The 49,817-nt window shown below is 66.1% G+C and carries 41 protein-coding genes; 21 read left to right on the top strand and 20 right to left on the bottom strand.

Annotated features, from left to right (window positions below; translation table 11 throughout):
* Positions 1 to 248: 248 nt before the first annotated feature.
* Positions 249 to 3,248 (top strand): excinuclease ABC subunit UvrA, encoded by a 3,000-nt coding sequence (uvrA, locus tag ABD301_RS34885; protein WP_344314475.1) that lies wholly within the window; start codon positions 249 to 251, stop codon positions 3,246 to 3,248.
* A 70-nt stretch (positions 3,249 to 3,318) separates the two neighbouring features.
* On the opposite strand, the gene ABD301_RS34890 is transcribed toward uvrA, so the two are convergent.
* The 6 genes from ABD301_RS34890 to ABD301_RS34915 form a co-directional block, all read right to left on the bottom strand.
* Positions 3,319 to 5,157, bottom strand: coding sequence for a DUF2264 domain-containing protein (locus ABD301_RS34890; protein ID WP_344314437.1), 1,839 nt, complete (start codon positions 5,155 to 5,157; stop codon positions 3,319 to 3,321).
* Positions 5,154 to 6,110, bottom strand: coding sequence for a hydroxyacid dehydrogenase (locus ABD301_RS34895; protein WP_344314439.1), 957 nt, complete (start codon positions 6,108 to 6,110; stop codon positions 5,154 to 5,156). The genes ABD301_RS34890 and ABD301_RS34895 overlap by 4 nt, the downstream gene beginning before the upstream one ends.
* 26 nt (positions 6,111 to 6,136) lie before the next feature.
* Entirely contained in the window at positions 6,137 to 6,991 is an 855-nt protein-coding gene (locus ABD301_RS34900; protein WP_344314440.1) for a carbohydrate ABC transporter permease, read from the bottom strand.
* A complete protein-coding gene (locus ABD301_RS34905) occupies positions 6,988 to 7,962 on the bottom strand; it encodes a carbohydrate ABC transporter permease (RefSeq protein WP_344314441.1) in 975 nt (324 codons plus the stop codon). Before ABD301_RS34905 ends, ABD301_RS34900 begins: the two co-directional genes overlap by 4 nt.
* Before the next feature lie 16 nt (positions 7,963 to 7,978).
* On the bottom strand, positions 7,979 to 9,292 hold the full coding sequence (locus ABD301_RS34910; RefSeq protein ID WP_344314442.1) for an ABC transporter substrate-binding protein: 1,314 nt from the start codon (positions 9,290 to 9,292) through the stop codon (positions 7,979 to 7,981).
* A gap of 74 nt (positions 9,293 to 9,366) precedes the next feature.
* The gene (locus tag ABD301_RS34915) at positions 9,367 to 10,443 is read right to left on the bottom strand and encodes a substrate-binding domain-containing protein (RefSeq protein ID WP_344314443.1); all 1,077 of its coding nucleotides are present in this window, start codon (positions 10,441 to 10,443) and stop codon (positions 9,367 to 9,369) included.
* A gap of 147 nt (positions 10,444 to 10,590) precedes the next feature.
* Between ABD301_RS34915 and ABD301_RS34920 the strand changes: the two genes are divergently transcribed.
* Positions 10,591 to 11,172: a CGNR zinc finger domain-containing protein gene (locus ABD301_RS34920; protein WP_163567255.1), complete on the top strand. Its 582-nt coding sequence runs from the start codon at positions 10,591 to 10,593 to the stop codon at positions 11,170 to 11,172.
* 4 nt (positions 11,173 to 11,176) lie between these two features.
* Here the strand turns inward: ABD301_RS34920 and ABD301_RS34925 are convergent, their stop codons facing one another.
* From ABD301_RS34925 to ABD301_RS34940, 4 genes are all read right to left on the bottom strand, one after another.
* Positions 11,177 to 12,007 (bottom strand): alpha/beta fold hydrolase, encoded by an 831-nt coding sequence (locus tag ABD301_RS34925; RefSeq protein ID WP_163567158.1) that lies wholly within the window; start codon positions 12,005 to 12,007, stop codon positions 11,177 to 11,179.
* Between the two features lie 9 nt (positions 12,008 to 12,016).
* Positions 12,017 to 12,850, bottom strand: a complete 834-nt coding sequence (locus ABD301_RS34930) for a helix-turn-helix transcriptional regulator (protein WP_163567157.1) — start codon at positions 12,848 to 12,850, stop codon at positions 12,017 to 12,019.
* 44 nt (positions 12,851 to 12,894) lie between these two features.
* Complete coding sequence (locus ABD301_RS34935; protein ID WP_344314444.1) at positions 12,895 to 13,467, bottom strand: hypothetical protein; 573 nt, start codon at positions 13,465 to 13,467, stop codon at positions 12,895 to 12,897.
* Between the two features lie 230 nt (positions 13,468 to 13,697).
* Complete coding sequence (locus ABD301_RS34940; protein ID WP_344314445.1) at positions 13,698 to 14,297, bottom strand: hypothetical protein; 600 nt, start codon at positions 14,295 to 14,297, stop codon at positions 13,698 to 13,700.
* Positions 14,298 to 14,395: 98 nt separating this feature from the next.
* Between ABD301_RS34940 and ABD301_RS34945 the strand changes: the two genes are divergently transcribed.
* The 3 genes from ABD301_RS34945 to ABD301_RS34955 all read left to right on the top strand — a co-directional run bounded on the left by ABD301_RS34945 (position 14,396) and on the right by ABD301_RS34955 (position 19,509).
* Positions 14,396 to 15,076 carry an HAD family hydrolase gene (locus ABD301_RS34945; protein ID WP_344314446.1) on the top strand — a complete coding sequence of 227 codons (681 nt, stop codon included), beginning with the start codon at positions 14,396 to 14,398 and terminating at the stop codon, positions 15,074 to 15,076.
* A gap of 128 nt (positions 15,077 to 15,204) precedes the next feature.
* Entirely contained in the window at positions 15,205 to 18,630 is a 3,426-nt protein-coding gene (locus tag ABD301_RS34950; protein ID WP_344314447.1) for a phosphodiester glycosidase family protein, read from the top strand.
* A gap of 60 nt (positions 18,631 to 18,690) precedes the next feature.
* Positions 18,691 to 19,509: a TIGR03619 family F420-dependent LLM class oxidoreductase gene (locus ABD301_RS34955; RefSeq protein WP_344314448.1), complete on the top strand. Its 819-nt coding sequence runs from the start codon at positions 18,691 to 18,693 to the stop codon at positions 19,507 to 19,509.
* Here ABD301_RS34955 and ABD301_RS34960 read toward each other — a convergent pair.
* Together ABD301_RS34960 and ABD301_RS34965 are read right to left on the bottom strand one after the other, a co-directional pair.
* Positions 19,495 to 20,259 carry a nucleotidyltransferase domain-containing protein gene (locus ABD301_RS34960; protein WP_344314449.1) on the bottom strand — a complete coding sequence of 255 codons (765 nt, stop codon included), beginning with the start codon at positions 20,257 to 20,259 and terminating at the stop codon, positions 19,495 to 19,497. The two genes, ABD301_RS34955 and ABD301_RS34960, sit on opposite strands and share 15 nt — an antisense overlap.
* The gene (locus ABD301_RS34965; protein ID WP_344314450.1) at positions 20,256 to 21,170 is read right to left on the bottom strand and encodes a nucleotidyltransferase domain-containing protein; all 915 of its coding nucleotides are present in this window, start codon (positions 21,168 to 21,170) and stop codon (positions 20,256 to 20,258) included. Before ABD301_RS34965 ends, ABD301_RS34960 begins: the two co-directional genes overlap by 4 nt.
* A gap of 96 nt (positions 21,171 to 21,266) precedes the next feature.
* Between ABD301_RS34965 and uvrC the strand changes: the two genes are divergently transcribed.
* The 12 genes from uvrC (at position 21,267) to ABD301_RS35025 (ending at position 34,787) form a co-directional block, all read left to right on the top strand.
* On the top strand, positions 21,267 to 23,375 hold the full coding sequence (gene uvrC / locus ABD301_RS34970; protein WP_344314451.1) for an excinuclease ABC subunit UvrC: 2,109 nt from the start codon (positions 21,267 to 21,269) through the stop codon (positions 23,373 to 23,375).
* A 77-nt stretch (positions 23,376 to 23,452) separates the two neighbouring features.
* Complete coding sequence (rapZ, locus tag ABD301_RS34975; RefSeq protein WP_163567253.1) at positions 23,453 to 24,304, top strand: RNase adapter RapZ; 852 nt, start codon at positions 23,453 to 23,455, stop codon at positions 24,302 to 24,304.
* Complete coding sequence (locus ABD301_RS34980) at positions 24,301 to 25,341, top strand: gluconeogenesis factor YvcK family protein (protein ID WP_279579350.1); 1,041 nt, start codon at positions 24,301 to 24,303, stop codon at positions 25,339 to 25,341. The genes rapZ and ABD301_RS34980 overlap by 4 nt, the downstream gene beginning before the upstream one ends.
* Positions 25,332 to 26,312, top strand: coding sequence for a DNA-binding protein WhiA (gene whiA / locus ABD301_RS34985; protein ID WP_163567152.1), 981 nt, complete (start codon positions 25,332 to 25,334; stop codon positions 26,310 to 26,312). Before ABD301_RS34980 ends, whiA begins: the two co-directional genes overlap by 10 nt.
* Positions 26,313 to 26,631: 319 nt before the next feature.
* Complete coding sequence (gap, locus tag ABD301_RS34990) at positions 26,632 to 27,636, top strand: type I glyceraldehyde-3-phosphate dehydrogenase (protein WP_344314453.1); 1,005 nt, start codon at positions 26,632 to 26,634, stop codon at positions 27,634 to 27,636.
* 11 nt (positions 27,637 to 27,647) lie between these two features.
* Positions 27,648 to 28,862, top strand: a complete 1,215-nt coding sequence (locus ABD301_RS34995) for a phosphoglycerate kinase (protein ID WP_344314455.1) — start codon at positions 27,648 to 27,650, stop codon at positions 28,860 to 28,862.
* 6 nt (positions 28,863 to 28,868) lie between these two features.
* Positions 28,869 to 29,708, top strand: coding sequence for a triose-phosphate isomerase (gene tpiA, locus ABD301_RS35000; protein ID WP_344314456.1), 840 nt, complete (start codon positions 28,869 to 28,871; stop codon positions 29,706 to 29,708).
* A 259-nt stretch (positions 29,709 to 29,967) separates the two neighbouring features.
* A complete protein-coding gene (locus ABD301_RS35005) occupies positions 29,968 to 30,969 on the top strand; it encodes an ABC transporter permease (protein WP_163567151.1) in 1,002 nt (333 codons plus the stop codon).
* An 88-nt stretch (positions 30,970 to 31,057) separates the two neighbouring features.
* Positions 31,058 to 32,749, top strand: coding sequence for an ABC transporter substrate-binding protein (locus ABD301_RS35010; protein ID WP_344314457.1), 1,692 nt, complete (start codon positions 31,058 to 31,060; stop codon positions 32,747 to 32,749).
* 156 nt (positions 32,750 to 32,905) lie between these two features.
* Entirely contained in the window at positions 32,906 to 33,943 is a 1,038-nt protein-coding gene (locus ABD301_RS35015; RefSeq protein WP_163567148.1) for an ABC transporter permease subunit, read from the top strand.
* A gap of 128 nt (positions 33,944 to 34,071) precedes the next feature.
* Entirely contained in the window at positions 34,072 to 34,308 is a 237-nt protein-coding gene (gene secG, locus ABD301_RS35020) for a preprotein translocase subunit SecG (RefSeq protein WP_344314458.1), read from the top strand.
* A gap of 137 nt (positions 34,309 to 34,445) precedes the next feature.
* Entirely contained in the window at positions 34,446 to 34,787 is a 342-nt protein-coding gene (locus tag ABD301_RS35025; RefSeq protein WP_163567146.1) for an RNA polymerase-binding protein RbpA, read from the top strand.
* A 52-nt stretch (positions 34,788 to 34,839) separates the two neighbouring features.
* On the opposite strand, the gene pgl is transcribed toward ABD301_RS35025, so the two are convergent.
* The 6 genes from pgl to tkt all read right to left on the bottom strand — a co-directional run bounded on the left by pgl (position 34,840) and on the right by tkt (position 43,134).
* Complete coding sequence (pgl, locus tag ABD301_RS35030; protein ID WP_344314459.1) at positions 34,840 to 35,586, bottom strand: 6-phosphogluconolactonase; 747 nt, start codon at positions 35,584 to 35,586, stop codon at positions 34,840 to 34,842.
* A gap of 73 nt (positions 35,587 to 35,659) precedes the next feature.
* On the bottom strand, positions 35,660 to 36,637 hold the full coding sequence (gene opcA, locus ABD301_RS35035; protein WP_163567145.1) for a glucose-6-phosphate dehydrogenase assembly protein OpcA: 978 nt from the start codon (positions 36,635 to 36,637) through the stop codon (positions 35,660 to 35,662).
* A complete protein-coding gene (zwf, locus tag ABD301_RS35040; RefSeq protein WP_344314460.1) occupies positions 36,634 to 38,205 on the bottom strand; it encodes a glucose-6-phosphate dehydrogenase in 1,572 nt (523 codons plus the stop codon). The genes opcA and zwf overlap by 4 nt, the downstream gene beginning before the upstream one ends.
* Positions 38,202 to 39,887: a glucose-6-phosphate isomerase gene (locus ABD301_RS35045; protein WP_344314461.1), complete on the bottom strand. Its 1,686-nt coding sequence runs from the start codon at positions 39,885 to 39,887 to the stop codon at positions 38,202 to 38,204. Before ABD301_RS35045 ends, zwf begins: the two co-directional genes overlap by 4 nt.
* On the bottom strand, positions 39,884 to 41,011 hold the full coding sequence (tal, locus tag ABD301_RS35050) for a transaldolase (RefSeq protein WP_344314463.1): 1,128 nt from the start codon (positions 41,009 to 41,011) through the stop codon (positions 39,884 to 39,886). The genes ABD301_RS35045 and tal overlap by 4 nt, the downstream gene beginning before the upstream one ends.
* 26 nt (positions 41,012 to 41,037) lie before the next feature.
* Entirely contained in the window at positions 41,038 to 43,134 is a 2,097-nt protein-coding gene (gene tkt / locus ABD301_RS35055) for a transketolase (RefSeq protein ID WP_344314464.1), read from the bottom strand.
* 457 nt (positions 43,135 to 43,591) lie between these two features.
* On the opposite strand from tkt, the gene ABD301_RS35060 reads away from it, so the two are divergent.
* The 3 genes from ABD301_RS35060 to ABD301_RS35070 all read left to right on the top strand — a co-directional run bounded on the left by ABD301_RS35060 (position 43,592) and on the right by ABD301_RS35070 (position 47,583).
* Positions 43,592 to 44,536 (top strand): heme o synthase, encoded by a 945-nt coding sequence (locus tag ABD301_RS35060; protein ID WP_279579346.1) that lies wholly within the window; start codon positions 43,592 to 43,594, stop codon positions 44,534 to 44,536.
* A 118-nt stretch (positions 44,537 to 44,654) separates the two neighbouring features.
* Entirely contained in the window at positions 44,655 to 45,545 is an 891-nt protein-coding gene (locus ABD301_RS35065; protein WP_344314465.1) for an ATP-grasp domain-containing protein, read from the top strand.
* 130 nt (positions 45,546 to 45,675) lie between these two features.
* Entirely contained in the window at positions 45,676 to 47,583 is a 1,908-nt protein-coding gene (locus tag ABD301_RS35070) for an ABC transporter ATP-binding protein (protein ID WP_344314466.1), read from the top strand.
* Between the two features lie 75 nt (positions 47,584 to 47,658).
* On the opposite strand, the gene ABD301_RS35075 is transcribed toward ABD301_RS35070, so the two are convergent.
* Both ABD301_RS35075 and ABD301_RS35080 read right to left on the bottom strand, forming a co-directional pair.
* Positions 47,659 to 48,585, bottom strand: a complete 927-nt coding sequence (locus tag ABD301_RS35075) for a carbon-nitrogen hydrolase family protein (protein ID WP_344314467.1) — start codon at positions 48,583 to 48,585, stop codon at positions 47,659 to 47,661.
* 20 nt (positions 48,586 to 48,605) lie between these two features.
* Positions 48,606 to 49,028 (bottom strand): VOC family protein, encoded by a 423-nt coding sequence (locus ABD301_RS35080; protein ID WP_163567141.1) that lies wholly within the window; start codon positions 49,026 to 49,028, stop codon positions 48,606 to 48,608.
* 47 nt (positions 49,029 to 49,075) lie between these two features.
* Here ABD301_RS35080 and ABD301_RS35085 point away from each other — a divergent pair, with 47 nt between their 5' ends.
* Positions 49,076 to 49,783 (top strand): GntR family transcriptional regulator, encoded by a 708-nt coding sequence (locus ABD301_RS35085; RefSeq protein ID WP_163567140.1) that lies wholly within the window; start codon positions 49,076 to 49,078, stop codon positions 49,781 to 49,783.
* Positions 49,784 to 49,817: the final 34 nt, after the last annotated feature.

Genomic DNA, 49,817 nt, shown 5'->3' on the forward strand with positions numbered 1-49,817 from the left:
GCTTGCGCCAGACGCAAGCAGCGGGGCGTTGCGGACGTTCTGGGAAAACGTCGTACGCATAGTCGCTGGTCGTTGCTGCAGTCGGCCCCGGGTGTGGACATGTGTACGAGGCCGGGATCAAACTGTCATACCTCCCGGTTACATTGGTGCGGGGGACTTCTCGTCCTTGCATCGACATCAGCTTGTACGAACACCAGCCGTATCGACGAGAGAGCGGACACATCGCGGTGGCCGACCAGCTTCAACACCTGAGTGTTCATGGCGCGCGTGAACACAACCTCAAGAACGTCAGCGTGGACCTACCCAGGGACGCGCTGATCGTTTTCACCGGCCTGTCCGGGTCCGGCAAGTCCAGCCTGGCCTTCGACACGATCTTCGCGGAGGGCCAGCGCCGGTACGTGGAGTCCCTGTCGTCGTACGCGCGACAGTTCCTCGGCCAGATGGACAAGCCGGACGTGGACTTCATCGAGGGCCTGTCGCCGGCGGTGTCGATCGACCAGAAGTCCACGAACCGCAACCCGCGCTCGACAGTTGGCACCATCACCGAGGTGTACGACTACCTGCGGCTGCTGTTCGCGCGGGCCGGCGAGGCGCACTGCCCGACCTGTGGTGAGCTGATCAGCAAGCAGACCCCGCAGCAGATCGTCGACCAGATCATGGCGCTTCAGGACGGCACCCGGTTCCAGGTGTTGGCCCCGGTCGTACGAGCTCGCAAGGGTGAGTATTTGGACCTGTTCTCCAGCCTGCAGACGCAGGGTTTCTCGCGGGCCCGGGTCGACGGCGTGGTGCATTCACTGGCCGAGCCGCCGACGCTGAAGAAGCAGGTCAAGCACACGATTGAGGTGGTCATCGACCGGCTCTCGGTGAAGGCCAGCTCCAAGCGCCGGCTGACCGACTCGGTGGAGACCGCGTTGCGGCTGGCCAACGGCATCGTGGTCGCCGAGTTCGTGGACCTGGAGGAAAACGACCCAACTCGCGAGCGGACGTATTCGGAGAAGCTGGCCTGCCCGAACAACCACCCGCTCGGCGTCGAGGAGCTGGAGCCGCGGTCGTTCTCCTTCAACGCTCCGTATGGCGCGTGCCCGGAGTGCAGCGGCATTGGTACGCGCAAGGAGGTCGACGCGGAGCTGCTGGTGCCCGACCCCGAGCAGACCCTCGCCGGTGGCGCCATCCAGCCGTGGGCGACCGGTCACAACATGGAGTATTTCAACCGCCTGCTGGGTGGACTGGGTGACGCACTCGACTTCGATCTGAACACGCCGTGGGAAGAGTTGTCGGCAGGCGCCCAAAAAGCGATTCTTTACGGCCACGAGACGCAGGTCCACGTACGCTACAAGAACCGCTATGGCCGCGAGCGCTCGTATTATGCGTCGTTCGAAGGTGTCGTGCCGTTCATCGAGCGCCGGCACCAGGAAACCGAGAGCGAGTGGAGCAAGGAGCGTTACGAGGGTTACATGCGGGATGTTCCTTGTCCCGTCTGTAAGGGCGCTCGGCTGAAGCCCGAGGTTCTCGCCGTCACCATTGGCGGCCAGAACATTTCCGAAGTCTGCGCGATGTCCATTGACGAATGCGCGGATTTCCTTGGCGCGGTGAAGCTGACCCGCCGCCAGAAGGCGATCGCCGAGCGAGTTCTCAAGGAAATTGGCGAAAGACTGCGGTTCCTGCTCGATGTCGGTTTGGACTACCTGTCGCTGGACCGCCCGGCCGGCACACTGTCCGGTGGTGAGGCGCAACGCATCCGGCTGGCGACCCAAATCGGTTCCGGCCTGGTTGGCGTCCTGTACGTGCTGGACGAGCCGTCGATCGGTCTGCACCAGCGCGACAACCGGCGGCTGATCGAGACTTTGGTACGCCTGCGGGACCTTGGCAACACGTTGATCGTCGTCGAGCATGACGAGGACACCATTCGTACGGCCGACTGGGTGGTCGACATCGGCCCCGGCGCCGGCGAGCACGGCGGCCATGTGGTGGTGTCCGGCTCGGTCGACGATCTGTTGAAGAGCAAGGATTCGCTGACCGGCGCGTATCTGTCGGGCCGGACCGAGATCGCCGTGCCACCGCTGCGCCGGGTGCCGGACCGCAACCGGCAGTTGGTGGTGAAGGGCGCCCGAGAGCACAACCTCAGCGGCATCGACGTGGAGTTTCCGCTCGGTTGCTTCATTTCGGTGACCGGGGTCAGCGGTTCGGGCAAGTCCACCCTGGTCAACGACATCCTGTATTCGGTGCTGGCCAACACCATCAACAGTGCCCGGCTGGTGCCCGGCCGGCACACTCGGGTGAACGGTCTGTCCCTGGTGGACAAGGTGGTGGGCGTCGACCAGTCGCCCATCGGCCGTACGCCCCGGTCCAACCCGGCCACCTACACCGGCGTTTTCGACAATATCCGCAAACTCTTCGCGGAGACCACCGAAGCGAAGGTGCGCGGCTACGGCCCTGGCCGTTTCTCGTTCAACGTCAAGGGCGGTCGCTGTGAGGCATGCTCCGGCGACGGCACGATCAAGATCGAAATGAACTTCCTGCCGGACGTGTACGTGCCGTGTGAGGTTTGCCGGGGCGCCCGCTACAACCGCGAAACCCTGGAAGTTCACTTCAAGGGCAAGAGCATCTCCGAGGTGCTCAACATGCCGATCGAGGAAGCCGCCGAATTTTTCTCAGCCGTACCAGCGATCCGCCGCTATCTGGTCACGCTGGTCGATGTCGGCCTCGGGTACGTACGACTTGGCCAGCCGGCGCCGACCCTGTCCGGCGGCGAGGCGCAGCGCGTCAAACTGGCCAGTGAGTTGCAGAAACGCTCGACCGGCCGGACCGTGTACGTGCTGGACGAACCGACCACCGGTCTGCATTTCGAGGACGTGCGCAAGCTTCTCGGCGTGCTCGACCGGCTGGTCGACGCGGGCAACACGGTGATTGTCATCGAGCACAACCTGGACATCATCAAATCGTCCGACTGGGTCATCGACCTCGGCCCGGAAGGCGGCCGCAACGGCGGCATGGTCGTCGCCGAGGGCACTCCGGAGGAGGTCGCCGAGGTGGCCGCCAGCCACACTGGCCGCTTCCTCCAGCACGTCCTGGAGCCCGCGCCGGCCCCCGGCCGCAAAGCCGTCACCGCCGCCCGCCAACCCAAACGCGCCGTTTCCGCGCCGGCCTCGGCGCCGGCTCCCGCCAAGAAGGCGGCGGCCAAAAAACCCGCTGCCGCGGTGGCAAAAAAGGCGGCTCCGGCTCGTAAACGCCAGCCCGCGAAGCGATAGCCACCGCGAACTCGACGTGTTCGCTGCCGACACACCGTGGTTGACAGCGAAAACGTCGAGTTCGCGAGGGTCAGGGACGGTGGACGACGGTGAGCGGGTCGAAGGCGATGGACGTCCGTGACGTGTCCGGCCACTGGACGCAAATGGTGGAGTTGTCGGCCTTGATCAGGGTGGCTGCCGGCGGGACGGGCTTCGCGCTCAGGGTGGCCAAAGCGGCGTAAAGTCCGCTTCCCTCGCCGACAAGCCGCGGTACGAGTGCCCAGCGAGTGAAAGCCGTGCCCTCCGGTGCTCGTACGTCATCTGTTGAGGTCCAGCCGTGCAGCGGTAGGAGTGTGGACACCAGTGGTTCGTCCGGGCCGGTCGCCCAGCCGGTCTGTTCGACTCCGACGCCGGGTGGAGCGCCTACGACGCGGTGGACTCGTAATTCGTGCGCTCCCACGGCGACGGTGACGCTTTCGATCCGCAGACCAGGAACTGTTGGCGCGCCAGAGCCAAAAACCGGCAGGTGCCAGGAGGCGGCCCAACCCCAGCCATCGCCGTGGGCCGCACCGAGTGGGTGGATGCGGCGGCGGACGCTGCGTACGCCGTCAACGACCACACAAACATGATTGTCGGACACGTTGTGGGTCGACGTTGGGCCGGTACGGGTTGAATAGGCCTGGCGGCCATAGTGCGGATCGTCTTCCTCCGCCAGCTCACCTTCGTGCGGTCGTACGTGGTCGCTGCCGTGGTTGTGCAGTCGTACGATCCCGTCGGTCTGGGTGGTCTGGATGAGCAGACCGGTGGCAGCCAAAGCCAGCACCTGATCCGGGCCTTCGCTGGGCGCGGGTTCCTCGACGGCCGTCCACAGTGGATGTTCGGGCGGTGCGAGGAGGCAGACAAACGCTTTTGAAGCCCAGTAAGGGGAACCGGGACCTGAGTAGCTCTGCAGAGTTGCCGAGTGCGGGCCATGCCAGCCCAGGCTGAGCAGGTCGTCGTCAGTTTTGTCAAGGAAATAACGTAGAGTTCCGCTCAGCAGTCGCCGCGAGGCACCGGGTGTGAGCGGGGTGTGGCCAGTGATCGCACCGAGTGCCACTGCCGCGCCGGCCGCGAAACGGTAGGTCAACGACCGTCCAAAGTGGATTGGCGCGCCATTGGACCCGAAGAGCAAAGAGAAACTCTCCAGATGCTCATGCAACCTCGGCCCCTGCGGGGCGTCTGCGCCCGCCAGGTAGGCGTCGAGCACCGGATAAAGATGCAGCGCCCACCCGTTGTAATGGTCGAAAGCGCGACCATCGCCGTCGGCATACCAGCCCTGGCCGCGATACCAGGTCTCCAGCAGCTCCAGGGCACGGTCGCGGACGCGGGCCGTCTCAGCGTCGCCCCGGCCGACGGATTCCAGGAAACCGGCCACCGTAAAGGGAAAGAGATACCAGTTGTTGGGCGCCGGGATATGTCTGACGGCGCCGCGAAGCCATTCCTCGACGCGGTCCTGCGCATCGCCGTCGAGCCGATCCCACAGCCACGGCCGGGTCAGTCGCAGGCCAAGCGCGACCGAAGCGGACTCGACCATCGGCTGGCCCTGGACGCTGTGGTCCAGGATCAGCGGCCAGGACTCGGCGTCGTCGCGTCCGGGCGTACGAGTGCCGGCGACCAATCCACTCGCGTACCGGTCGAGCCACCCATGCGGGTCGTCTCCGTTGGCGCCAGCGACCCGAAAACCGGCGGCGAGGAACGTACGCGCATAGCCTTCCAGACCGTCCGAGCGAACGCCGCTCCGCGAGGGCGGACCAGGCAGGTCCAGCAGCGCCCCGCGCGGGGTCGTCCAACGCCAGGCCGCTGCTACCAGGCGGTCCGCGGCGGTTTCCCAGTGCTGGCGGGTGTAGCCGGTGAACGGACTCAGGTCCCGGTCGTCGCCAGGGAGTTTCATGCGAGCAGATCCAACCTTTCGCGTTTCACTGGATAAGCGAAGCCGGACCCGGTGGCCCAGCGCTCGATCTCGGCGGCCGCGAGGTCGGCCAGCCGGTCCCACTCGTTTCCCTGGGAGCCGGCGAGATGCGGCGTGATCAGCACGTTTTCGCAATCCCACAAAGGATGTTCCGGCGGCAGGACTTCGGGATCGGTGACATCCAGGATGGCTCGTACGTCCCCCCGCCGAGCCGCCTCGGCGAGCGCGTCCTGATCAACGACCGCACCGCGGGCGGTGTTGAGGAGCACCGCGTCCGGTCGCATCATGCCAATCAACTCGCGGCTGACCAGGCCATGGGTCGTCGAGAGCAGGGGAGTGTGGACGCTGACGAGATCGCTGCGCTCGAACAGTTCTTCGATGCTGACCAGTGGAACGTCGATTTCCCCTTCGAGAACGTACGGATCGTGCAGAAGGAGGTTCAGATCGTACGGGCGCAGTAATTCGATGACGCGTCGGCCGATCAGCGAAGCGGACAGAATGCCGATCGTACGGCCGAAGTTGCCGATGGTCCGTGGCGTACTCAACCATTCTTCGCGTCGCCGGACGGTCTTGTAGTCGCGCGCACGTTCCAGCGCACGTTTGCCGCTCAGGAGAATCATGGCGACCGTGTATTCCGCGACTGGCACCGCATTTGCCGCGGCCGCCGATGAGACCTCGATGCCGCGATCCCAACAGGCTTGGGTGATGTGCGCTCGTACGGACCCGGCCGTGTGCACGACTGCTCGTAGTTTTGGGGCAGCGTCCAGCACAGCCTCGTCGATCGGTGGGCACCCCCAGCCGGTGATAAGGATTTCCAGGTCCTGCAGGCGAGCACCGCGAAAATCGTCTATGACTGGGAGCTGGAGGTCACAGACTTTGTCGAAGGCGGCGAGAGCCCGGTCGTCCAGCACGGCGTCGGCCGCGTTCTGCGCCATCGCGAAAGCAGCGCGTGGGATGGTGGCTATTTGACCGCTCCCGCCGTGAGTCCGGATCGCCAGAATCGTTGCAGGAGAAGAAAGGCGATAACCAGCGGCAGGACGGCGAGCAATGATCCCATGATCACCACCGGATAGTAGTCAGGCGTCACAGTCGCCGAACTGTTCCAGGTGTAGAGCCCGAGACTGACCGGGTAGAGCTTCTGGTCCGACAGCATCATCATGGGCAGGAAGAAGTTGTTCCAGATCGCGGTGAGCTGGAAGAGAAAGATCGTGACCACGCCAGGCCCCAGCATCCTCAGCGCGACTCTGATATATCGAGTCAGCTCGCCGGCGCCGTCCACCCTGGCCGCCTCCAGCACCTCGTCCGGCACATAGCCCTGGCTGAAAATCCGGCCCAGATAGACGCCAAACGGATTGAAGAGTACCGGAATGAACACCGCCCAGAAGGTGTTGACCAGCCCCACAGTGGACGCCATCAGATAGAGCGGAAGTGCCAGCACCGTCTGCGGCACCATCACCGCGGCGAGCACCAGCCCGAAGAGTTTTTCCTTGTGCCGGAACTGGTATTTGTCGAAGGCATAGCCGCACGCGACACTCACCATCGAACTGATCGCAGCGCCGACCACTGCGTAGAGCAGGCTGTTGACGTACCAGCGGCCGTAGATCCCGCTGTCCATGGCGAAAAGATCGGTCAGGTTCTTGACGAAGGAGAAATTGCCGAACGACAGCACGTCACTGCCGAACAGTGCGTCGCTGTTCTTTGACGCGGCCAGAACCAGCCACAACGCAGGCAACAGCGTGTAGAGAACGGCGATGCCGACAACGAGGTTGACGGTGACTCGACCGAGCAGACGGGGACGCAAAACGGCCGTAGTCATCGGGCAATCTCCTGCCGGCGGTCGGTGCGGTTGGACCAGCGGGTGATGCCGTACGACAGCGCGATGGTGCAGATCAGCAGGATCACCGACGCGGCCGCTGCCAGACCGTAGTTGTTGCGGGTGAAGGCAGCGTCGAAAATGTACATGCTGGGGGAGAAACGCGCGCTGATCATCGGAGTCGACTGGCTGAGCAGGACCGGCTCGGTGAAAAGTTGAAGGGCCCAGATCAAGGTGAACATCGCGACCGTGACGATCGCGGAGCGTACCAACGGCGCCTTGACCGAGAGCGCCGTGCGCATCGGACCGGCACCGTCGACAACGGACGCCTCGATCACTTCACGTGGGACGGCTTGCAGGGCGGCATAGAAAATCACCATGTTATAGCCGAGGTTGCTCCACAGCGAGATGTTCACGATCGCTGGTAACACCGTGTGTACGCCCAGAAAGTCGACGGTGATGTTCGCCTTGCCAAGCAGATCGACGACCGGGCTGAGGCCGGGTGTGTAGAGATAGAGCCAAATGATGGCGGCGATGATGCCAGGCACCGCGTGCGGCATGAAGAGTCCGAGCTGGGCCCAGGCCCGCAGACGTACGACACCGGAGTCCAACAGCAGGGCCAGCGCCAGCGCACCGACCACCATCAGCGGAATGTAGAGAAGGCAGTAGGAAACGACAGTGCCGAGGCTGCTGAGAAAGGTCGGGTCGCTGAGCACCGCGAAGTAGCTGCGCAGGCCAACGAAAACTGTCCGGTCTGGCCCGAAGCCGAGGCCCGGCCGGTCTTCGGCGAAGAAGCTCAGCCACAGCGCTGTCCCGACCGGAATCAGGAAGACAACCACGAAGAGCGCGAAGAACGGACCCATCAAAACGCCGCGGGCGAAACGTTCGCCGCGCCGCTTGGTCGCGTGCTTTCGAGTCGTACCCACCAGGCTGGCCGTGCTCGGCGCGGTGGCCGGCGGTGCGGTCGTAGTCAACTGCCCACCCCTCTCCTCAAGTGCTGTATTCGGTGGTGGACAGGCCAAGCGCTCGCAGGTCGGGCATGGTGCCGCTCTGCGCCGCACGCACCGCGTCGATGACCGTTTCCTGGCCAGCGCCGGCCCGGGCCAAACCGTCCTGCATCACCCGTTGAGTGGCGGACATTCGTGGTCCCCAGATCCAGCCGTCGCGGATTTTGTGGGCCTCGTCATCGAAAAGCCGGTAAATGTCCTGGCCACCGTAGTACGAGCGGTTGAAGGCCGCGCGGCCTACCTCCAACAGCCCGGGCACCGCCGGATATTGGCTGCTGGCGCCGCTGGTGAGCCGGGCCCGTAAAGCGGCCGGATCCGATACCTGCCATTCGATGAATTCCATCGCGGCCTCGGGATGCGTGCTGTTTTTGGTGACAGCGAAGGTGGAACCGCCCTGAGTGCCGAGCGCGGGATGCGCGAGATCCCATTGCGGCAGAGGCGCGACGCGCCAGCGACCCTTCTGTGTCGTGTGTGCTTTCATTTGGGCACCCGCGTCCCAGGCGCCGGTCAGCCGTACGAGCACCAAACCCTGGCTGACCTGAGCGTCGAACTGGCGGCCGGTGCCGGCATTGGTGAAAACCAGGCGTTCATCGATGAGCCGCTGCCAGTACGCCGCGATCCGGCGGGTTGGCGCGTCCGCGAGTGAGACGTTCCACGCGCCACCTTTGGTGCCGAACCACTGCGCGCCGGCCTGCCACGCGTACGCGGCGACCTGTTGCGCGCCATCGGTGGGAAAAACGTACAATCGGCGGTTCGGCGCCTTGCTTTTGAGCGTACGCGCCAGTGTTTCGAACTCGTCCCAGGTGCGCGGGACTGTCAGGCCGTACTGGTCAAAGAGATCTTTCCGGTAATGCATCACCATCGGCTCGACATCCAGGGGGACAGTGAAAATCCGGCTGTCGAATGTGGTGAGCCCAAGCGCCTGCGGCAATAGTTTCGCGCGCAGCCGGTCGCTGACCATCGAGCTGAGGTCGCGGGCGACGCCGTCGATCGCGAACCCGGGGACCTGCGGATATTCGATGGTGGCGACATCGGGGGCGTTGCCGGCGCGGGCCGCGTTGCTGAGCTTCGCGTAACCCCCTTGGTCGCCGGACGGGATTTGCTGGAAGACGACCTGGATCTTGTTCTGCGTACGGTTGAACGCGTCGACGACCTGCTTGCTGCCGCGCAGCGCGGACCAGAAGGTGATTTTGGTCGGGCCGCTCCGGGAAGCGGTGCCGCCGGCCTGTGCGCACGCGGCGAGCGGGAGCGCGAGGCTCGCGGTCAGCAGGGAGCGGCGAGTCAGTCGACCGGGCATCGAGGCTCCTCTCGGGTCACTCGAATCCTGATCGGCTGAGCGTTTGGAGTCAAGGGATCGATCAAAAGAGGGTTCTAATCGGTCAAACGATCAGTCGAGGCGCGGACCTTGAGTTCCGGTAGGAGCTGCAGTCGCTGCGGCCGGCCGACCTTACCGTCCAGCCGGCGCAGCAGAAGTTCCGCCGCCACCTGTCCCACCTCGGCTTTGGGTGGCGCGATCGCGGTCAGCGGGGTGCTGCCGAGGGCGGCGACCACGTCGTCGTACGCCACGACCGAACAGTCCTGCGGCACTCGTACGCCACTGTCGGCGAGTTGCTGGACAAGCATTAGCGCGTCGACGTCGCCGTGCAGAATCGCACCGGTGGCCTGGTGTTTGGCCAGGATTTCAGCGAGCGGCGGGAGCGGGCCGTCGACCGGATCGGGGCTGGCGTTGGGAGAACTCAGCACGATTGTCCAGCCGTCGATTGCCGGATGCGCCGCCGCGATCTCCGCAAACGCTGTTCGCAATGCGCGTGCGGTCGGGCTGTCGTCGCGGGCGGCCAGCACGATCCGCCGATGGCCGAGCGAGACGAGGTGGTCGACCGCGAGGTGTATTCCGTACCAGTGATCGGAGCAGACCGAGTCGACCGCGTGTAATGCGCTGCCCGGCCGCGGCCGGCGTTCCATGATCACCGCCGGCACGCGCAAGCCCGCTAACCAGCCATAATCGGCTTCTTCGAGATCAGCGGTCCGCCAGCGCGGCGCGATCAGCAGCCCCCGTACGTCGCCGGCGAGCGCTCGCTCCACGATGGGCCGTTCGGCGGCCGGGACCTGTGGCGCGATGTGCAACGCGACCCGTACGCCCGCCTCATCGAGCGCTGTCCGCGCCCCATGCACCGCCTCGTACAAGTAGGTGTGCCGCTCGGGCACCACGAGGACGACCGCTCCGTCGGTGTTCGTGATCGTTTGCGCTTCCGGCTCCGTCGGCGCGAGCGAGCGGGCCACCCCGTGTCCGCGCCGCAGCTTGCCGGCCCGCGCCAGCTGCTCCACGTCCCGGCGTACGGTAACTATCGAAACACCCAGCTCAGCGGCCAGATCGCTGACCTTCACCGCGCCCCGGGCGAACACCACGGCGAGGATCCGCTGCCGCCTAACCGCGCTCGTTTCCCGCATCCAGCCCGCCCCGATGTCCGTTTGATCGTTTCGCCCGCAGTCTAACTCGACGTTCCGGTAGTCAACACGCCGACGATGAGGACGAAAACGTCGAGTTCGTGGTGCGGCCGGCTTGCGACAGAGGCGTAGGTGTCATGCTTGCGTACAATGGTGGATGTGACGTGGGTGGCGAACGATCGGTATGGGCTGGGGTACGCGCCTCGCGGGCTGGTGTTCGTGCAGGAGTTGCTCAACACCCGGCCGGTGCGGCCGGGGTCTTCGGCGGACCTGTTGGCGACGGACGAAGACGCGCAGCGCTGGCTGGCTGGCGCGCTGGCTGAGCGGATCGCTCTGCGGGCTGGCGACGCCGCGAAGCTGCGGGATTTTCGGGCGACCGTACGGGCGGTCCTCGAGCACAACACGGACGTACCTGCTGTTGGCTCAGTGGCGCTCGCGGCCCGGATGGAAGCGGGCGGCGAGGTGACGCTGGAGCCGCGTGGCGAGGGTTGGCGGCGGGTCGCTTCTCTTGTGCTGTTGGAGATTTTCGTGGCGCAGCGGTTGGATACGTGGCGAAGGCTCAAAATCTGCCGGAACGATCCGTGTCAGGTGGCGTTCTACGATCGGTCGCGCAACAACAGCGCGGTGTGGCACAATGCGCGGATTTGTGCCAACGCGGTGAATCTTCGAGCGTCCCGGGCGAGACAGCGGACCCAGCGAGCCGCCGGTGCCCGGTTGGACACCGGCCACTGATCCGCTATTCGGCGGGGTGCTCGTCGGCCCAACTGGTGACCAGTTTTCCGTACTCCTGCGATGCTTCCTCCCAGACGAAATGACCACTGTCGACCAGCCGTGCGACCGCGTTCGGCAGTCTGGCGGCCAGGAATTCGCCGTTCTCGGGCGGAACAACGGGGTCTTTCCGGCCGGAGATGATCTGCACCGGGGTGCTGATTTCGGATAGCTTGCTGGCCAGAATCGGCAGCTCGGCAGCGTATCGCCGAACGAAGGCGGACGATTCGACGAACCCGTCGCCCTCGTACGAGAGCAGGTAGTCCTCACGAATCTCCGCCGGCAACCGAGGCTCGATCGCGTCGAGCGCGGGACTCAGGATTGCCCGAGAATCCTGCGCTCGCAGGCCGTCGAGGTCCGGCGCCTCGATGATGTCTTTGAGAATTCCGGTGACATTCAGTGGTACGGATGCGCCGCCGCTGCCGATCGTGATCGTCGCGAACGTGCCGGGCCGCGCCAGCTCGGCGAAAAGGCTCGCACTCGTACCGACATCAGGGCCGACCAGATGTGGCTTGACAAGACCAAAACTGTCGACCACGGAAATCAGGAAGCGACCCATCGCCTGCGGTGAATACAGCTCCGCGCGTCGCTCGGACTGGCCGAAGCCGGGCAGGTCGATCGCCACCACATGGGCGTCCTGCGCCAACTGGTTCCAGATCGGATGGAAGGCGTAAAGGCTTTCCGGCCACGGGTTGGTGAGCAGGAAGGTTCGGCTGGCGCCGCGGCCGCTTTCCGCGTAGCGAATGCGCAAACCGTCGATTTCTCGGAATTCGGGAACGAGAACGAAGGTCTCGGACATCGTGGACTCCTATGACTCGCGTGGGGATCTTGTCGGTACTAACGCGAGATCCGCGACTGGCAGTCCCCCTGAGGCTGGTAAAGCATTTACCACCTTCACGGGTGTGTAGATGACGACCCGTACGTCACCTAACTCGATCGGCAGAATGTCACAGTGGTAATCGTCGATGCCGATCGTCTTTCGCTCGCCGTAATACGCGGCGACTCGCTGCGCCCTCCACAGGTCCTGGAATCTCTCGCTGCTGTCGTTGAGTCGTGCCACCAGGGCCGCGAGTTCCTGGTCATGTGGATACTTTCCATAACTGCGTCGGAGATCGGCAACCAGCGCTTCCTCGAAGCCGGATTCTTCTTTGCTGGTCCGCACGATTCTGCTCGGCAGGCCGGCGAAATGCCGCCAGGCGATGTTGCGCTCCTGCTCAGCGCGAGCCAGTGGATCCCCCAACAGGTCCGTCCAGCCGGCGTTGGTGGCCATTGGATCCCACCTCGCGTTGAAAACCGCGACCGCTGCGTCGATGTGGTCGAGGAGCCGTCGTACGGACGGTGGCAGGACGCTGGGGAGTGCGGCCGGCAGGGCTCGCCCGGCCAGCCGGAACAGATGCGCCCGCTCCGGGTCCGACAACCGAAGTGCTCTCGCCAACGTGGTCAACACCTGCGGCGATGGCGTCGCCGCGCGTCCCTGCTCCAGCAGAACGACATAGTCCACGGAGATCCCGGCCAGCCGCGCGACCTCGTCGCGCCGCAGCCCGGGCGTACGCCGGCGTGGCTCTGCTTTGAGTCCAGCCTCGGCCGGCGACAGCCGGTCACGCCAGGCGCGGAGAGCGGCTCCGAGCTCGTTGACGGTCATGGCGGCCACCTCCAATAGACATAAGCATACTCTCCATGCTTATGTCAGGGGGCGACAAGTTGGGAACGGGCCTGCTTGACCGTGTAGAGCGTGTTGTTGGTGAGGTTCAGCGGGTCCAAGATGCCGCCGGTGTTACCGGAGCCGGTCCACGAGATGGTCCACGTGACGGTCGCGGTGATTTTGAAGGCCGCTGAGGTCGATTTGTACGTGTGCCCGCAAGTGGGCGAGCCGCGTAGACCCTGGGACGGGTCGGTGAGCGGGGTGCCTCTCCCCTGACAGGAAATCGCCGTGCCGTCGCCGAAAGACCAGCTGGATTTTGTTGGCGTGGCCACGACAGTGACCCAGATCTGGCCGAGCGTGGTGTGCTGGGTGAGCGGCTTCCACGTCGTACCGATCCACAGCCACATCGGCGCGCCGGTCAGGCCGCCCCTCATACCGTCGGCGTACGTCGTGAAGGGCCGGATCTGCAGGTCCGGCCTGGGGATCGGCAGCTGGTTCGCCACTTCCTGCGCCAGCCCGGCAGTGCTGATCAAAGGCCCCCGACCACCGGTCGCTGGATCGCCACAGTTCACGTCCAGCCGCTTCTGCTCTTCCGGATTCCCCCCAATATCCGTCACCCGACAAAACGGCGAAACATATGCGGGGGTCGTCGCTCCGTTATTGCCGCTTTGTCTGGCAGCTTGACTGTGTGAGTCATTTTGTCGGCCTGGGAGGCGCTCGTCAGTATTGACGAATGCTCCTTGGCCACCTGTGACAACGCGAGGTGGTTGCGGTGGCGGATCACGGCGGTGAATATTCGAAGCGTGACTGATTAATATCAAGACTAGAGTGCCTGCCGTCAGGAATCTCAGCATTTTTGGCCCTTGGCAGATGTTCCGCTGACCTTCCAGACGTTCTTCTCGGACTTCAGCGTGAAGAGAAGGACCTCCCGTGGGACACCGCGTGTCAGTTGCCGATTTGTCTTCTTGTCGAAAAGTCCGCCCTTAGTCGAGTCCACACACGTATTCGCAAGGGCTGTCGATCCGCTGCGTTGGATCGTAAGGCTAATGATTTGCTCTTCGACTCGTTGTTCTTGATTCTGTTGATCAAGTGCGGACATTTGGTTGAGGTAGATGCCGATTGCCGGTTCCATGGCGACGGGTTCGAGCAAACCTCGCCGACGGCTAGCCGGTGCGACATATGCCTGCGGAAGTGCCTTCGTGATGAACGATCTGGTTTGCGCGTCGATTTGTTCTTCCGCGGTGCCGGTGGTGACGGCTACGGGGGGAGTGAGGGACGGGCTAGGTGAGGTGCTGGGGGTGGGGTTGCCGCCCGAGCTGGTGCTGGGAGCGGGCGGGAGGCCGCCGGGCTGGGTGGGTTTCCCGCAGGCGGTTGCGGCTCCCAACGCCAGGCCGGCCAGCGCTACGACAGCAACGATCCGGACAAGTCGCTTAAAATGCCCCGTCATGGTGAATAAGGGTAGCCGAATCTGCTACCGCGTGGCGACGCTCTGTGCATACTCCGAAGAGAGACGGCTTGATCGATGAAGGAGTACGCTCCGTAGCTGTGGAATCTGCCAAGAAGCGGCCGAAGGTCGTGTTCTTCGACGTCTTCGAAACTCTGCTCTCTCTCGAACCGTTGCGTGACCGGATCGTGGAGGTGGGTCAGCCGGCGCACCTGCTGGAGCTGTTCTTCGCTCGTACGCTCCGAGATGGCATGGCGTTGACCCTGGCCGGCACGTACGAGACCTTCGGTGCGGTCGCGCGCTCGGCGTTGGCGCAGGCCAGCGGGTGGGTGCTCGAGGACGACCAGATCGAGTACGTGGTGAGCGGTTTCGCCGAGCTGCCGATCCATAAGGACGTGACCCCAGCGCTTGACCTGCTGGCGGACGCGGGCGTACGAGCGAGGGCGTTCACCCATGGCCAGACCGAGGTGGTGGCCAGCGCGCTGCGCAAGGCCGGCGTGTACGAGCGGTTCACCGGCGTGATGTCGTCGGCTGACGTGCACACGTGGAAGCCGCCGCGGCCGGCCTATCTGTACGCGTGTGCGACCGCTGGCGTCCAGCCGCACCAGGCGGCTCTGGTCGCGGCGCATTCGTGGGACACCCACGGCGCTGGCCGGGCCGGCCTGACCACCGGGTTCGTGACCAGGCTCGAAGGCCGGGTCCCGCCCATTGTGGACACTCCGGACGTGGTGGCCGAGCGGCTGGACGAAGTCGTCGCCGGACTTTTGACACTGCCACAGTAATCCAGACCGCATCAGGTCATGTAATTACCTTACGGTGGCCGTCTGTTATGTAGTCAGAAACCTCCTGGACGCCCTAGGGTGTTGAGCTGTCGACCGGCGTTTGCCCAGCTCAACCGGAGGAGTACGAGTTGTCCGCTCGATCCCGTTTGACCCTACGAGTGGCGACCGCGTCGGCACTCGTAGCGAGCCTTCTGGTCGCCGTGCCGGCGAGCGCGCAAACCGCCACCGCTTCCGACCGGAGCTGGCTGCCGAAAACCCCGCCCGGCTGGCAGCTGGTCGTCGACCAGAGCCGGACGCCCAGCACCACGATCACCAAGGGCGTCGAGCAGTACGGCGAAACGTACGACACCATCGACGGCCGGCAGCGCAGCCAGGTGCTGGACGTGAACCTCGCGGACCCGAATGTGCACATCGGCATGGTCGCGAACGATGACCGGATCACCGACCCGGCCAACGAGACGATCAGCTCGATGGCTGCGCGTACGCACGCGATCGCCGGCGTCAACGGCGACTACTTCGACATCAACGCGAGTGGCGCGCCCCGCGGCGCGCTGATCCGCGACGGCAACATCGTGAAAAGCCCGCGGCCGAACTACAACGCGCAGTTGGGCGTACGGCCGGATGGCTCAATGGTGATTGGCCCGCAGGCCTACACGGCGACGGTTACCGACGGTACGAACACGCACGCGGTCACGTCCATCAACGTGGTTGGCGATCTGATCGGTGGCGGGATCACCCGGGTGACCAACGGTCTCGGGCTCACCGACCGTGCGCCGGGCACCACCAGCCTGCCACCGTCCACATTGGTCGTGGGGCATGGCGACACGTCCGGTTTTGTGGTCGACAGCGTACAAACCGGCCTGAAGGTGTTGCCGGCGCTGACCGCCGACCAGCAGGGGCTCGCGGGTGCTGGCGCCGGCGGCGACTGGTTGGCGGCAACCGTGAAGGCTGGCGACAAGCTGACGGTCAGCCAGAAAATCGCGCCGGACAACGACTTGACCGGTCTGATCAGCGGCGCGACTCAGCTGGTCAAAGACGGCAAGGCGTATGTCGACCCGACTGGCGAACCACCGGGCGGCAACAATCCCACCCGTAACCCGGAAACCGCGGTTGGCCTGAGCAAGGACGGCAAGCACGCGCTGGTCGTGGTCATCGACGGGCGCGGCGCGGACAACCAGGCAGTGGGCGTCACGCCGACCGTGGCGGCCGGCTATTTTGTCGCCCACGGCGTGGATTCGGCGATCCTGTTCGATGGCGGCGGCTCCAGCGAAATGATCGCCCGGCGGCCCGGCGAGACCACTCCGGCGATCATGAACAATCCATCCGACGGTCACGAGCGCAATGTCGCGAACGGCATTTTCGTGTACACGACCGAGAAGTCGGCCAGCCAGGCCCGGCAGGTCGTCATCAACGGTGGCAAGCCGGTGGTCACCGTGCCCAACGCGTCCGTGCCACTCAAGGTGTACGCGACGGACAGTGCCGGAAACCCTGCCACCGGTACGAACGATGTCACCGTCGTCCCGTCTTGGATTGCCTCGTACGAAAACGGCACGTTGACAGCGCACAGTGCCGGCACCGCGGTGATCGTTGCCCGGAACGGATATGCCACCAGCGTGCAGACGGTAAGGGTCACCGACAGTCTCAGCTCGCTGGCGGTTTCGCCGCCCGCACCGGATATCGCGAATGGCGACAAGGTCACCTTCACGTTGTCCGGCAAGAGCGGCTCCACCGACGTGCAGGTGCCGGCCGAGGCGGCGAAATGGGCCGTGACACCGGCAAATCTTGGCACGATCGACGCCCACGGCGTCTTGACGGCCGGAGCCGCTGACGGCGGAATGGCGACCGTGACGGCGACTCTTGGTGGGAAGACCGCGACCGCGAGTGTGGCGGTTGGCGGCGAGTCGCACCACATCGCCGACACCGCCGACGCGAGCGCGTGGAGCCTGCGCAACACCACGACCGCGGACGCCACTTTCACGAACGCTCCCGGCGATGTGCCGCCCGGTTCGTCGGCGGTCGGCTCGATGCAGGTGGCCTATTCGATTCCGCGGTCTCCTGGCGTGAAACAGCTGGTGCTGAGCCCGAAAGTGACGCTGAGCGCGCCGGCCGACGCGAACGGCCGGGCTCCCACGTCGATCGGTGTGTGGGTGAAGGGCGACGGCAAGGGCATTGACTTCGCCGCGAAACTGGTCGGCGCGGATGGTACGTCGGCCACCCTCTATCCGACTTTCATCACCTTTACCGGCTGGAAACGGGTCAACATTCCAGTGCCGAGCACCATGCCGGCGCCGATCAGCGTGAACTTCCTTGATTTCCTGCAGATCGCGCAGGCCGACGAGCCGTACAGCGGCACGCTCACCGTCGGCGGCCTGGACGCACTCTATTCACCGCGGCCGATCGTGACGCCGCCGTACGTGGCGGTGCCAAATAACCCGTCTTGGCTGCGGTTCGAGGAGAACGCGGGCGACTTCTCCCACGATGGCACCACGATTCTGACCGGTGACGACGCGCATATGCTGGCGTCTACCCCGAATTCGGCCAGTGCCAACGTGATGGCGGCGATTGCCCAGCGGGTGCCGCGGCTGCCGGCGAACGCCAAACCGGCGATGGCGCAGTTCCTCGGAGACATGTCCGACAACGGTGACCTGCCGAATTTGCAGTACGCCAACAGCAAAATGCAGGCGATCGGCGTCCCGTATCGCGACGCGGTCGGCAACCACGAGATCACCCAGGGCGCGGTGCCGGAGAACCAGAACTTCACCAAGGTCTTCGGCGACACGCATTACGCGTACCAGCAGGGAAGCGCGCAGGTGATCGTCACCGACAGCTCGCACATCGGCATCCAGAAATCGGATCCGTTCCAGGTGCCGAACGAGCCGCAGTTTCCCTGGCTGGTCCAGCAGTTGACCACCTCCAAGGCCAAAGCGATCGTGGTCGTCACGCACACTCCGGCGTACGACCCGCATGAGGCCAAGGACAGCCAGTTCAGCCGCAGCTGGGAGGCTCGCGAATACGTCCGCCTGGTGCAGCGCTACATCCAAACGCACCCGGGCAAAAACGTGGTGATGGTGTACGGGCATGCCCGCGGCTTCTCCGAGCAAATCCTTGACCCGGACGGAAATGCCACCGATGTCGCGCACGGTGGGGTTCCGCAGCTGACCTTCGCGGACCTCGGCATGCCGGCGTACGCGCCGTCCAACCAGGGCGGTTTCTATCATTTCGGCCTGCTGCACACCTCGCCGTCCGGGACCATCCAGTTCAGCGTCGAGCCGGTGCTGTCGCAGATCGCGGTGACGGCGCCGACCGGGCCGCTGGCCGTACGCAAGACGCTGCGGCTGAGCGCGACCGGCACGGCCGTGGGCGGCGACAACCTGCCGCCGCTGACGTTGCCGATCGCCGATCCGGCCTCGCACGTCTGGTCGTCGTCGGCGTCATGGATCGCCTCGGTGGACGAGCGGACCGGGGTGGTCACCGGCCGGCACGCTGGTACGGCCACGATCTCGGTCACCAGCGGTGGGGTCACCGCCACGACCACGGTGACCGTTAACGGCTAGTCGCGTACGAAACGGCGCCGGAACCAGACAAACCGGCGCCGTTTCGTTAGATTCGGCAGAATGCAACTGCAAGTGGTGTTACCGAATGAATCGGTCGGGATGGGGCGGCGGACGCTGCAGGAAATCACCCGGGCGGCCGACGCGCTCGGCTATCACACCGCGTGGCTGCCGGATCACGTGCTGCCGCCCGGTCCGTACGGGATGACCTATGGCGGCGTGTACGAGCCGCTGGTCACGCTCGGGCATCTGGCCGGTACGACCACGAATATCCGGCTCGGCACCTCGGTGTTGATTCTTCCGCTGCGCGATCCGTTCCTGGTCGCGAAACAGGTCGCGACCATCGACCGGCTGTCCGAAGGCCGGGTCACGCTCGGCGTCGGGATCGGCTGGGAGGAGTCGGAGTTCACCGCGCTGCGGTCCGATTTCGGCACGCGGGCGGCCCGTACGGACGAGGCCGTCGCGCTGCTAAGGCACCTTTTCGCGGCTGGTGCAGGCCCGTTCGAAGGCACTTTTTATGGTTTCGAAGACGGGTTCTTCGAGCCGCGGCCGGATCATCCAGTGCCGATCATGGTGGGTGGTACGTCCGACGGGGCGCTCCGGCGGGTGGCTCGGCTGGCCGACAGCTGGCAGGGATTTGGCATCGACGCCCCGAAATTCGCCGAACGGGTCGCATTCCTCAAGCAGCAGACCGATCGGCCGATTGCGGTTGGCACGCGTACGGCCTGGGACACGAGCCTGGACGACCTGATTTCCGCGGCGGTCGGCTTCGCGGCCGCCGGAGCCGAACACCTGGCCATCCATTTCGGCGAGCCGGAAGGGTATGTTGAGCGGATGTCCGCCGCAATGCACGGAATTACCGGTGCGCTAAAGAAAAGTTAGGCCGCGCGTCCGGAGTCGTACGAGCAGGTCATGCAGGGCGGGCTCGGCGGTCGGGGAGTCGGGCAGCTCGCTGTCCTGCTCCGTGTCGTCCAGCACTTGGAAAAGACCAGCGATGTCCGCCTCGAAATCACCGTCCACAGTGGAGTGTTCGGCACCAGCTTTGGTGGCGATCAGGTCCGGCAAGTACGCGGGCGCGTCGACGAGATCGACCAGCGTGGGCAGGTGCGCGACGACCTCACCAGAACGCAGCAGGTGGATGCCGGTCAGCAGGACGCGAAACGTGTAGAGCAGCGGCTTGAGGTCGTTGCCCTGCTGAAAAAGCCGCCATTGACCGCGGCCGAAACCGCGGTAATGGTGGGCGTGGTGCCTGGTCAGCAACGAAGGCGCCAGGTCGACCAGCTCGGCGTGCACCGGGCCGGTGGTCACGACCAGCGGGGACAGCAGCTGCTCCAGCACATATCCGTTGCGCCGCAACAGCAGCCGGAAGAACTTGCCCGCGTCATGGGTCACCAGGTCGATTTCGGCGCCGGCCCGAGTCCACATCCGATCGATGGTTTCCGGGCCGCCGCGCAACCCGACGACGTCGGAGAGCGGCAGGACGTGGACGCCCCGTAGATCGACATCCGAGTCGACGGACGGAAAACCGTAGAGGTGCGCACCGGACACGGTGACGAACAGCAGCTCGTACGGCTGCTCGGCTACCACGTCCCGCAGCTCCGGCATCGAGAGCTCGCGCATGTCCCGGGTCATCGCGGCACTCCGCGCAGGCGTACGTCCCGGAGCCACCCGTCGACGCGCGCGATGTTGGGCACGGCCGGCAGCGGGGTGCCGTCCATGGCGTCGTCCAGGTCGCGGTGCAGCGACAACCGCCACCGCTCGACTTCCTCCCACGACCGTTCGCCGCGTCGCACGGCCAGCAAGGCGTCCCGCTGGTCGCCGACGTCGATAGCGAGCTCGCCCGTACGCAACAGTGTTCGCGCCGACAGCAGCAGGCGCAGCAGGTGCATGACGTGCTTCCATTTCGGCTCGCCGCGCTGGCGCAGGTCTGCCTCGAGTTTCTTGAACTGGCTCAGCGTGTAGCCGTGATAGGTCTGATAAGCCAGCTGGGACAGGAAAGCCTGCCGAATGTCCAACAATTCCTGTCCGACCGGCGTGACTCGGCGGACCAGCGGCGACCAGAGCACCTCCAGGACGTTCGGATTGGCTTTCAACGCCAGCTCACAAAACCGCTCGACCTCCCAGCTGAACCACTCATCCTCGGGACCCTCAACGTGCATCGGAGGCTTGGCTAGCGACCAGAAATCCGCTGTCGGCGCGACGTAGACGCCACGCACGTCCGTGTCGGAGGCGTCTGTCGACAGACCGAAAGCGCGCGATCCGACGACGACGGCGTAGATCGTGTGGTCGTTGACGAGCTGGTGCGGATCCGAGTACAGACCCACCGCGAGGTCCTGCTGGTACGCGCGACGTAATGACAGCTGGTCGCGGGCGGCGCCGAGCGTACGACCGTCGGACAGCTTCACGGCGTACGAACCGTCCGGTTGGTCGCCGACGACCCGGCCGATGGCACCGCGCTGGACCGGCCGGCCACTGTGGTCGGCCGCGAGGTCGCGCAGCACCACCTGGGTGCCGACCGGAAGACGCGGAGCTGTCGATGCCATGAGTCCATGCTGCCCGATGGCATCAAGGGGATTTCCGCGGTTTGTACGGCCCGGCATCACCGACACGCTGTCGGTGCGGCGAGCTAGGGTGTGGGCGTGCCGGATCCAGCGACGTACCGGCCCGCGACGGGCACCATCCCCGAGTCGCCGGGCGTTTACCGATTCCGTGACCAGACGGGCCGGGTGGTCTATGTCGGCAAGGCCAAAAGCCTGCGGTCGCGGCTGAACTCCTATTTCGCGGATCCCGGTGGGCTGCACCCGCGGACGTACCAGATGGTCACCACCGCGGCGAGCGTCGACTGGACGGTGGTGGGCACCGAGGTCGAGGCGCTGCAGCTGGAGTATTCCTGGATCAAGGAATACGACCCGCGCTTCAACGTCCGCTATCGGGACGACAAGAGCTATCCGAGCCTCGCGGTCACCTTGTACGAGGAATACCCGCGGCTGCTGGTCATGCGCGGCCCCAAGCGCAAGGGCGTGCGTTATTTCGGCCCGTATTCACATGCTTGGGCGATTCGGGAAACCCTGGACCTGTTACTTCGGGTGTTCCCGTCCCGGACCTGCTCGGCCGGAGTTTTCAAGCGCTCCGGCCAGATCGGTCGGCCGTGCCTGCTCGGCTACATCGGCAAGTGTTCGGCACCATGCGTCGGCCGGGTCAGCGCCGAGGAGCACCGGGCGATCGTCGAGGACTTCTGCGACTTCATGGCCGGCAAGACGGACCAGATGATCCGCCGGTTGGAGAAGGACATGCGGGCCGCGTCCGACGACCTGGATTTCGAGCGGGCGGCCCGGTTGCGGGACGACATCGGCGCGCTGCGGCGGGCGCTGGAGAAGCAGGCGGTGGTGTTCGGCGACGGCACCGACGCCGATGTGGTGGCGTTCGCGGAGGATCCGCTGGAGGCCGCTGTGCAGGTCTTCCACGTACGAGGCGGGCGGGTGCGCGGCCAGCGCGGCTGGGTCACCGAGAAGGTGTCCGATGTGGACACTGGGCAGTTGGTGGAACAGTTCTGTACGCAGATCTACGGCGGCGAGGACAGCGAAGCGGTGCCCCGCGAGGTGCTCGTGCCACAGCTCCCGGAGGACGCCGAGGCGCTCAGCAGTTGGCTGACCGGCCTGCGCGGCAGCCGCGTCGACCTGCGGGTGCCGCAGCGCGGGGACAAGCGGGCGCTGATGGAGACGGTCCAGCGCAACGCCGGCCAGTCGCTCACGCAGCACAAACTCCGTCGAGCCGGCGATCTGACCGTACGCTCGCAGGCGCTGGCCGAGATCGCCGACGCGCTCGGCCTGGACGACGCGCCGCTGCGGATCGAGTGCTACGACATCTCGCACGTGCAGGGCACCGACGTGGTCGGGTCGATGGTTGTCTTCGAGGACGGGGTGCCGCGTAAGTCCGAATACCGGCGGTTCGCCGTACGCGGCGAAGGGACCATCGTCGAGGGTGAGCGCGGACCGGACGACACGGCCGCGATGGCCGAGGTGTTGCGCCGCCGGTTCGCTCGGTATCTGAGCGAGCGGGAATCGTCCAGCGGTGTGGTCGGCGAGGGCATCGACCCGGAGACCGGAAAGCCGAAGAAGTTCGCGTACGCACCGAATCTGCTGGTGGTGGACGGTGGCGCTCCGCAGGTGTCGTCGGCCGCCGCGGTGCTCAGCGAGCTCGGTATCACCGATGTGGTGCTGTGCGGGCTGGCGAAGCGGCTGGAGGAGGTGTGGTTGCCGGGCGAGGACTACCCGGTGATCTTGCCTCGTACGAGCGAAGGTCTTTATCTGCTGCAGCGGGTCAGGGATGAGGCGCACCGGTTCGCCATCACCTATCACCGGCAGAAGCGGTCGAAGCGGATGACGGCGTCGGCGTTGGACAGCGTGCCCGGTCTCGGCGAAACCCGGCGCAAGGCGCTGCTGAAACACTTCGGGTCATTGAAAAAGCTGCGGGCGGCCAGTGTTCAGGACATCACCGACGTGCCGGGGATAGGTTTACATACCGCACAAGCCGTACACACCGCACTTGGTGGGGTGGCGGCAAATGCCGAAGGTGGGCCGGCTACGGTGGGACAGTCTTCGTCACCGGGCGAGGGGGAATCGGCCGGTGTCGGGCTTGGGGAGCCGGATTCCTCTTATGGGGAAAATCGCTCCGCGGGGGATGCGATCGCATTTGATGCGGCGACGGGGGAAGTGCTCGAGCCGGACGCTGGGGAGGGGCAGCAGTGACCGGTGGGTCGTCGGCGCAGGCGAGGTCCGCGCAGTTCAGGTCGAGTGACAGCAGGCTGTCCACGGTGCCGTCGGTGATGGACCTGGTCATCGTGACTGGACTGTCGGGCGCGGGTCGCTCGACGGTGGCGCGTGCGCTGGAAAACGTCGGATATTACGTGGTCGACAACCTGCCCCAGTCGCTCGTCATCACGATGGCGGAGTTGGCGCAGCAAACCGGTGGCGCCGCGAGGCGAACGGCGATCGTGCTGGACGTACGCAGCCGCGCCCTTTCTTCCGACATCGCCGAGGCGATCCAGCAACTGCGAGCCCGGGACTTCCATCCGCGGGTGCTTTTCCTGGAAGCCGACGACGATGTGCTCGTACGCCGTTATGAAAGTGTGCGTCGTAAGCACCCGTTGCAGGGCGATGGCCGGCTCTTTGACGGCATCATCGCCGAGCGCGCGCTGCTCGCCAGCGCCCGCGGCGAGGCCGACCTGATCATCGACACCACCGAGCTGAATGTGAACCAGCTGCGGAACCGGGTCGAGGAGATCTTCGGCGACGAGTGGCACCGGCTGAAGGCGACCGTGCTTTCTTTCGGCTTCAAGTACGGCGTGCCCGGCGACGCGGATTTCCTGGTGGACATGCGATTCCTGCCCAACCCGCACTGGGTGCCGGAGCTGCGGCCGCTGACCGGCCAGCACCCGGACGTGGCCGACTTCGTGCTCAAGCAGCCGGGAGCCGCGCAGTTCCTGTCTCGATATGCGGCACTGCTGACCGATGTCGTCGACGGTTTCGCCGGTGAGGGCAAGCAGTATTTGACCGTGGCGGTCGGTTGTACGGGCGGCAAGCACCGCAGCGTCGCCACCGCCGAGCGGCTCGGGGCGATGCTGGAAGAGAGCAAGCTGCCGGTCCGGGTGGTTCACCGCGATCTGGGGCGGGAGTGACCAGGGTGCGGGCCCGCGCGGGAAAGGTCGCCAAGCCACGGCGGACGCCGAAGCTGCGGGTTGTCGCGATCGGCGGTGGCCACGGCTTGGCCGCGTCCGTACGAGCCCTGAAGCACCTCGACCAGCCGGGTCGCCGGCTGGACCTGAGCGCGGTCGTGTCGGTCGCCGACGACGGTGCGTCCTCGGGTCGCGTACGCTCCGAGCTGGGCATCCTGCCACCCGGTGACCTGCGTAAATCGCTGGTCGCGCTGGCTGGAGACAGTCCGACCGCGGTCACCGCGGCGACGTTGTTCGAACACCGCCTCGGCGGCACCGGGCCGTTGGCCGGGCACGCTGTGGGCAATCTGATCCTCGCCGGGCTGCTGGAACAGCTCGGCGACGCACCGACCGCGCTGGCCGCCGCCGCCGCGATGCTGGACGCCCGGGGGCGGGTGTTGCCAGCCGCGGAACGGCCGTTGGTGCTGGGTGGTGAGGTAGTGACGGCGGGATCCGACCGAGCCGAAAAGGTCGGTGGGCAGGCCGCACTCGTCCGCGCCAGAGGCCGGATTCGCCGGCTCTGGATCGATCCGGAAGACGTGCCGGCCTGTCCGGCGGCGGTCCAGGCGATCGAGGCCGCGGACGCGGTGGTGATTGGTCCTGGCTCGTGGTTCACCAGTGTGCTGGCGCCCCTGTTGGTGCCCGGGATAGGGGCCGCGGTGGCGCGGACCCGGGCGAAAGTGGTGCTGGTGCTCAATTTGGCAGCCGGTCCTGGGGAGACCGAGGGGATGACGGCGGCGGCCCATGTGGACGTGCTGGCCGAGCATCTGCCGGGGCTGCGATGCGACGCGATCGTCACCGATCCGTCCGTGGCGCCGGCCAATTCAGAAGTGACAACCAAACTGGACTCTGCCGCCGCGGCAATGGGGGCGCGCGTGATCCACGCGCCGGTGGCGGCAGCCGATGGGACACCTCGTCATGACCAGTCTTTGCTGGCGGCGGCTCTGTGGGGGGCACTGGATGGGGCGTACGAGAGGATGGCGGTGGACTCATGGCGATGACAGCAGCGGTCAAGGATGAACTGAGTCGGCTCACCGTTACCAAGCCGTGCTGCCGAAAAGCCGAGATGGCCGCGTTGCTGCGGTTCGCCGGCGGGCTGCACATTGTGGGCGGCAGGGTCATCGTGGAAGCCGAGTTGGACACCGGCGCCGCGGCCCGGCGGCTACGCCGGGAGATCACCGAGGTCTATGGGCACTCCAGCGAGATCCAGGTGCTGGCGTCCGGCGGGTTGCGGCGCGGGAGCCGCTACATCGTCCGGGTGAGCCGGGACGGCGAGGCGTTGGCCCGCCAAACTGGTCTGCTCGATCTGCGCGGCCGGCCGGTGAGAGGGCTGCCGCCGCAAGTGGTGTCGGCGGGTCTTTGTTGCACGGAAGCGGCCTGGCGAGGTGCCTTCCTCGCGCATGGCTCACTGACCGAGCCGGGCCGCTCGGCGTCGCTGGAGATCACCTGTCCGGGCCCGGAAGCGGCGTTGGCGCTGGTGGGCGCCGCGCGCCGATTAGGTATCTCGGCGAAGGCCCGAGAAGTGCGCGGCGTCGACCGCGTGGTCGTACGAGACGGGGACGCCATTGGCGCCCTGCTCACCCGGATCGGCGCGCACGCGAGCGTACTGGCCTGGGAAGAACGCCGGATGCGCCGCGAAGTCCGAGCGACCGCCAACCGGCTGGCCAACTTCGATGATGCCAACCTCCGCCGCTCCGCCCGCGCCGCGGTCGCCGCCGGTGCCCGAGTCGAGCGGGCGCTGGAAATCCTCGGTGGTCAGGCTCCAATGCACCTGATCGAGGCCGGCCGGTTGAGATTGACGCACAAACAGGCTTCCCTGGAGGAGCTGGGACAACTGGCGAATCCGCCACTGACCAAGGACGCCGTCGCCGGTCGCATAAGGCGTTTGCTTGCTCTCGCTGACAAACGCGCCAGCGAAATGGGCATTCCCGACACCGAGTCGAGTGTCACCCAGGACATGCTGGCCCAGTAGATCTTTGTTTTCGGTGGTGCGGTTGGGGACAGTTCCCCATTTCTGGACAACTGGTCAGGTCTCGAGTGCGGGACAAAACCCCGCACTCGACGTCAAGTGCGGGACAAAACCCCACAGCCGGCGGGAATCCAGCCCCACCCGCAGATCGACGCACAGTCGGAAAGTGGTGGCAATCACGTACGTTTCTTGAATCGATCTAGAGGGTCCGGTAGTGGTACGCCAGCCTGGGTCGATAGGCTCGCGAGTGACGACCAGTGTGAGGTGTTCCGCAGCGGCGTTGGGTCGCTGGAGACCACCTCAGATCGAGGAGAGAATCCGCGTGACGATCCGTGTAGGCATCAACGGCTTCGGCCGCATCGGCCGCAACTTCTTCCGCGCCGTGCTGGCCTCCGGTGCGGATGTCGAGGTGGTCGGTGTCAACGACCTCGTCGACAACGCGACCCTGGCGCACCTGCTCAAGTACGACAGCATTCTCGGCCGGCTCAACGCTGAGGTCAGCTATGACGACGAGAACATCACCGTCAACGGCAAGGTCGTGCGCGCGAGCGCCGAGCGTGACCCCGCGAACCTGCCGTGGAAGGACCTCGGCGCGGACATCGTCATCGAGTCGACCGGGTTCTTCACCGACGGCGAGAAGGCGAAGGCGCACCTGGCGGCCGGCGCCAAGAAGGTCATCATCTCCGCGCCGGCGAAGAACGACGACGTGACCGTGGTGATGGGTGTCAACCACGAGACGTACAAGCCCGCCGAGCACGCCATCATCTCCAACGCGTCCTGCACCACGAACTGCCTCGCGCCGCTGGCGAAGGTGCTGAACGACAGCTTCGGCATCGAGCGCGGCCTGATGACGACGATCCACGCGTACACGCAGGACCAGAACCTGCAGGACGCGCCGCACAAGGACCTGCGCCGGGCCCGTGCGGCCGCGCTGAGCATCATCCCGACCTCGACCGGTGCCGCGAAGGCGATCGGCCTGGTGCTGCCGGAACTGAAGGGCAAGCTGGACGGGTACGCGCTGCGGGTGCCGGTGCCGACCGGTTCGGCGACCGACCTGACCGCGACGCTGACCAACGAGGCGTCCGTGGACGACATCAACGCCGCGTTCAAGGCGGCTGCCGAGGGCCCGCTCAAGGGCTACCTGGTCTACAACACCGACCCGATCGTGTCGGCCGACATCGTCACGCACCCGGCGTCCTGCATCTTCGATGCGCCGCTGACCAAGGTCATCGGCAACCAGGTCAAGGTCCTGGGCTGGTACGACAACGAGTGGGGCTACTCGAACCGCCTCGTCGACCTCGCCGCGTACGTCGGGTCGTCTCTGTAGTGAGCACTGTAGTGAGCACTGAAGTGAGCACCGCTGTCGTTCGTACGCTTGACGACCTGCTGAAGGCCGGTGTCGCCGGCGCAAAGGTCCTCGTACGCGTGGACCTGAACGTGCCGCTGGACAACGGCCGGATCACCGACGACGGCCGGATCAAGGCCGTGCTGCCGACGGTGAACAAGTTGCGCGAGGCCGGCGCTCAGGTGGTTCTGCTGAGCCATTTGGGCCGGCCGAAAGGCAAGCCGGATGTCGCGTACTCGCTGAATCCGGTCGCGATCCGGCTGTCCGAGCTGCTCGACGCGCCGGTCGCTTTCGCCACCGACACAGTGGGGGAAAGCGCGAAAGCGGCCGTCGCGGGCCTGGAAAACGGCGGCGTCGCGCTGCTGGAGAATGTGCGTTTCGACTCGCGCGAGACGTCCAAGGACGAAGCGGAGCGACAGGCGTTCGCAACCGAACTCGCCGCATTCGGTGAGTCCTATGTGGACGATGCTTTCGGCGCCGTACACCGCAAGCACGCCAGCGTTTTCGAACTCGCGCGCAAGCTTCCGCGTTATGCCGGGTTGCTGGTCGCGACCGAGCTGGCAGTGCTGCGCCGGCTCACCACCGATCCCCAGCGGCCGTACGCGGTCGTTCTCGGTGGCTCGAAAGTGTCAGACAAGCTCGGTGTTATCCAATCCCTGCTGCCCAAAGTCGACAAACTGCTGGTTGGTGGCGGGATGTGCTTCACCTTCCTCAAAGCCCAGGGCAAAGAGGTCGGCGGCTCGCTGCTGGAAGAGGACCAGGTCGAGGTCTGCAAGCAACTGCTCGCCGACGCCGGCGACAAGCTGGTGTTGCCGGTGGACGTGGTGGTCGCCGAGGCGATCATCCCGGACGCGTTGGTGAAGGTGGTCGCTGCCGACGAGATTCCGGACAACCTCAAGGGCCTTGATATTGGCCCGGCTTCGGTGGCGCTGTTTGCGGACATACTCAAAACCGCGAAAACGGTGTTCTGGAATGGCCCGATGGGCGTTTTCGAAGTGGCTCCGTTCGCTGGCGGTACGCGTGGTGTCGGCGAAGCCGTCGCCGCGGTCTCGGGTCTATCGGTGGTCGGTGGCGGTGATTCGGCCGCGGCCGTACGCCTGCTAGAACTGGGCGAGGATTCTTTCGGGCACATCTCCACCGGAGGTGGCGCTTCGCTGGAGTTCCTGGAGGGCAAGACCTTGCCCGGCCTCGAAGCGCTGGAGGACTAAGAAACTATGGCCCGTACCAAGGCGGCCACCACCGGTCGCCGGCCGTTGATCGCCGGCAACTGGAAGATGAACCTCAACCACCTTGAGGCCATCTCGGTGACGCAGAAGATCGCGTTCAGCCTCTCCGAGGAGCAGTTGACCGACGTCGAGGTGGTCGTGCTGCCACCCTTCACCGACCTTCGCAGCGTGCAGACGCTGATTGGCGGCGACCGGCTGTTGCTCGGTTATGGAGCGCAGGATCTGTCGCCGCACGATTCCGGTGCGTATACCGGCGATGTCAGTGGTCCGATGTTGGCCAAGCTCGGCTGCCAGTACGTGGTGATCGGCCACTCCGAGCGCAGACAGCATCACGCCGAGACCGACGACGTCGTCAACGCGAAGGTCAAAGTGGCCCGAAAGCACGGCATCGCACCGATTCTGTGCGTCGGCGAGGGCCTGTTGGTGCGGAAAGAGAATGGTCATGTCGAGCACTGCACGCTCCAACTGCGGGCGGCACTGGCCGGTGTGAAGGCGGAGACCATCCTGGGCAGCGACCCGAAGGGCGACCGCGCGCCGGTCGACCTTGTCATCGCGTACGAACCGGTCTGGGCGATCGGCACCGGCGAAGTGGCCACCGCGGCGGATGCTCAGGAAGTGTGCGCGGTTCTACGGGCCACCATTGAGGAGTTGTACGACGTGGATGTCGCGAAAGGCATTCGTATCCTCTATGGCGGCTCGGTTAAATCATCAAATGTGGCTGGAATTATGGCCGAAGCGGACGTCGACGGCGCGCTTGTTGGCGGCGCCAGCCTGGATCCGGAGGAGTTCGCCCGGATTTGCCGGTTCCGTGAGCATGTGACAGCGTAACCATTCGATAGCTGGCGCAACCAGAGGGCCCACCTGTTATCGCAGGTGGGCCCGCCTTTATATGCACCCAAAAGGTCTGAACCCAATACTTGGATCCGACCCCGCTGGTCCGGCTTTATTACTAGTAGGTCACGATTCTGCGTCGGGGTTGGCGTTTTCCGCACGCGGGCATGCTCGACGGCATTAGAGTCCAGCCGGTTCGTGGTTGTCGGGCCACGCCGCGTACCGGCCATCAGTTACCGAAAGGCAGACGGAGTCCATGACGCAATCGGTTGGCGAAACCGAACTCGGCCACACTCCGGAGATGGTGCCGCAGGAGTCCGGCGCCGAGATTCGGGGTCGTTCCCTGTGGCAGATCGCATTGCGGCGGTTGCGCCGCGACAAGGCCGCGATGTTCGGCGTCGGCCTGGTGCTCTTCTTTGTGCTGTTGGCGCTCCTGCGTCCGTTGCTGGACCTGATCGCCGGTGTCGACCCGTTCACCTTCGACGCCAGCTCGGTCACGTCGGCAGGTTTGCCGATCGGCCCGATCGGCGGCATTTCCGCACACCACTGGCTGGGCGTTGAGCCGTCCACCGGCCGCGACTTGATGGCCCGGTTGCTGTACGGGGTCGCCACCTCGCTGATCGTGTCCGTCGTTTCGGCGATCGTCGCGGTCGGCGTCGGCGTGGTCACCGGCATCGCCGCCGGCTATTTCGGGGGCTGGGTGGACAGCCTGATCAGCCGGATCGTGGACGTGCTGCTGGGCTTCCCGCAGCTGCTGTTCCTGATCGCGCTCACCCCGCTGATCGCGAACCGGCTGAATTCGTTCGGCATCGACTCGACCTCGCCGTTCTGGCGCGGCCTCATCCTGGTGATGGTCATCTCGGTGTTCGGCTGGCCTTACTTCACCCGCGTCATCCGTGGCCAGGTGCTGTCGCTGCGAGAGCGCGAGTTCGTTGACGCGGCCCGTACGGTGGGCGCGAGTGGCGGCCACATTCTGTTCCGGCAGATCCTGCCGAACCTGTGGGCCCCGATCATCGTCTTCACCAGCCTGATCATCCCGGTCTACATCACCGTCGAGGCGTCGCTGGCCTACCTGGGCGTCGGGTTCGTGACACCGACCGCCTCGCTGGGCGTCATTCTTCAGGACGCGGTCAGCTGGTCGACAGTCGTACCGTCGTATTTCTTCCTCCCGGGCCTGGTGCTTTTCCTGATCGTGCTCGGGTTCAACATCTTTGGGGACGGGCTGCGCGACGCACTCGACCCGAGGTCCAGCCACTGAGTTCTCGGCGTCTGGAAACACCGGCGGCAGTCCGGCCGTCGCACTCTTGGGGGAATCCAATGAGGGATGCAGGAAGGGTAGGGAGCGCATGACGCTCAGCAGAAACCGAGCCGTGAGATGGCTCGCGGTCGGTGCCGCGGTCGCGATTTTGACGACCGCCTGTGGCACTCCAGATTCCGGGAGTTCCGGGGGAAGCGGCGGTGCTGACCACAAGGGCGGCACGCTGACGTTGCTGGACCAGTCCGACTTCGAGCACTTGGACCCGGCGCGTAACTACGTGGCCTCGCAGCAGCATGTCGCAGTGCTCTATGCGCCCACCTTGACCTCTTATGTCAACGCGGCCGGCGTGGCCGGTACGGCGATCGCGGGCGACGCGGCCACCGACACCGGTACGAAGAACGCCGACGCCAGCGTCTGGTCCTTCACGATTCGCCAGAACCTGAAGTGGCAGGACGGCAAAGAGGTCACCTGTGAGGACTTCCTGTACGGCGTGAAGCGGTCCTTCTCGGACATCCTCACCGACGGCCCGCAGTACCAGAAGCAGTACTTGCTGGGTGGTAAGAACTACAAGGGCGTTTACCTTGACCCGAACGGCCTGCCGTCGGTCACCTGCAAGGGCGACACCATCACGTACAAGTTGGCTCAGGGTGTGCCTGACTTCAACTACACCGTATCGATGGGTATCTTCGCGGCCGTCCGTAAAGACAAGGACACCAAGGAGAAGTACGACGACCAGCCGTTCTCGTACGGCCCGTACATGATCAAGTCCCACGTGCGCGACCAGTCGCTCACGCTGGTTCGCAACAAGTACTGGGACCAGAGCCTGGACAAGGTTCGGAAGAACCTGCCGGACGAGTTCGACTTCAAGTTCGGTCTGGACGCCTCGGTCATCACCGACCGGCTGATCCAGGACAAGGGCGCTGACCAGGCGACGATGACCTTCGGCAACACCCAGGTCACCGCGCAGCAGGCTCAGCAGGTGTTGAACGACCCGAAGCTGAAGGCCCGTTCGGTCGTCGGCCTCGACGGCTTCACCTGGTATATCGCGGTCAACACCAAGAAGGTCCCGGACCAGAAGTGCCGGCAGGCCTACAACTACGCGATGAACAAGCAGACCGCGCTCACCGCGTTCGGTGGCCCGGCCTTCGGTGACATCGCGACGAGCATCATCGCGCCGACCCTGAAGGCGTACAAGAAGGCCGACCCGTACAACCTGGGCAGCAAGCCCGAGGGTGACCCGGCGATGGCCAAGCAGCTGCTCGCGCAGTCGCCGACCTGCCAGAAGAACATCAAGTTCGACTACTCGCAGACCCCGACCGGTGACCGGCTGGCCGCCGCGGTGAAGGACGGGTTCGCCCGGGCCGGCATCACCGTGACCGCCAACCCGATCCCGCGTAAGCAGTACTACACCACCGTCGGCAAGCCGGCGGTCGAGGACGAGCTGGTGTACGTGGGTTGGGGTGCTGACTGGCCGTCGGCTTCCACCGTGATCCCGCCGCTGTTCGATGGCGCGCAGATCATCCCGGAAGGCAACCAGAACTACTCCCAGCTAAACGACCCGGCGATCAACAGCAAGATCTACTCGATCGCCAAGAACCCCGACTCCGATGCCCAGCAGCCGCAGTGGGGCGACCTGGACATCGCGATTCAGCAGACCGGCGCGACCATCCCGCTCCGGTATGAGAAGGCCGTGTACCTGGTGGGCTCCAAGGTCACCGGTGCGCACCTGCACTCCGAGTACTCCGATGTCAGCCTGCTGAATATCGGTGTCTCACAGTAGAAATCTCGACAAACGGCCACGATGTGGTGCGCCGGCTCACCGGCCGGCGCACCACCTCTGGTCAGCGAAGGTTTTCTCGCACCGTCCCCAGTCGAGGCCGTCCAGATGAGACGGTGACCGAGGCCGACCCACCGGCCGTTGACCAGGAAGACCACGATGATTCGCTACATTCTCCGGCGCCTGCTCCTGGCGGTGTTGACGCTTTTCGTGCTGTCGGTGGTTTGCTACGGGTTGTTCTACGCGATCCCGACCGACCCGGCTGCCGTCTCCTGCTCGAAGCAGTGCACTCCGCAGAACCTGGCCGGCGCGCGGCACAAGCTGGAGCTGGACATCCCGATCCAGTGCCAGTACCTGCGTTTCGTCAAGGGCCTGGTGACTGAGCGGCATTACGCCAACATGACGGGTCCGAAGGACTTCATCGGGTGCCCATCGGTCGGGGCGGCGACCCCCGAAAGCTACAACTGCGCTGCACCCTGTCTGGGCTACTCGTTCGCCCGAGATACCGGCGTGAACGACCTGATAGGACCAAAACTTCCGGTAACAGTGTCACTAACCCTGTACGCGGCCATTCTCTGGATTCTGATGGGCGTCGGCGCCGGCATTGTTTCCGCTCTGAAGCCCCGAAGTCTGATGGACCGCGTGGTGATGGTGCTGGCCCTCGCGGGTGTCTCGCTGCCGACGTTCTTCACCGGTCTGACGATTCAGAAGTTCGTTGTCGACCAGGGATACTGGCCGATCCGCCCGGACTACTTCTCGCCGTTCAGTCAACCGTGGTTCTTCCTGCAGGCGATGTTCCTGCCCGCTTTCGTGCTGGCGATCGCGAACGCGGCGATCTATGCCCGGCTGACTCGGGCGAACATGCTGGAAACCCTGAACGAGGACTACATCCGTACGGCCCGAGCCAAGGGTCTGCGAGAACGCAGAGTCGTGGTGAAGCATGCCCTGCGGGCCGCGCTGACGCCGCTGGTGACGATCGCCGGCCTGGATATTGGTGCGCTGCTCGGTGGCGCCATCATCACCGAGAAGGTCTTCAACATCCAGGGACTCGGGTTCCTGATCGTGGACGCGGTCAACAACCTCGACTTCCCGGTAATCACCGCGGTGACACTGCTCGCGGCGGCGTTCATCGTGTTCCTGAACCTGATCGTCGACCTGCTCTACGGCGTGATCGACCCGAAGGTCCGGCTGTCCTAGCTCGACTCATCGACGGTGTCCGGCGTTTTATCGCCGGGCACCGTCGGCGTGTCGGAGCGAGCGCGTATCCTTGACCACAGCCACACTCGTGTGGCCCATCCTGTCAGTACAGAGAGGCTCCAGCTGAGATGACCCTGGCCCTGTCCATCGTGCTCGTCATCGCGAGCGTGCTGCTGATCGTGCTGGTCCTGCTCCACAAGGGCAAGGGCGGCGGCCTGTCGAGCATGTTTGGCGGCGGTGTCAGCTCGCAGCTCTCCGGCTCGTCGATCGCGGAGAAGAACCTGGACCGGATCACCATCGGTGTCGGGATCCTGTGGTTCGTCTGCGCGATCGGGCTCGGGCTGCTGCTGAAGTTCAACCTCTAGTTCCCGCTGCTGGCGGGACATTCCGCCAATAACGGACGATCTTCCGGTGGATTCGCAGAACCTGGCCTCGTGCCGGTTTCCGGGTCCCGTAACATCTGTTGACTATACGTTTAGCGGCGACCAGACAGGAGCATGCTGTGGCTGGTGGGAACGCCATTCGGGGCACTCGGGTCGGGGCTGGACCGATGGGGGAGGCAGAGCGCGGTGAGTCCGCCCCCAGGCGGCACATCGGCTTCTACTGCGCCAACGGTCATGTCACCCGACCGGCCTTCTCCATGGAGATCGAGGTGCCGGATCTGTGGGACTGCCCGCAGTGCGGGTTGCCGGCCGGCCAGGACGAGGAGCACCCGCCGGCGGCTCCGCGCAACGAGCCGTACAAGACGCATCTCGCGTACGTGCGAGAGCGCCGCTCGGACGCCGACGGTGCCGCGATTCTTGACGAGGCGCTGAACCGCCTCCGCGAGCGTCGCGGGGAGTAGCAAACCAAAAAAGAGGCGCCACCGGAGTTCCGGTAGCGCCTCTTTTGCTTTTCTAGCGGGGAATCTGGCCGGCGGCAGCTTCGTCGACCAGCCAGCGGGTGGCGGTACGCCCGTGCGCGCCAGCGGCCGGCACCTCGGTCAGGGTGGCGCCGGACAGGGCCCGGCCGACCGCCTCGGCCTTGTCCGGGCCGCCCACCACCAGCCACACCTCGTCGGCGGTGTTGATGGTCGGGAACGTCAGGCTCAGCCGGATCGGCGGCGGCTTCGGGCTGTTGAGGACGGCCACCACGGTCCGCTGCGAACGACCCGCCTCCGAATCGGGGAAGATCGACGCCACGTGGCCCTCACCGCCCACGCCGAGCAGGAGCACATCGAAGACCGGCAGCTTGCCGCCGCCGTCCGCGATCAGGTCTTCGGCGTACCGACTGGCCGCGGCCGCCGCGTCGTCGCCGTCCGGCCCGTCGCTCGTGGGATAGCGGTGGACGCGCTTGGGGTCCAGCGGCAGCTTCTCCAGGAAGACCTCCCGAGCCTGCTCGTCGTTGCGCTCCGGGTCGCCGTCCGGTACGAACCGCTCGTCGCCCCACCACAGGCTGACCCGGCCCCAGTCGACCGAGTCCCGGGCGGGGGAGTCGGCCACTGCCGCGAGGGTCGCGGTGCCGACCGTACCGCCGGTGAGCACCGCGGTGGCCTCACCACGGGCGGCCTGCGCGTCGGCCAGCTTGGTGATCAGCCGAGCCGCTACCGCCTGCGCCAGCGTTTCCTTGTCCGGGTGCACTACTACGGACGGGGCCGTGGTCATCCTTGTCTCCCACTCTCTCGTCGCACTGCCGCCTGCGTGACAATCGGATTCCGATTGTCACGCAGGCGCACGCCTAGGCGGTGGCCTTCTTGGCGGCCGACTTCTTGGCCGGAGCCGCCTTGGCGGTGGCTTTTGCGTCGGCGTCCAGGGACGGTACGCCCTTGTTCAACGTGTCCGCGTAAACGTCGTCCGGGTCGAGCCGGCGCAGCTCCTCGGCGAGGCACTCGTTCAGCTTCCGGCGGGCCAGCGCGAGCCGGCGGGTCGGTTGGTTGGGCTGGTCGAGGGTCGCGGTCAGGCCGTCCGGGCGCTCCAGGACGACCGGGCCGCTCGCGCGCTCCAGCCGTACGCTGACGATCCCCGGACCCTTGTTCGTCTTGCGCCGGACCGGGCACTTCAGCGCGTACGCCAGCCAGCCGGCCAGCAGCTCGGTGGAGGCGCTGGACGCCTCTCCGCTGACCACTGCCTCGGTGACCTGGTCGTACGGCGGCTGGTCGAGCGCGGCGGCGAGCGCGGCCCGCCACAGGGTGAGCCGGGTCCAGGCGAGGTCGGTGTCGCCCTCGCTGTAGCCCTCACGGCGCTTGGCGAGCGCGGTGACCGGCCGCTTGCTGGTCATCGCGTCGGTGATCCGCCGGGTAGCGATCTTGCCGATCGGGTCCTGCGCCAGGTTGGCCGGCGGGTCGCTCGGCCAGTACGCCACCACCGGGGCGTCGGACAGCAGCAGCGGCAGCACCACCGAGTCGGCGTGGCTGGCCAGCTCGCCGGAGATCCGCATGACGACCACGTCGCTCGCGCCGGCGTCGCCGCCGACACGGATCTCCGCGTCCATCCGCGACTTCCCGCGTTTTTCGCCGGTCAGTACGACGATGACCCGGCAGGGGTGTTCCCGGCTCGCGTCGTTGGCCGCCGCGATGACCGGCTCGCTCTCGTCCGCGGTGGTGATGACCACCAGCGTGAGCACCCGGCCGAGCGCGACCGCGCCGCCGGAGTGCCGCATCTCGGTGAGCCGGTGGTCGATCGCCGACGACGTGGTGTCGGACAGGGTGACGATCACGGCCGCCTCCAGGTACGCCCGTTGCGGGCCATCATCTCGTCAGCGGACGCCGGACCCCAGGTGCCGGACGTGTACGGGTCGGGCTGGCCCTGCTGGGCCCAGAACTCCTCGATCGGGTCGAGGATCTTCCAGGACAGCTCGACCTCCTCGTGCCGCGGGAACAGCGGCGGATCGCCGAGCAGCACGTCCAAAATCAGCCGCTCGTACGCCTCCGGAGACGCCTCGGTGAACGACGCGCCGTAGCCGAAGTCCATCGTGACGTCCCGGACCTCCATCGAGGTGCCCGGCACCTTGGAGCCGAACCGCATGGTCACGCCCTCGTCCGGCTGCACGCGTACGACCAGCGCGTTCTGCCCCAGCTCCTCGGTCGCGGTGGACTCGAAAGGCAGGTGCGGGGCGCGCTTGAAGACCACCGCGATCTCGGTGACGCGGCGACCGAGCCGCTTGCCGGTCCGCAGGTAGAACGGCACCCCGGCCCAGCGCCGGGTGTCGATCTCGAGCTCGATGGCCGCGTACGTCTCGGTGATGCTCTTTTTGGAGATGCCGTCTTCCTGCAAATAGCCGATGACCTTCTCGCCGCCCTGCCAGCCGTTCGCGTACTGGCCGCGCGCGGTGGACTGGGACAGGTCAGCCGGCAGGCGTACCGCGGAGAGGACTTTTTCCTTCTCCTGGCGCAGATCCTTCGCGTCGAAGGAGACCGGCTCCTCCATTGCGGTGAGCGCCAGCAGCTGCAGCAGGTGGTTCTGGATGACGTCCCGGGCAGCGCCGATGCCGTCGTAGTAACCGGCGCGGCCACCGATGCCGATGTCCTCGGCCATGGTGATCTGCACGTGGTCGACGTAGTTGGCGTTCCAGATCGGCTCGAACATCTGGTTGGCGAAGCGCAGCGCCAGGATGTTCTGGACGGTCTCCTTGCCCAGGTAGTGGTCGATCCGGAAGACCGACTCGGGCGGGAAGATCTCGTCGACGACGTTGTTCAGCTCGCGAGCGCTCTTCAGGTCGTGCCCGAACGGCTTCTCGATGACCACCCGGCGCCACTCGCCGGGCAGCTGGTCGGACAGGCCGGAGCGGTGGAGTTGCTTGCACACCACCGGGAACGCGCTCGGCGGGATGGACAGGTAGAACGCGTGGTTGCCGTTGGTGCCCCGGGTCTCGTCGAGCTCCTTGATCGTACGGGCCAGCTCGTCGAAGGCGTTGTCGTCGTCGAAAGAGCCTGGTACGAAACGGAAACCCTCGGCCAGCTGCTTCCAGACCGACTCGCGGAACGGCGTACGGGAATGCGCCTTCACCGCGTCGTGCACGATCTGCGCGAAATCCTGCTTCGCCCAGTCGCGGCGAGCGAACCCGACCAGTGCGAAGCCGGGCGGCAGGAGGCCCCGGTTGGCGAGGTCGTACACGGCCGGCATGAGCTTCTTGCGGGCAAGGTCTCCGGTGACCCCGAAGATCACCAGCCCGCAGGGGCCGGCGCTGCGCGGCAGCCGACGGTCCCGCGGGTCGCGCAGCGGGTTCGCCCAGCCGGGCGGCGGGTCGAGCGACGGCCGCTCGGCCGTCTGTGCTGAATCGGTCATCCGGTGGACTCCACGGCTTTGAGGATCCGGTCAATGCCGGCGGAACGGTCGGTCAGGTGGAAGCGGAACACCGGTCGGCCGCGGCCTTCCAGCACCGAGCCGTCCCCGGCGGCCTGCGACTTTTGCAGGGTGCCAAAGGAGAACGGCTGGTTCGGGATCTCCAGATCGTCGGCGACCACGCCGGTGATCTGCAGGAACACACCCACTGGCGTGCCACCCTTGTGGAACTGCCCGGTGGAGTGCAGGAACCGTGGCCCCCAGCCAAAAGTGACCGCGTGCCCGGACCGCTTCGACAACGGGTCGCGTACGCTCGCCAGCTTCTTGTCGGCGTGCCGGTCCAAATACGCTTGCACGGCAACGTAACCGTGGTCGCCGAGCGCGCCGAGAACCTTGCCGATCGCATCGTCCACAGTGGACGCTCCGGCCAGCAGCTCGGCCGGTCCGAAGACCTGCACCGGGCCGTCGGTGAAGACCGGCTCGGTGTCGGACTGCGCGGAGGCCGGGTTGGCCAGCAGATCGCGGGTGGCCTGCTTGGCGGCCTCCACGTCCGGCTGGTCGAAGGGGTTGATGCCGATCACCCGGCCGGCCAGCGCGGTGGCGAACTCCCAGACCAGGAACTGCGCGCCGAGCGGGCCGTTGACCGCGACATCGCGGCCGGCGCCGGCAGCCTCGCCGACGTGCAGTGAACCGCCGACAGTGACGGCAAGCACGTCGTCACCTGTGGTCCCGGCGGCGGTGGGGGACTCGACCGCGACCGGCAGGATGCCCTTGCCTTCCTTGCCGGTCGACTCGGCGAGCAGCTGCTCGGCCCAGTCGCCCAGACCCACCAGCCCGGTGCCGTCGGAGGCGATCACGATCTTGTCGCGACCGGCTTTGTACGCGGCGCCAAGGGCAACACCGAGCGCGACCGCCGGGCCGTCTGGATCAGCCAGCGAGCCGCGTACGGCTTCGGCCTGGTCCAGCAGCTCGGAAATGTCGATGCCGGCCAACGCGCTGGGCACCAGGCCGAAAGCGGTGAGCGCCGAATAGCGGCCGCCGACATTCGGATTCGCCAGGAAGACGGCTCGTACGCCGGCCTCTTTCGCCGACTTTTCCAGCGGCGAACCGGGATCGGTGACTACGACCAATCGTTTGTTCGCGTCCGCCTCGGAAAGTCCGGCGTCGACGAACGCTTTCACGTACGCGCGGCGGTGACTGTCGGTCTCGACGGTGCCGCCCGACTTGGAAGAGACGACCAGGATCGTACGGTCGAGATTCTCGGCCAGCGCGGCCCGAACCTGGCCAGCGTCGGTGGTGTCGAGGGTGACCAGCGACTTGCCGACGGTCTCGGTGATGACCTCGGGCGCCAGCGACGAGCCGCCCATGCCGGCGAGCACGATGTGGTCCAGGCCCTCGGCGACCAGCTCCTCGCGGAGTTTTGCCAGCGGCTCGACCAAAGCGCGCGACTCGCTCGCCAGGTCCAGCCAGCCCAGGCGCTTGGACGACTCCGGCTGGGCATCCGGACCCCACAACGTGTCGTCGCCGGCGGACAGCTTGGCTGCCACGTCGTCGGCCTTGAAAGCGACCAGCACGTCAGCGGCGCCGGCCACGTCGTACGCGCCGACGACCTGCAGGCCGCCGGCGGCCGCATTCCCGACCTCGTCGTCCTGCTTTTTGCCTTGCTCAGCACCGAAGCCGGTCACGCGGCACCGCCGGCGAGCTGCTTCTCGACGGTCTCCAGCAGCTGCTTCCAAGAGACCTCGAACTTGTCGACGCCTTCGTCCTCCAGGACCTTGACGACATCGTCGAGATCGATGCCGACGGCGGTCAGCTTGTCGAGGGCGGCTTGCGCGTCCTCGTACCCGCCGGTGACCGTGTCACCCTTGATCTCGCCGTGGTCCGCGGTCGCGTCCAGGGTCGCCTCGGGCATCGTGTTGACGACGCCTGGAGCCACCAGTTCGACCACATAGCGGGTGTCCGGGAAAGCTGGGTCCTTCACGCCGGTCGACGCCCAGAGCGGACGCTGCGGGTGGGCGCCGGCGGCGGCCAGGGCCTTCCAGCGATCCGACCCGAAGGCCTTTTCGTAATGCTGGTACGCGAGTCGAGCGTTCGCGATCGCCGCGGAGCCGCGAAGAGCTTTCGCCTCGTCCGAGCCGATTTTGTCGAGCCGCTTGTCGACCTCGGTGTCCACCCGGGACACGAAGAACGACGCGACCGACTCGATCTTGCTCAGGTCGTGGCCGTTTTCCTTGGCCTTTTCCATGCCGGTCAGGAAAGCCTCGGCTACCGCGTCGTACCGCTCGAGCGAGAAGATCAGCGTCACGTTGATGCTGATGCCGGCCGCGAGCGCCTCGGTGATGGCCGGCAGACCTTCCAGGGTGGCCGGGATCTTGATGAAGGCATTTTCGCGATCGACCAGCCACCACAGCGCTTTCGCCTCCGCCACGGTGTTCTTGGTGTCCCGGGCGAGCCTCGGGTCGACCTCGATGGACACCCGGCCGTCGGCGCCGTTCGAGGCGTCGTACGCCGGACGCAGCACGTCAGCGGCCCAGCGCACGTCGTACGTCGTGATGCTGCGTACAGCCTCGTCGATCGACACCTTGCGGCTCGCGAGATCGCGGGTCTGCTCGTCGTACTCGTCGCCGTGTTCCAGCGCCTTGGCGAAAATCGTCGGGTTGGTAGTCACCCCGACGACGTGCTTGTCGTGCATCAGCGCTTCCAGACCGCCGGTCCGCAGCCGGCCGCGGTCCAGGTCGTCGAGCCAGATCGCCACCCCCGCGGCGGACAGCTCGGCCAGTGGACCGCCCTTGTTCTCTGTCACTGCCATCACTCCCAGAATCTTCGGTTGAATGATTAACGACTGCTGGCCTGCTGAATGCTTTCCTTCGCTGCCTGGACAACCGCTGCCGCGGTGATGCCGAACTGCTCGTAAAGCGTCTTGTAGTCAGCGCTGGCACCGAAATGCTCGATGCCGACGTGCCGGCCGGCGTCGCCGATGACCTTCCACCAGCTCTGCGAAATGCCCGCCTCGACGCTGACCCGGGCATGCACGTCATGCGGGATCACGTCGTCTCGGTACGTCTGGTCCTGGTCGTCGAACCACTCACGACACGGCATGGACACCACACGGGCTTTAACGCCGTCGGCCTCCAGCGTCTTGCGCGCCTCGACTGCCAGCTGCAACTCCGAACCGGACGCGATCAGCACCACGTCGGGCCGGCCGCTGGAGGCGTCCTGCAAGACGTACCCGCCGCGCCGGACGCCTTCCAGTGACGTGCCTTCCTGGGTCGGCACGTTCTGCCGGGTGAGCGCGAGGCCGGCTGGGCGGTCGGTGTTCTCCAGGATGGTCTGCCAGGCGTACGCCGTCTCGTTGGCGTCGCCGGGTCGTACGACGTCCAGGCCCGGGATGGTCCGCAGCGCGGACAGGTGCTCGATCGGCTGGTGCGTCGGGCCGTCCTCGCCGAGGCCGATGGAGTCGTGCGTCCATACGTACGTGACCGGCAGCTTCATCAGCGCGGCCAGTCGTACCGCCGGGCGCATGTAATCGCTGAAGACCAGGAACGTGCCGCCGTAGACGCGGGTGCCGCCGTGCAGCGTGATGCCGTTCATGATCGAACCCATAGCGTGCTCGCGGATGCCGAAGTGCAGCACCCGGCCGTACGGGCCGCCGGTGAACATCTTGGTCTGGTGCTCGGCCGGTACGAAGGACGGCTCGCCCTTGGGCGTGGTGTTGTTGGAGCCGGCGAGGTCGGCCGAACCGCCCCACAGCTCCGGCAGCACCGGCGCGATCGCGGACAGCACGTCACCGGAGGCGACCCGGGTCGCGACACCCTTCGGATCGACATCCCAGTGCGGAAGTGTGTCCGTCCAGCCCTCCGGAAGGGCGCGCGCGGCGAGCCGATCGTGCAACGCCTTGCGCTCCGGGTTGGCCGCCGCCCATTTGTCGTACGCCTGCTGCCATTGCGCATGCGCGGCCTGGCCGCGCTGGACGACCTCGCGGCTGTGCGCGATGACGTCGTCGGCCACGTCGAAGGACTTGGTCGGGTCGAGGCCGAGAACCTCCTTGGTCGCGGCCACCTCGTCCTCGCCCAGCGCCGCGCCATGCGCCTTGCCGGTGTTCTGCAGTTTTGGCGCTGGCCAGCCAATAATCGTCCGGAGAACGATGAACGACGGCTTGCTGGTCTCGGCTTTCGCGGCCTCGATCGCGGTGTTTAGCGCCTCGACGTCCTCGTGGTAGCCCTTGCCGCCATCGGTCCAGTCGACGACCTGGATGTGCCAGCCGTACGCCTCGTACCGCTTCGCCACGTCCTCGCTGAACGCGATGTTGGTGTCGTCCTCGATGGAGATCTTGTTGTCGTCGTAGATCAGCGTCAGGTTGCCCAGCTGCTGGTGGCCGGCCAGCGACGACGCCTCCGCGCTGACGCCTTCTTCCAGGTCACCGTCGCCGCAGAACGCGTAGATCTGGTGGTCGAAGAGGCTCTCGCCGGGAGCCGCGTCCGGGTCGAAGAGACCGCGTTCGCGGCGGGCCGCCATCGCCATCCCGACCGCGTTGCCGACGCCCTGGCCGAGCGGGCCGGTGGTGGTCTCGACGCCCTTGGTGTGGCCGTGCTCCGGGTGACCGGGTGTCAGGCTGCCCCACTTGCGCAGCTGCTTGAGGTCATCCAGCTCCAGGCCGTATCCCGACAGGTAGAGCTGCACGTAAAGGGTCAGGCTGGAGTGTCCGTTCGAGAGCACGAACCGGTCGCGACCGGCCCAGTCCGGGGCGGTCGGATCGTGCCGAAGGATGCGCTGGAAAAGCAGATATGCGGCCGGCGCGAGGCTCATCGCGGTGCCCGGATGCCCGTTGCCGGTGTTCTGCACCGCGTCCATCGCGAGGGTCCGGGCGGTGTCCACCGCGCGCCGGTCGAGGTCCGTCCATCCCAGGCTGCTGCCCGATCCTGCTTCTGCCACGATTGCTCCTGCTCACAAGGGTCAACACTGTTTCAGACGTCGTCTTCGACCCTACCGATGTTCGCCACACTCGACAGGTCAGGGCCGGGTCAACGGCGGACTCTTGAATCACATGTCGACTGCTGTTCTTTTCGGCGCGGTTGACGGGTTACCGACGGCCTCCGAATCGACCAAAATCCGGGGCTTTCTTGGCGTGCGCTTGACTTTCGATGGCCGCCGATGGGCATCAGGAGGCCGGATTTCGTACGTACCTGACGGCGTTGTCCTGTCCGTCGGTGGGCGCCCGCGTCGGCGCGGGTGGTTGGCGCTTGGTCGGTGGCACCCCGCAAGGACCGGCCGGAACCCCGGTACTACGATCTGTAGAACACGGTCGATGAGTGGGAGAGGCGATGCTGCCCAGGTTGCCCATGAGCTGCCCAGTGCGGTCGCTTGCCCTTCGCGGTGCGGTGGCTCCCGCGTGACGGCGGTCATCGATCCGGCTCGGCCCCCAGCCGAGACCCCTTCAGTCCAGGCCCAGCCCGCGGTGGCCCGCGGCTTCGGCGCGGTCGTACGCGGCTATGTGGCGCTCACCAAGCCGCGGATTATCGAACTGCTCCTCATCACCACTGTCCCGGCGATGTTCATGGCCGCGCACGGCGTGCCGCCGCTGTTCACCGCTTTCGCCACCCTGATCGGCGGCACGCTGGCGGCCGGCAGCGCGAACGTCCTGAACTGCTATATCGACCGCGACATCGACCAGCTGATGAAGCGGACGTCCCGCCGTCCGCTCCCGCAGGGGCTCATCTCGCCGCGCAGCGCGCTGATCTTCGGTCTCGTGCTCGGCGCGGTCGCCGCCGTTCTGCTCTGGTTCACCACGAACCCGCTCGCGACCGCGCTGTCGATTGGCGCGAACCTCTATTACGTCCTGATCTACACGTTGCTGCTGAAGCGACGTACGGCTCAGAACACCTTTTGGGGCGGCATCTGCGGTGCCGCTCCAGTGCTGATCGGTTGGGCAGCGGTCACCGGCACCCTCTCGTGGTCGGCGTGGGCCTTCTTCGGGATCGTCTTTTTCTGGCAGATGCCGCATTTCTGGGCGCTGGCCATGCGTTTCAAAGAGGACTACGCGGCCGCCGGCGTACCGATGCTGCCGGTGGTCGCCAAGCCGATGCGGGTAGCGGTCGAAATCGTCGTGTACTCGTGGGCGATGGTCGGGGCCTCGGTGGCGCTCTGGGCTGTCGGGATGAGCTGGATCTATGGCCTGGTCGCGATCGCGCTGGGTGGCTGGTTCCTGATCGACGCGCACCGGCTGTTCATTCAGGTCAGCCGCGGAGAGCGGATCCGGCCGATGCGACTTTTCCATGTGTCGATCACCTATTTGACGCTGCTGTCGATCGCCATGACCGTGGACGCCCTGGTCTGACGCCAACAACGAAGGTGCCCCATCGCCGCGCCTTAGCAAGCTCGACTGCGGGCGGGTGGGTCGTGGGGCGGGCTCGGTAGGGTTTGGCCGAGCGGTGGGCGGCTGAGCGTAGGGGGACATGATGGCGGGGCGCGCGCGGGTGGCGTTGGTGACCTGTGCCGAGTTGCCGGATGCGGATCCGGACGACCGGAAGGTGTTGTATCCGCTGACTCGGCGGGGCATCGACACCGAGATTGTGGTCTGGGATGACAAATCGGTCGACTGGGACAAGTATCAGCTGGTGGTTCTGCGGTCGGTGTGGGATTACGTACGCCGGCGGGACGAGTTTCTCCAGTGGGTGGGGACGGTGCCGCGGTTGGTGAATCCGGCGGACGTCGTACGGTGGAACACCGACAAGCGGTATTTGTTGCAGCTGGCCAATCTTGGCCTGTCGGTGGTGCCGACGACGTGGCTCGAACCGGGGGACGCGAGCGTGCTGCCGGCGGCGGGGGAGTTCGTGGTGAAGCCGTCGGTGGGGGCGGGGTCGCTGGACACCGGGCGATACCACGCCGAGGACCCGGAGCTGGTGGCCAAGGCGCGGGCGCATGCGAACCGGCTGCTGGCGGCCCGGCGGACCGTGATGGTGCAGCCGTATCTGTCCGATGTGGACACCAAGGGTGAGACGGCGCTGCTGTATTTCGGCGGTTCCTTCAGTCATTCGGTGAAGAAAGCGGCGATGCTGGCCGGGCCGGTACGCCAGATCGACGGGCTCTATCAGCCCGAGGAGATCACCCCGCACCAGCCGACGGCGGCCGAGTTGGCGATGGGTGAGCGGGTGTTGGCGGCCGTGCCGGGCGGAGCGGATCGGCTCTTGTACGCGCGGGTGGACCTCATTCCGACCGCGACCGGACCGGTGGTGTTGGAGCTTGAGCTGACCGAGCCGTCGCTGTTCTTCGCGCATGCGCAAGGCGCTGCCGAGCGGTTCGCGGACGCGGTGGCGGCGGCTCTGGAGCCGGCCAAGCGCCCTTGACCTCAACATTGCTTGAGGTTGCATGCTGGACCAGAACGGGACGTTGTTGTCGTACCGGCCGCATACCTTGGGAATGCGCTGGGCGAGGACGGCGTTCCGACGCCAGCATAGGGGAAGACGGGTTATAGAGATGTCGATGTCAGATCCAGGGATGTCCGGTTGGCAGATGATGGTGTCCGCCGAGCGGCGAAAGACGCTGTCCAAAGAGAAAAGACCAGGGCGGCGGACCGCCCTGCGGATCATGAGATATGCGCGGCCGTACGGCTGGGAGATCACGATCTTCCTGCTCACGGTGGCCGTGTCAGCGGCGATTGGGGTGGCCACTCCGGTGCTGGCCGGGCGGGTGATCAACGTGATCACCGCGAAGGGCGCGGTGTCGACGGTGATCTGGTTGGCGGCGCTGATCGCCGGGCTCGCGGTGTTCGACGCGGGGCTGTCGGTGGTGCAGCGGTGGCATTCGGCGCGGATCGGTGAGGGGATCATCCTGGACCTGCGCCGGACGGTTTTCGACCACGTGCAGCGGATGCCGATCGCCTTCTTCACCCGCACCCAGACGGGTGCGTTGGTCAGCCGGCTCAACAACGATGTGATCGGCGCGCAGCGCGCGTTCACGTCGGTGCTGTCCGGCGTGGTCAGCAACGTCATCGCGCTGGCCCTGACGGTCGGTACGATGCTGACCCTGTCCTGGCAGATCACTGCGGCCGCGCTGGTATTGCTGCCGGTTTTCGTGCTGCCGGCCCGATGGGTGGGCCGCAAGCTCGCCGACATCACCCGGCAGACCGCGCGGCTCAACGCCAGCATGAACTCGACGATGACCGAGCGGTTCAACGTCTCGGGCGCGCTGTTGGTGAAGCTTTTCGGGCGGCCGACGGCGGAGGCGAAGGAGTTCGGCGACACCGCCGCGCAGGTCCGGGACATGGGCGTCAAGAGCGCGATGTACAGCCGCGGCCTGTTCGTGGCGCTGGGTCTGCTGACCGCGGTGGCCAGCGCCGCCACGTACGGGCTGGGTGGTTGGCTGGCGCTGACCAACGCCCTCTCGGCCGGCACGGTGGTCACCCTCGCGCTGCTGCTGACCAGGCTTTACGGGCCGATCACCGCGCTGTCGAACGTGCAGGTGGACGTGATGAGCGCGTTGGTGTCCTTCGAGCGTGTCTTCGAGGTCGTTGACCTGCCGCCGATGATCACCGACCGGCCGGACGCGAAGACCCTGCCGGCACTGCTGCCGGCGGACCAGCCGGCGATCGTCTTCGACGACGTGCGGTTCCGCTACCCGTCCGCGGACGAGGTTTCGTTGGCATCGCTGGAAGACCTGGCGGTCGCCGACCGGCGGGCGGCCGGCGACGTGCTGCATGGGGTGTCGTTCACCGCCGAGCCCGGCCAGCTGATCGCCCTGGTCGGCCCGTCCGGCGCCGGCAAGACGACGATCAGCCAACTGGTTTCCCGGATCTACGACGTGACCGGTGGCGCGGTGAAGGTGGCCGGCACGGACGTACGCGACTGGACGCAGGAGTCGCTGCGCGGCGCGATCGGCGTGGTCACCCAGGACGCGCACCTGTTCCACGACACGATCAAGGTGAACCTGGTCTACGCGAAGCCGGACGCCACCGAGGACGAGCTGTGGTCCGCGCTGGACCGCGCGCAGGTCGGGGAGCTCGTGCGGTCGCTTCCGGATGGGCTCGACACGGTGGTGGGAGACCGCGGTTACCGGCTCTCCGGCGGCGAGAAGCAGCGGCTCGCGATCGCTCGGCTGCTGCTGAAGGGCCCGTCGATCGTGGTGCTGGACGAGGCCACCGCGCACCTGGACTCCGAGAGTGAGGCGGCGGTGCAGCGCGCGCTCGACGAGGCGCTGGCCGGGCGTACGGCGCTGGTCATCGCGCACCGGCTGTCCACCGTCCGGTCCGCCGACCAGATCCTGGTGTTGGAGCATGGCCAGATCGTGGAGCGCGGCACGCATGAGTCGCTGGTCGCAGCCGACGGGCTCTACGCCGAGCTGTATCACACGCAGTTCGCCGATTCGCCCGTACGAGCCGCCAGCTGACCTCCGCGAGCTCGACGTTTCGGTAGACGACACTCCGGGTGGTCGACTACCGAAACGTCAGGTTCGCGCAGGCCACTAGTCCCGAAAGGCGGTGGGGATGCGGCGCCGGCGGTCGACCTCGACGGAGAAGACGTCGGGCCGGCTGTAGTGGCCGGTGGGGTCGAAATTCTGGCGTTCCTCGCGGACCCGGGTGAAGTCCAGGTCGGCGATGACCAGGCGTTCCTCGTCGACCACCGGCTCGACCACCCAGGTGCCGTCCGGTGCCGCGATGGCCGAGCCGCCGCGGCAGTAGTCGGTCAACTCCGCCGCTTCCAGCGCCGTGCGCAACGGAAAGTCGGCGGGCACATCGGCCAGCGACAGCAGGCCGTTCGCGGCCAGGCAGAACACCCGGCCTTCGCGGGCGATGAACCGAGGCAGGTCGGCCGTGTTGTGTGGATTGCCGGGCCAGACGCTGACGTGCAACTCTTCACTCTGCGCATAGAGGGCGTGGCGGGCCTGTGGCATCCAGTTTTCCCAGCAGTTCAGGCCTCCCACCCGGGTCGGTCCGACCGGGTGGACACGCAGGCCGTGACCGTCGCCGATGCCCCAGACCAGCCGCTCCTCGTACGTGGGCATCAGCTTGCGATGGGTGCTGACGATGCCGGCGGCCGGGTCGATGGCCACCAGGGTGCAGAAAATCGTGCCGCCGGATCGTTCTGTGGTGCCCAGGTAAACGAAAACACCGAGATCGTGTACGGCTTCGGTGATGAGGGCGAGTTCAGGGCCGGTCATTTCGACGGCGGCACCGAGATAGGCCGCGTACGCACGTTTCTGTTCCAGGTTTTCGAAACGGGCCCCGCCGGTGTGTTCCAGCCACGACGGGTAGCCGGACAGGAAGGTCTCCGGAAAGGTCAACAGCTCGACCTGCTCGGCGGCCGCATTCTCGATCCACTCCACCACTTTCCCGGTGGTAGCGGCCGAGTCGAGCCAGTGCGGCCGAGCCTGCGCGGCGGCAACCCGCATTCTTCGTCTCCTTCTTTTTTTCAAACAGCGAAAACTTGGGCGTCATCGGCGAATGCCTTGAATTCCATCGCGTTTGCGGCCGGGTCGGTGAGGAACATCGTCCACTGTTCGCCCGGCTGGCCCTGGAATCGCAGATATGGCTCGATGACGAAGGCGGTGCCGGCGGCCCGGAGCCGGTCGGCCAATACGTGGAATTCCTCGACAGTCAGCAACAGCCCGAAATGCGGCACCGGTACGTCGTGGCCGTCCACCGGGTTGTGCGCGGCCCGCGCCTCATGTCCGGGCGCGAGGTGCGTGACGAACTGGTGGCCGCGCAGGTTCCAGTCGATCCACCGGTCCGAGCTGCGGCCCTGTTCGCAGCCGAGAACCTCGCCGTAGAAGTGCCGGGCCGCGGCGAGGTCGTCGACTGGCACGGCCAGATGGAAGCGGGGGAGTGGGGACACGGGCGCGCCTTCCGTTGAGGGAGTTGTCGTAATGTTAACATTAAGACATGAGCGATCAACTGGCTCCGGCCCGGCGGCGCGGCATGGCCGACGAGGTGGCGGACCGCATCCGCGACGCGATTTTCGGCGGTCTCTATGCGCCCGGCACACCTTTGCGGGAAGTGGAGTTGGCCGGCGCTCTGCGGGTCAGCCGGGGGCCCGTACGGGAGGCGCTGTTGCGGCTGGAACGCGAAGGACTGGTACGCAACGAGTGGCACCGCGGTGCGACCGTCACGTCACTGTCCACAGTGGACGCTGACGAACTCGACAGCTTGCGCGGCGCACTGGAGGATCTGGCCGTACGACGACTGATGGACCACGCGTTCGAAGCCGACCTCGTGGCGATCGAGGAAACGGTGGCCGCGATGGCCCGCGCCGAGGACAAACACGCGATGCTGGACCTTGATCTCGCCTTCCACGACGCGGTTTTCGCGGCGGCACATCACGATCGGCTGCGGGCGGCTTGGCAGGGGATCCGCTCCCAGGTGCACCTTTTTCTGCTGATGCGGGTCGGCCGGAGTGCCGCCGGCTATCTGGAACACATTCCAGCTGAGCACCGCGAGCTTGCCCAGGTCCTGCGTGCTGGCAACAGAGAGAGTGCGTTGACGCTCTTCGCCGACCACCGCCGGCACGCGTACGAAGTCTTCCTTGATGAGCCATCGACCGCGGCCGATGGCTCATCAAGCGAACCTAGCCTGAGTTTCCCTGCTAGCTGATCGTTCGGCGTGTTTTGTGTTGTGGTGTTTGGGT

Source organism: Fodinicola feengrottensis (genome assembly GCF_039530045.1).
Taxonomy (GTDB): domain Bacteria; phylum Actinomycetota; class Actinomycetes; order Mycobacteriales; family HKI-0501; genus Fodinicola; species Fodinicola feengrottensis.

Excerpts from the sequence above, each read along its gene's own strand:
- ABD301_RS34930 (WP_163567157.1), bottom strand. The coding sequence starts at position 12,850 with ATGACCGTCAACGAGCTCGGAGCCGCTCTCCGCGCCTGGCGTGACCGG.
- ABD301_RS35015 (WP_163567148.1), top strand. The coding sequence starts at position 32,906 with ATGATTCGCTACATTCTCCGGCGCCTGCTCCTGGCGGTGTTGACGCTT.
- ABD301_RS35005 (WP_163567151.1), top strand. The coding sequence starts at position 29,968 with ATGACGCAATCGGTTGGCGAAACCGAACTCGGCCACACTCCGGAGATG.
- ABD301_RS34940 (WP_344314445.1), bottom strand. The coding sequence starts at position 14,297 with ATGACGGGGCATTTTAAGCGACTTGTCCGGATCGTTGCTGTCGTAGCG.
- ABD301_RS35075 (WP_344314467.1), bottom strand. The coding sequence starts at position 48,585 with ATGCGGGTTGCCGCCGCGCAGGCTCGGCCGCACTGGCTCGACTCGGCC.
- ABD301_RS34910 (WP_344314442.1), bottom strand. The coding sequence starts at position 9,292 with ATGCCCGGTCGACTGACTCGCCGCTCCCTGCTGACCGCGAGCCTCGCG.
- ABD301_RS35010 (WP_344314457.1), top strand. The coding sequence starts at position 31,058 with ATGACGCTCAGCAGAAACCGAGCCGTGAGATGGCTCGCGGTCGGTGCC.
- ABD301_RS34920 (WP_163567255.1), top strand. The coding sequence starts at position 10,591 with ATGGTGGATGTGACGTGGGTGGCGAACGATCGGTATGGGCTGGGGTAC.
- ABD301_RS35070 (WP_344314466.1), top strand. The coding sequence starts at position 45,676 with ATGTCGATGTCAGATCCAGGGATGTCCGGTTGGCAGATGATGGTGTCC.
- ABD301_RS34925 (WP_163567158.1), bottom strand. The coding sequence starts at position 12,007 with ATGTCCGAGACCTTCGTTCTCGTTCCCGAATTCCGAGAAATCGACGGT.
- ABD301_RS34965 (WP_344314450.1), bottom strand. The coding sequence starts at position 21,170 with ATGGCATCGACAGCTCCGCGTCTTCCGGTCGGCACCCAGGTGGTGCTG.
- whiA (WP_163567152.1), top strand. The coding sequence starts at position 25,332 with ATGGCGATGACAGCAGCGGTCAAGGATGAACTGAGTCGGCTCACCGTT.
- ABD301_RS34915 (WP_344314443.1), bottom strand. The coding sequence starts at position 10,443 with ATGCGGGAAACGAGCGCGGTTAGGCGGCAGCGGATCCTCGCCGTGGTG.
- pgl (WP_344314459.1), bottom strand. The coding sequence starts at position 35,586 with ATGACCACGGCCCCGTCCGTAGTAGTGCACCCGGACAAGGAAACGCTG.
- tpiA (WP_344314456.1), top strand. The coding sequence starts at position 28,869 with ATGGCCCGTACCAAGGCGGCCACCACCGGTCGCCGGCCGTTGATCGCC.
- rapZ (WP_163567253.1), top strand. The coding sequence starts at position 23,453 with ATGGACCTGGTCATCGTGACTGGACTGTCGGGCGCGGGTCGCTCGACG.
- zwf (WP_344314460.1), bottom strand. The coding sequence starts at position 38,205 with ATGACCGATTCAGCACAGACGGCCGAGCGGCCGTCGCTCGACCCGCCG.
- ABD301_RS35065 (WP_344314465.1), top strand. The coding sequence starts at position 44,655 with ATGATGGCGGGGCGCGCGCGGGTGGCGTTGGTGACCTGTGCCGAGTTG.
- ABD301_RS34890 (WP_344314437.1), bottom strand. The coding sequence starts at position 5,157 with ATGAAACTCCCTGGCGACGACCGGGACCTGAGTCCGTTCACCGGCTAC.
- ABD301_RS35085 (WP_163567140.1), top strand. The coding sequence starts at position 49,076 with ATGAGCGATCAACTGGCTCCGGCCCGGCGGCGCGGCATGGCCGACGAG.
- ABD301_RS34895 (WP_344314439.1), bottom strand. The coding sequence starts at position 6,110 with ATGGCGCAGAACGCGGCCGACGCCGTGCTGGACGACCGGGCTCTCGCC.
- tal (WP_344314463.1), bottom strand. The coding sequence starts at position 41,011 with ATGGCAGTGACAGAGAACAAGGGCGGTCCACTGGCCGAGCTGTCCGCC.
- ABD301_RS34900 (WP_344314440.1), bottom strand. The coding sequence starts at position 6,991 with ATGACTACGGCCGTTTTGCGTCCCCGTCTGCTCGGTCGAGTCACCGTC.
- secG (WP_344314458.1), top strand. The coding sequence starts at position 34,072 with ATGACCCTGGCCCTGTCCATCGTGCTCGTCATCGCGAGCGTGCTGCTG.
- ABD301_RS34960 (WP_344314449.1), bottom strand. The coding sequence starts at position 20,259 with ATGACCCGGGACATGCGCGAGCTCTCGATGCCGGAGCTGCGGGACGTG.
- ABD301_RS34955 (WP_344314448.1), top strand. The coding sequence starts at position 18,691 with ATGCAACTGCAAGTGGTGTTACCGAATGAATCGGTCGGGATGGGGCGG.